The sequence below is a fragment of the Acinetobacter sp. WU_MDCI_Abxc222 genome (genome assembly GCF_025514755.1).
Classification (GTDB): domain Bacteria; phylum Pseudomonadota; class Gammaproteobacteria; order Pseudomonadales; family Moraxellaceae; genus Acinetobacter; species Acinetobacter geminorum.
The window spans coordinates 287440-345110 of sequence record NZ_JAHPVG010000003.1; the positions used below are offsets into that span (position 1 = coordinate 287440).

The 57671-nt window shown below is 38.2% G+C and carries 60 protein-coding genes, 1 other RNA gene and 1 riboswitch (2 of these 62 only partly in view); of the genes, 39 read left to right on the plus strand and 22 right to left on the minus strand.

What is annotated here, in order from left to right; translation table 11 throughout:
* Together KTJ10_RS07285 and KTJ10_RS07290 are read right to left on the minus strand one after the other, a co-directional pair.
* Positions 1-970 carry the 5' portion of an ABC transporter substrate-binding protein gene (locus KTJ10_RS07285; protein ID WP_262441701.1) on the minus strand. Its footprint begins 53 nt before the window's first position, so the window shows 970 of its 1023 coding nt (coding positions 1-970); its start codon is at positions 968-970; its stop codon lies beyond the left edge, outside the window.
* Positions 971-1561, minus strand: coding sequence for an ANTAR domain-containing response regulator (locus KTJ10_RS07290; protein WP_002115726.1), 591 nt, complete (start codon positions 1559-1561; stop codon positions 971-973).
* Between the two features lie 456 nt (positions 1562-2017).
* Between KTJ10_RS07290 and KTJ10_RS07295 the strand changes: the two genes are divergently transcribed.
* The 12 genes from KTJ10_RS07295 to KTJ10_RS07350 all read left to right on the plus strand — a co-directional run bounded on the left by KTJ10_RS07295 (position 2018) and on the right by KTJ10_RS07350 (position 17222).
* The gene (locus tag KTJ10_RS07295; RefSeq protein WP_316249913.1) at positions 2018-2287 is read left to right on the plus strand and encodes a hypothetical protein; all 270 of its coding nucleotides are present in this window, start codon (positions 2018-2020) and stop codon (positions 2285-2287) included.
* An 11-nt stretch (positions 2288-2298) separates the two neighbouring features.
* Positions 2299-4845, plus strand: coding sequence for a nitrite reductase large subunit NirB (gene nirB, locus KTJ10_RS07300; protein WP_069140637.1), 2547 nt, complete (start codon positions 2299-2301; stop codon positions 4843-4845).
* A 12-nt stretch (positions 4846-4857) separates the two neighbouring features.
* Positions 4858-6480 (plus strand): nitrite reductase small subunit NirD, encoded by a 1623-nt coding sequence (gene nirD, locus KTJ10_RS07305; RefSeq protein ID WP_262441703.1) that lies wholly within the window; start codon positions 4858-4860, stop codon positions 6478-6480.
* Between the two features lie 18 nt (positions 6481-6498).
* Positions 6499-9279: a nitrate reductase gene (locus KTJ10_RS07310; RefSeq protein ID WP_262441704.1), complete on the plus strand. Its 2781-nt coding sequence runs from the start codon at positions 6499-6501 to the stop codon at positions 9277-9279.
* Complete coding sequence (locus tag KTJ10_RS07315; protein WP_005068841.1) at positions 9276-9905, plus strand: molybdenum cofactor guanylyltransferase; 630 nt, start codon at positions 9276-9278, stop codon at positions 9903-9905. Before KTJ10_RS07310 ends, KTJ10_RS07315 begins: the two co-directional genes overlap by 4 nt.
* A 148-nt stretch (positions 9906-10053) precedes the next feature.
* On the plus strand, positions 10054-12327 hold the full coding sequence (locus tag KTJ10_RS07320) for a molybdopterin-dependent oxidoreductase (protein ID WP_262441705.1): 2274 nt from the start codon (positions 10054-10056) through the stop codon (positions 12325-12327).
* Between the two features lie 229 nt (positions 12328-12556).
* The gene (gene moaA / locus KTJ10_RS07325; RefSeq protein ID WP_080631082.1) at positions 12557-13597 is read left to right on the plus strand and encodes a GTP 3',8-cyclase MoaA; all 1041 of its coding nucleotides are present in this window, start codon (positions 12557-12559) and stop codon (positions 13595-13597) included.
* Positions 13598-13852 (plus strand): MoaD/ThiS family protein, encoded by a 255-nt coding sequence (locus tag KTJ10_RS07330; protein ID WP_262441706.1) that lies wholly within the window; start codon positions 13598-13600, stop codon positions 13850-13852.
* 3 nt (positions 13853-13855) lie between these two features.
* Positions 13856-14341 carry a molybdenum cofactor biosynthesis protein MoaE gene (locus tag KTJ10_RS07335; RefSeq protein ID WP_262441707.1) on the plus strand — a complete coding sequence of 162 codons (486 nt, stop codon included), beginning with the start codon at positions 13856-13858 and terminating at the stop codon, positions 14339-14341.
* A gap of 23 nt (positions 14342-14364) precedes the next feature.
* Positions 14365-15288 carry a bifunctional molybdenum cofactor biosynthesis protein MoaC/MoaB gene (gene moaCB / locus KTJ10_RS07340; protein ID WP_000799987.1) on the plus strand — a complete coding sequence of 308 codons (924 nt, stop codon included), beginning with the start codon at positions 14365-14367 and terminating at the stop codon, positions 15286-15288.
* Positions 15288-16523, plus strand: coding sequence for a molybdopterin molybdotransferase MoeA (locus KTJ10_RS07345; RefSeq protein ID WP_227063386.1), 1236 nt, complete (start codon positions 15288-15290; stop codon positions 16521-16523). The genes moaCB and KTJ10_RS07345 overlap by 1 nt, the downstream gene beginning before the upstream one ends.
* A gap of 216 nt (positions 16524-16739) precedes the next feature.
* Positions 16740-17222: a winged helix-turn-helix transcriptional regulator gene (locus KTJ10_RS07350; protein ID WP_005068860.1), complete on the plus strand. Its 483-nt coding sequence runs from the start codon at positions 16740-16742 to the stop codon at positions 17220-17222.
* A 16-nt stretch (positions 17223-17238) separates the two neighbouring features.
* Here KTJ10_RS07350 and KTJ10_RS07355 read toward each other — a convergent pair whose 3' ends face one another.
* Positions 17239-18627: a PLP-dependent aminotransferase family protein gene (locus KTJ10_RS07355; RefSeq protein ID WP_262441708.1), complete on the minus strand. Its 1389-nt coding sequence runs from the start codon at positions 18625-18627 to the stop codon at positions 17239-17241.
* A 123-nt stretch (positions 18628-18750) separates the two neighbouring features.
* On the opposite strand from KTJ10_RS07355, the gene KTJ10_RS07360 reads away from it, so the two are divergent.
* Positions 18751-19614, plus strand: a complete 864-nt coding sequence (locus tag KTJ10_RS07360) for a DMT family transporter (protein ID WP_262441709.1) — start codon at positions 18751-18753, stop codon at positions 19612-19614.
* A gap of 2 nt (positions 19615-19616) precedes the next feature.
* On the opposite strand, the gene KTJ10_RS07365 is transcribed toward KTJ10_RS07360, so the two are convergent.
* The 4 genes from KTJ10_RS07365 to tusD are packed head-to-tail and all read right to left on the minus strand — an operon-like array spanning position 19617 to position 21012.
* Entirely contained in the window at positions 19617-19928 is a 312-nt protein-coding gene (locus KTJ10_RS07365) for a TusE/DsrC/DsvC family sulfur relay protein (protein WP_005046608.1), read from the minus strand.
* An 18-nt stretch (positions 19929-19946) separates the two neighbouring features.
* On the minus strand, positions 19947-20231 hold the full coding sequence (locus KTJ10_RS07370; RefSeq protein WP_068563102.1) for a DsrH like protein: 285 nt from the start codon (positions 20229-20231) through the stop codon (positions 19947-19949).
* Positions 20232-20248: 17 nt separating this feature from the next.
* Positions 20249-20599 (minus strand): hypothetical protein, encoded by a 351-nt coding sequence (locus tag KTJ10_RS07375; RefSeq protein ID WP_068563101.1) that lies wholly within the window; start codon positions 20597-20599, stop codon positions 20249-20251.
* A gap of 44 nt (positions 20600-20643) precedes the next feature.
* Positions 20644-21012: a sulfurtransferase complex subunit TusD gene (tusD, locus tag KTJ10_RS07380; RefSeq protein WP_002115623.1), complete on the minus strand. Its 369-nt coding sequence runs from the start codon at positions 21010-21012 to the stop codon at positions 20644-20646.
* A 65-nt stretch (positions 21013-21077) separates the two neighbouring features.
* Here tusD and KTJ10_RS07385 point away from each other — a divergent pair, with 65 nt between their 5' ends.
* On the plus strand, positions 21078-22085 hold the full coding sequence (locus KTJ10_RS07385; RefSeq protein ID WP_262441710.1) for an NAD-dependent epimerase/dehydratase family protein: 1008 nt from the start codon (positions 21078-21080) through the stop codon (positions 22083-22085).
* Between the two features lie 116 nt (positions 22086-22201).
* A complete protein-coding gene (gene fumC, locus KTJ10_RS07390; protein WP_262441711.1) occupies positions 22202-23596 on the plus strand; it encodes a class II fumarate hydratase in 1395 nt (464 codons plus the stop codon).
* A 97-nt stretch (positions 23597-23693) separates the two neighbouring features.
* Here the strand turns inward: fumC and KTJ10_RS07395 are convergent, their stop codons facing one another.
* Positions 23694-23987, minus strand: a complete 294-nt coding sequence (locus KTJ10_RS07395) for a hypothetical protein (RefSeq protein ID WP_262441712.1) — start codon at positions 23985-23987, stop codon at positions 23694-23696.
* A gap of 173 nt (positions 23988-24160) precedes the next feature.
* On the opposite strand from KTJ10_RS07395, the gene KTJ10_RS07400 reads away from it, so the two are divergent.
* The gene (locus tag KTJ10_RS07400) at positions 24161-24862 is read left to right on the plus strand and encodes an alpha/beta fold hydrolase (RefSeq protein WP_262441713.1); all 702 of its coding nucleotides are present in this window, start codon (positions 24161-24163) and stop codon (positions 24860-24862) included.
* Here the strand turns inward: KTJ10_RS07400 and KTJ10_RS07405 are convergent.
* Positions 24857-25120 (minus strand): hypothetical protein, encoded by a 264-nt coding sequence (locus tag KTJ10_RS07405; RefSeq protein ID WP_002115584.1) that lies wholly within the window; start codon positions 25118-25120, stop codon positions 24857-24859. The genes KTJ10_RS07400 and KTJ10_RS07405 overlap by 6 nt on opposite strands.
* 228 nt (positions 25121-25348) lie before the next feature.
* Here KTJ10_RS07405 and KTJ10_RS07410 point away from each other — a divergent pair, with 228 nt between their 5' ends.
* The 3 genes from KTJ10_RS07410 (at position 25349) to KTJ10_RS07420 (ending at position 28184) form a co-directional block, all read left to right on the plus strand.
* Positions 25349-25792 (plus strand): BLUF domain-containing protein, encoded by a 444-nt coding sequence (locus KTJ10_RS07410; RefSeq protein WP_005073889.1) that lies wholly within the window; start codon positions 25349-25351, stop codon positions 25790-25792.
* 242 nt (positions 25793-26034) lie between these two features.
* A complete protein-coding gene (locus KTJ10_RS07415) occupies positions 26035-26526 on the plus strand; it encodes a hypothetical protein (protein WP_002115670.1) in 492 nt (163 codons plus the stop codon).
* 149 nt (positions 26527-26675) lie between these two features.
* A riboswitch (glycine riboswitch) is annotated at positions 26676-26764 on the plus strand.
* Between the two features lie 175 nt (positions 26765-26939).
* Positions 26940-28184, plus strand: a complete 1245-nt coding sequence (locus KTJ10_RS07420; protein ID WP_002115716.1) for a D-amino acid dehydrogenase — start codon at positions 26940-26942, stop codon at positions 28182-28184.
* A gap of 44 nt (positions 28185-28228) precedes the next feature.
* Here the strand turns inward: KTJ10_RS07420 and KTJ10_RS07425 are convergent, their stop codons facing one another.
* A complete protein-coding gene (locus tag KTJ10_RS07425; protein WP_033847316.1) occupies positions 28229-28873 on the minus strand; it encodes a hypothetical protein in 645 nt (214 codons plus the stop codon).
* A gap of 100 nt (positions 28874-28973) precedes the next feature.
* Between KTJ10_RS07425 and ispF the strand changes: the two genes are divergently transcribed.
* A complete protein-coding gene (gene ispF / locus KTJ10_RS07430; RefSeq protein ID WP_033847315.1) occupies positions 28974-29465 on the plus strand; it encodes a 2-C-methyl-D-erythritol 2,4-cyclodiphosphate synthase in 492 nt (163 codons plus the stop codon).
* Here the strand turns inward: ispF and KTJ10_RS07435 are convergent.
* From KTJ10_RS07435 to glnL, 5 genes are all read right to left on the minus strand, one after another.
* Entirely contained in the window at positions 29453-29977 is a 525-nt protein-coding gene (locus KTJ10_RS07435) for a protein tyrosine phosphatase family protein (protein ID WP_033847313.1), read from the minus strand. The two genes, ispF and KTJ10_RS07435, sit on opposite strands and share 13 nt — an antisense overlap.
* A 192-nt stretch (positions 29978-30169) precedes the next feature.
* Positions 30170-31087, minus strand: a complete 918-nt coding sequence (argF, locus tag KTJ10_RS07440; protein WP_262441714.1) for an ornithine carbamoyltransferase — start codon at positions 31085-31087, stop codon at positions 30170-30172.
* Positions 31088-31199: 112 nt separating this feature from the next.
* Entirely contained in the window at positions 31200-31853 is a 654-nt protein-coding gene (locus KTJ10_RS07445; protein ID WP_033848018.1) for a TetR/AcrR family transcriptional regulator, read from the minus strand.
* Positions 31854-32119: 266 nt separating this feature from the next.
* A complete protein-coding gene (glnG, locus tag KTJ10_RS07450; protein ID WP_033847310.1) occupies positions 32120-33613 on the minus strand; it encodes a nitrogen regulation protein NR(I) in 1494 nt (497 codons plus the stop codon).
* On the minus strand, positions 33600-34709 hold the full coding sequence (glnL, locus tag KTJ10_RS07455; protein ID WP_002115631.1) for a nitrogen regulation protein NR(II): 1110 nt from the start codon (positions 34707-34709) through the stop codon (positions 33600-33602). Before glnL ends, glnG begins: the two co-directional genes overlap by 14 nt.
* A gap of 73 nt (positions 34710-34782) precedes the next feature.
* Between glnL and KTJ10_RS18000 the strand changes: the two genes are divergently transcribed.
* The 13 genes from KTJ10_RS18000 to lpxA all read left to right on the plus strand — a co-directional run bounded on the left by KTJ10_RS18000 (position 34783) and on the right by lpxA (position 47413).
* Complete coding sequence (locus tag KTJ10_RS18000; RefSeq protein ID WP_410468413.1) at positions 34783-35004, plus strand: hypothetical protein; 222 nt, start codon at positions 34783-34785, stop codon at positions 35002-35004.
* A gap of 47 nt (positions 35005-35051) precedes the next feature.
* Positions 35052-36395 (plus strand): 30S ribosomal protein S12 methylthiotransferase RimO, encoded by a 1344-nt coding sequence (gene rimO / locus KTJ10_RS07465; protein WP_199977713.1) that lies wholly within the window; start codon positions 35052-35054, stop codon positions 36393-36395.
* 51 nt (positions 36396-36446) lie between these two features.
* Positions 36447-37175, plus strand: coding sequence for a UMP kinase (gene pyrH / locus KTJ10_RS07470; protein WP_000852257.1), 729 nt, complete (start codon positions 36447-36449; stop codon positions 37173-37175).
* Between the two features lie 84 nt (positions 37176-37259).
* Positions 37260-37814: a ribosome recycling factor gene (frr, locus tag KTJ10_RS07475; RefSeq protein ID WP_002115638.1), complete on the plus strand. Its 555-nt coding sequence runs from the start codon at positions 37260-37262 to the stop codon at positions 37812-37814.
* A 5-nt stretch (positions 37815-37819) separates the two neighbouring features.
* Positions 37820-38572, plus strand: a complete 753-nt coding sequence (uppS, locus tag KTJ10_RS07480; RefSeq protein WP_002115643.1) for a polyprenyl diphosphate synthase — start codon at positions 37820-37822, stop codon at positions 38570-38572.
* Positions 38572-39396 carry a phosphatidate cytidylyltransferase gene (locus KTJ10_RS07485; RefSeq protein WP_017385994.1) on the plus strand — a complete coding sequence of 275 codons (825 nt, stop codon included), beginning with the start codon at positions 38572-38574 and terminating at the stop codon, positions 39394-39396. Before uppS ends, KTJ10_RS07485 begins: the two co-directional genes overlap by 1 nt.
* Complete coding sequence (gene ispC / locus KTJ10_RS07490) at positions 39397-40593, plus strand: 1-deoxy-D-xylulose-5-phosphate reductoisomerase (RefSeq protein WP_262441715.1); 1197 nt, start codon at positions 39397-39399, stop codon at positions 40591-40593.
* A 2-nt stretch (positions 40594-40595) separates the two neighbouring features.
* Positions 40596-41951, plus strand: coding sequence for an RIP metalloprotease RseP (rseP, locus tag KTJ10_RS07495; protein ID WP_086265608.1), 1356 nt, complete (start codon positions 40596-40598; stop codon positions 41949-41951).
* Positions 41952-41987: 36 nt separating this feature from the next.
* Complete coding sequence (bamA, locus tag KTJ10_RS07500) at positions 41988-44519, plus strand: outer membrane protein assembly factor BamA (protein ID WP_199977709.1); 2532 nt, start codon at positions 41988-41990, stop codon at positions 44517-44519.
* A 41-nt stretch (positions 44520-44560) separates the two neighbouring features.
* On the plus strand, positions 44561-45061 hold the full coding sequence (locus KTJ10_RS07505) for an OmpH family outer membrane protein (RefSeq protein ID WP_016145644.1): 501 nt from the start codon (positions 44561-44563) through the stop codon (positions 45059-45061).
* Between the two features lie 4 nt (positions 45062-45065).
* A complete protein-coding gene (lpxD, locus tag KTJ10_RS07510) occupies positions 45066-46136 on the plus strand; it encodes a UDP-3-O-(3-hydroxymyristoyl)glucosamine N-acyltransferase (RefSeq protein ID WP_262441716.1) in 1071 nt (356 codons plus the stop codon).
* 6 nt (positions 46137-46142) lie between these two features.
* Positions 46143-46628, plus strand: a complete 486-nt coding sequence (gene fabZ / locus KTJ10_RS07515; RefSeq protein ID WP_002115603.1) for a 3-hydroxyacyl-ACP dehydratase FabZ — start codon at positions 46143-46145, stop codon at positions 46626-46628.
* Entirely contained in the window at positions 46625-47413 is a 789-nt protein-coding gene (lpxA, locus tag KTJ10_RS07520; RefSeq protein ID WP_086265606.1) for an acyl-ACP--UDP-N-acetylglucosamine O-acyltransferase, read from the plus strand. Before fabZ ends, lpxA begins: the two co-directional genes overlap by 4 nt.
* Positions 47414-47469: 56 nt before the next feature.
* Here lpxA and KTJ10_RS07525 read toward each other — a convergent pair whose 3' ends face one another.
* Positions 47470-48330 carry a YbgF trimerization domain-containing protein gene (locus KTJ10_RS07525; RefSeq protein ID WP_262441717.1) on the minus strand — a complete coding sequence of 287 codons (861 nt, stop codon included), beginning with the start codon at positions 48328-48330 and terminating at the stop codon, positions 47470-47472.
* 314 nt (positions 48331-48644) lie between these two features.
* Here KTJ10_RS07525 and ffs point away from each other — a divergent pair.
* Positions 48645-48741: signal recognition particle sRNA small type (gene ffs / locus KTJ10_RS07530), an RNA gene on the plus strand.
* Positions 48742-48754: 13 nt separating this feature from the next.
* Here ffs and KTJ10_RS07535 read toward each other — a convergent pair.
* From KTJ10_RS07535 to KTJ10_RS07550, 4 genes are all read right to left on the minus strand, one after another.
* Positions 48755-49237 (minus strand): regulatory protein RecX, encoded by a 483-nt coding sequence (locus tag KTJ10_RS07535; protein ID WP_199977702.1) that lies wholly within the window; start codon positions 49235-49237, stop codon positions 48755-48757.
* 62 nt (positions 49238-49299) lie between these two features.
* The gene (gene recA, locus KTJ10_RS07540; RefSeq protein ID WP_016140739.1) at positions 49300-50346 is read right to left on the minus strand and encodes a recombinase RecA; all 1047 of its coding nucleotides are present in this window, start codon (positions 50344-50346) and stop codon (positions 49300-49302) included.
* 145 nt (positions 50347-50491) lie between these two features.
* The gene (locus KTJ10_RS07545; protein ID WP_199977888.1) at positions 50492-50920 is read right to left on the minus strand and encodes an RNA-binding S4 domain-containing protein; all 429 of its coding nucleotides are present in this window, start codon (positions 50918-50920) and stop codon (positions 50492-50494) included.
* Positions 50904-51590 (minus strand): HAD-IA family hydrolase, encoded by a 687-nt coding sequence (locus KTJ10_RS07550; protein WP_262441718.1) that lies wholly within the window; start codon positions 51588-51590, stop codon positions 50904-50906. The genes KTJ10_RS07545 and KTJ10_RS07550 overlap by 17 nt, the downstream gene beginning before the upstream one ends.
* 423 nt (positions 51591-52013) lie before the next feature.
* On the opposite strand from KTJ10_RS07550, the gene KTJ10_RS07555 reads away from it, so the two are divergent.
* Positions 52014-52307: a hypothetical protein gene (locus KTJ10_RS07555; protein WP_262441719.1), complete on the plus strand. Its 294-nt coding sequence runs from the start codon at positions 52014-52016 to the stop codon at positions 52305-52307.
* Between the two features lie 37 nt (positions 52308-52344).
* Here the strand turns inward: KTJ10_RS07555 and KTJ10_RS07560 are convergent, their stop codons facing one another.
* Both KTJ10_RS07560 and gigD read right to left on the minus strand, forming a co-directional pair.
* Positions 52345-52881, minus strand: coding sequence for a GNAT family N-acetyltransferase (locus KTJ10_RS07560; RefSeq protein WP_262441720.1), 537 nt, complete (start codon positions 52879-52881; stop codon positions 52345-52347).
* A 29-nt stretch (positions 52882-52910) separates the two neighbouring features.
* Positions 52911-53360, minus strand: a complete 450-nt coding sequence (gigD, locus tag KTJ10_RS07565) for an Lrp/AsnC family transcriptional regulator GigD (protein ID WP_004791887.1) — start codon at positions 53358-53360, stop codon at positions 52911-52913.
* Positions 53361-53507: 147 nt separating this feature from the next.
* Between gigD and kynU the strand changes: the two genes are divergently transcribed.
* The 4 genes from kynU to KTJ10_RS07585 all read left to right on the plus strand — a co-directional run.
* Positions 53508-54758, plus strand: coding sequence for a kynureninase (kynU, locus tag KTJ10_RS07570; protein ID WP_262441721.1), 1251 nt, complete (start codon positions 53508-53510; stop codon positions 54756-54758).
* A gap of 40 nt (positions 54759-54798) precedes the next feature.
* Positions 54799-56205, plus strand: coding sequence for an amino acid permease (locus KTJ10_RS07575; protein ID WP_262441722.1), 1407 nt, complete (start codon positions 54799-54801; stop codon positions 56203-56205).
* Between the two features lie 7 nt (positions 56206-56212).
* Complete coding sequence (locus KTJ10_RS07580; protein WP_262441723.1) at positions 56213-56959, plus strand: alpha/beta hydrolase; 747 nt, start codon at positions 56213-56215, stop codon at positions 56957-56959.
* A gap of 580 nt (positions 56960-57539) precedes the next feature.
* Positions 57540-57671: the beginning of a DUF6527 family protein gene (locus KTJ10_RS07585; RefSeq protein ID WP_262441724.1), read on the plus strand. The gene runs 135 nt beyond the window's last position; 132 of the gene's 267 nt are visible here — the first part of the coding sequence; the start codon lies at positions 57540-57542; its stop codon lies off the right edge, out of view.

A 57671-nucleotide genomic window follows, 5' to 3' on the forward strand; every position in this document is an offset into this window, starting at 1 on the left:
GAGCACCCAAGCTTGTGATTTGTGCTTGGTCGAGTTGAAGTTCATCCCATTTTTGCATTTGCTCGAGCAGCCAATAAAAGTCTTCAACTTTTGGAAGTGCACTTTCTTTTACTAAATGACGGACAATATCCTGAATCATATAGTATTTGTCGACATGTACTTCTTCTGAACAATGGAAGCGCACAATTCCAAACTCGACTAATAATTTTAAAATTGGAGCAAAATCGTCTAACTCACTCAATTCTTGTTGGGCTTTCATAATTGCCGTGGTGAGTGCAACTAGTGTTTGTGGATGCTGTTCAGCCCATTCTTGAGTTACGGCTAAAACCTTATCAGCCACACGAGGAATAATGTTTTGACTTGAGCAAATCATTTTACTTAAGCCTAAAAGCTCGCCTTGAGTATTCCATGGTTCTCCGACGCAAAAACCATCAATCACATGTTTGTCTAATGCTTCTACCATATAAGGTGGTGGTAATGTTTTAAGCTGGATAGATTGTGCAAGTTCAGGGTTTGCTAAGGCGAGCCACTCTCTTAAACAATAATGGTGAATAGAATGCTTAAATACATGCGCTAAAGAAATGGAGTGACCTTGTTCAAGATAGCTCGCCACTTTTTGGGCTGTTACTTGAGCCGTATCATTTTTTTGAATTGTAAGTTGATGAGTAAGTTTTTGACTTAAGCTAATGAAAGCACGGTTTTCACTTAAAACGAGTGATGTTTGCAGTGGCGTGCCAATTTGATCTGTGCCGACAGCCGCCGCAGGTAACATTGCAGATAAGCAATGCGCTGCATCTAATAGACCAAAAGCAAGACGGTCTCGAAGACTTGCCCAAGATGCTTCTTTAACTAAAGTGACGTCTAAACCGACTTCCTCAAAGAAGCCTCTTTGTTTTGCCCAAAGCAATGCAAGACAATCAAGCAAAGGAATATAGCCGAGTTGTAATTGAGTCTTTTCTAATGTGCTCATTTATTCATCCTTTAGTTGATTGTTGAGTAATTTTTGGGCATCAAGTAACCGCCGTGCCATTTCTCCAATCGTTATACGGTGACTCATGGCATTTTTTCTGAGAAGTTGGAAAGCTGTATCTTCAGGCAGACCGTGGAGTTGCATGAGTAACACTTTGGCCTTTTCAACATCTTTACGATCAGCCAGTTTTGTTTGAGCCTCTTTTAAATCACCTTCGAGTTTTTTGTGTTTTTTATATTGCTCAATCGAGATTTCTAAAATGGTATGTAAACGGGCAGGGTCTATGCCATCTACGATATAAGCCGTTACTCCCGCATCGATGGCTTGTTTGATGGTGTCTTTATCTGAATTTTTAGTGAACAGGACAGTCGGTAGGTCATAGCTACTCACACAACTTTCAATAATGTCACGATGAGGATGATCCATATCGAGCAAGATCACATCGGCTTGTAAATGCTCGAGACGAAAAATATTTAAATGGTCCAAAGTAAGGCAAGCGACCACTTCAAAATCATTTTCAAGCAGACTTTTTCTTATATAGTCTGCTCGCGCATGATCATCATCAATAAGGGCTATTTTGAGTTTTGGCATAAGTTCAGAAAATCAGGCTAAGAAAATGCGCCAATTCGACGCGTTTTTTGTTATCAGGTTTTAAGCAAGATTAGTGCCATCCAAAACTAAACAAAAAATCCAGTTTAAGTGGCATTTCAGCAAGCTAAAGAATGAATGTGGTCAGTCTTGGTGCAAAAGTACGATTCATTTTGTGGCAAGACATATTTTTATCTTAACCATTTAAGTGTACAGCGATGGGGTAAATAGAATAAGACATTATTTTTATAAGATAGCTGGCGAAATTATATCTATATGAAATTAAAAATAAAAAATTTTTAAATTAAATTTATATAAGGATTGGCATGCAAAATGCTTACTTAATTACAGGTCGAAGACGACCATAAGTTTTAAAGACGGCCAACGATGTCCGTTCTGATCGAATTTGTGAGTGCAACTGTGCACACAAAGAATTTACGTTCAGTCGGAGTGAAGGCCATGTCTTTATTTTTATTGCATAAAAAAGTTACATCTGAATTATCTAATTTTTCAGTTCCAGCGATGCGAGCCTTCTCTATGAGGGGGCTCGCTTTTTTTATTTCTTTTTATGACTTTGCTGTGCATTGGGTGTCATTAACGAGTGGGAAAAATGGATTCCAAGCAGCTACATACTTTGTGAGATTGATTCGCTTCTCGGTAGAACACAAGGCAAAAAAACAACGTCTATTTGAGAACGCAATAACGCAGCTTAAAAGCAACGTGATTTGAGGAGAAACACTATGAAATTGGTAATGATTGGTCATGGTATGGTGGGCCACAAATTCATCGAAGCCATTTTAGAAAAAGCAGATGATGAACTGGAAATCACGATTCTCGCGGAAGAACCTCGTATCGCGTATGACCGTGTACATTTAACAGAATATTTCTCTGGGAAATCAGCAAAAGATTTATCTTTGGCGCGTTTTGACTTTGCTGATGCTCATGGCATTGACTTACGTCTAAATACAAAAGCAACTGCAATTGATACAGCTGCACAAACAGTCACAACCAATCATGGTGATGTCATCAGCTATGACAAATTGGTGTTGGCAACTGGTTCGTATGCATTTGTTCCACCAATTCCGGGTAATGACCGTGAAAACTGCTTTGTTTACCGTACGATTGAAGACTTAGACGCGATTCGTGCAGCGAGTCTTAATGCAAAAACAGGTGTAGTGATTGGTGGTGGTTTACTTGGACTTGAAGCTGCAAAGGCTTTACGTGATTTAGATTTAGAAACACATGTTGTTGAGTTTGCGCCACGTTTAATGGCAGTTCAAATTGATGATTTGGGCGGTAAAGTTTTACGCCGTAAAATTGAAGACCTTGGTGTAAAAGTTCATACACAAAAAGCGACACAATCTATCGAATGTGGCAACAGCACTACACATGTAATGAAATTTGCAGATGGTAGCGAGCTTGAAGCAGATGTCATTTTATTCTCTGCGGGGATCCGTCCACGTGATGAGCTCGCACGCAATAGTGGTCTGGCGATTGGTGAGCGTGGTGGTATCGTCATTAATGATTATTGCCAAACTTCAGATAACAATATTTATGCCATTGGTGAATGTGCGCTTTGGCAAAATAAAATTTATGGTTTGGTTGCACCGGGCTATGACATGGCGCGTATTGCAGCAAAACACATTTTAGATGAAGAGTGTCATTGCTTCACCGGTGCAGACATGAGCACCAAGTTGAAGTTGATGGGTGTTGATGTTGCTTCTGTAGGCGATGCACATGCCATGACTCCAGGTGCATTAAGCTATTTCTATGCAGATGAGCATGCATTGGTTTATAAAAAGATTGTTGTAAATGCAGATAAAACCAAATTGCTGGGCGCGGTTTTGGTGGGCGATGCGAAAGAGTACAACGACCTTTTACAAATGATGTTAAACGGTCTGGCTTTACCTGAAGTACCTGAAAGCTTGATCATGCCGGGCTTTGAACAATCAGCAGGTAAGTCTGGTGGTAGCGGTGTAGATTTACTTCCAGACAGCGCAACCATTTGTTCATGTAACAACGTATCAAAAGCAGACATCTGCCAAGCAATTAGCGATGGTTCGACCTCTTTAGGTGCATTAAAGAAATGCACCAAAGCAGCAACAGCATGTGGTGGCTGTGCACCATTAGTGACACAAGTGTTGAAGTCAGAGTTGCAACGTCAAGGTGTGACTGTAAATAACCACATTTGCGAACACTTCCCGTACTCGCGTCAAGAGTTGTATCACTTGGTTCGTGTCAATGAAATCAAAACTTTTGATGATTTGATTCATCAACATGGTCATGGTTTAGGTTGTGATATTTGTAAACCGGCGGCAGCAAATATTTTGGCATCTTGCTGGAACGATTTCGTCCTTGAGCCAAGCCATGCAGGCTTACAAGACAGTAATGACTACTATTTGGGTAACATCCAAAAAGACGGTTCTTACTCGGTTGTACCGCGTATGGCAGGTGGTGAGGTGACTCCAGATGGTTTAATCGCGATTGGTCAAATTGCGAAGAAATATAACTTGTACACCAAAATTACTGGCGGTCAACGTGTTGACATGTTCGGTGCACAAGTTCACGAGCTTCCATTCATTTGGGAAGAGTTAAATGCTGCTGGTTTCGAGTCTGGTCATGCTTACGGTAAATCATTGCGTACCGTGAAATCTTGTGTGGGTAGCACATGGTGCCGTTACGGGGTAGACAACTCCGTTGGTTTAGCGATTGAACTTGAAAACCGCTACAAAGGTTTACGTTCACCGCATAAATTAAAAATGGCAGTGTCTGGCTGTACTCGTGAGTGTGCGGAAGCGCAAGGTAAAGACGTGGGTATTATCGCTACCGAAAAAGGTTGGAACCTTTATGTCTGTGGTAACGGTGGTATGAAACCACGTCATGCAGAGTTACTTGCATCTGACCTTGATAAAGCAACGCTCATCCGTTACATCGACCGTTTCTATATGTTCTACATCCAAACAGCAGACCGTTTACAACGTACCAGTGTATGGCGCGACAACATGGAAGGTGGTTTAGATTATCTTAAATCTGTAGTTGTGGACGATTCACTTGGTTTGGCTGCCGAGCTAGAGCGCCGTATGGAACACATTATTGGCACATATCAAGACGAATGGCGTACTGCGGTGGAAAATCCTGAAGTTCGCAAACGCTTCCAAACGTATATCAACGCAGGTGCAAATGAACAGGCTGATCCGCACATTCAATTTACAACTGAACGTGGTCAAATCCGCCCATTAACTGAAGCTGAACGTTCAGAAGACCGTATTCCAATGGTTGAAGCATAAAGGAGAGTTTCTATGAATATTGTACAAGACAAAAATATGCTTCCTGATGATCAATGGATTGATGTGTGTGCGCTCGATGATTTAACGCCAAACACTGGCGCGGGTGCGCTCGTGGCTGGACAGGCTGTTGCGATTTTCCGTGTAGGACATGAAAAACGTGTTTACGTGCTGAGCAATAAAGATCCGTTTAGCCACGCGAATGTGATGAGCCGCGGCATTATCGGAGATTTACAAGGTGAGCGTGTCATTGCATCGCCAATCTATAAACAACATTTTAGTTTGGCAACGGGCCGTTGTTTAGAAGATAAAGACCAAAAATTGGCGGTTTACCCGAGCAAAATTGTTGATGGCCGTGTTTGGGTCAATGCGGTGCCGCAGAAAACATATATTACCAATACAGGTGTATCACAAGACAAACTTAAACTGGTGTTGATCGGTAATGGTTTGGCAGGGATGCGTTGTCTGGAAGATTTACTTGATATGGCACCAGATCGTTATGAAGTTACGGTGATTGGTGAAGAACCATGGGGTAACTATAACCGTATTATGTTGTCTCCGGTTTTATCGGGTGAAAAAACCATTGAAGATATTATGCTGCACCCACCAAAGTGGTATAGCGATAAAGGCATCAAATTTATTGCAGGTGATAAAGCGGTAAAAATTGATCGTCCTCGGAAAGTGGTTTACACCGAAAAAGGCCAGACAGTTGATTATGATCGTTTGATCCTGGCAACAGGTTCGGCACCATTTATTCCACCAGTTCAAGGTGTTGACCTAAAAGGGGTGTTAACTTTCCGCGATATTTATGATGTTAACACGATGATTGAATACTGTGGTTCAAAAACTAATGCAGTCGTGATTGGTGGCGGTTTACTCGGTTTAGAAGCGGCGTACGGTTTAAAACAACGTGGTATGAATGTCACAGTCCTGCATTTGATGGACCGTATTATGGAACGCCAACTTGATGGTCGTGCAAGCCAGTTATTACGTCATAGCATTGAGCAAAAAGGCATTCAAATCATTACCGAAGCCAATACCGAAGCATTAATTGGTGATGAAAATGGTCATGTGAAGCAAATACGCTTGAAAGATGGCACAGTGTTAGATGCTGACCTTGTGGTGTTCGCTGTGGGTATCCGTCCAAATATTGCTTTGGCACAAAGTGCTGGTCTACGCTGCAATCGAGGTGTGTTGGTGAATGACACCATGCAAACGTTTGACCCAAGTATTTACGCAGTGGGTGAGTGTATTGAACACCGTGGACAGACCTTTGGTTTAGTTGAGCCACTATGGGGCCAAGCCTTTATCTGCGCGACCCATTTGGCTGAACACGGCAGCTTAACCTTTAAAGCACCTACTGTACCCACTCAGTTAAAGGTGAGTGGAGTCGATGTATTCTCGGCTGGTAATTTTGAGCCGAAAGATGATTATGAAGACATTATCCTGAACGATGAAAAACGCCAGATTTATAAGCGTATTATCATTCAAAGCGATCGAGTAATCGGTGCAGTATTGTTTGGTGATACTGAAGATGGCATGTGGTATGCAGAGTTAATTGCAGACCAAACACCTGTTTCTTCATTTAGAAATAAACTGCTATTTGGTCGAGATTTTGCATTAAAAAATGCAGGCTAAATAGGGAAAGGAGCAGTTATGAATAGTATTCCAAGCGTTGAAGTCGATAGCTCCGATCATGTTGCAAAAAACACTAAAACAACATGTCCATATTGTGGTGTAGGTTGTGGTGTTAGCGTAAACGTCCAACAAAAACCTCAAGGACCTGTGGTGCAAGTAGAGGGGGATGCTGAGCATCCTTCCAACTTTGGACGCTTATGTATTAAAGGTAGCCGACTTGCGGATACTTTAGGGTTAGAAACACGTGTTTTACAACCAATGATGGGGCGCAAAGCTGATCGGGTGGTAACGACATGGGATGCGGCAATCAATAAAATTGCCGATAAATTCCAATCTTGTATCGATCAATATGGTCGTGACAGCATTGCATTTTATGTTTCAGGTCAGCTTTTGACTGAAGACTATTATGTGGTGAATAAGTTTGTAAAAGGCTATTTAGGCTCTGCAAATATCGATACCAACTCACGCCTTTGCATGTCATCTGCGGTGGCAGGTCACAAACGTAGTTTCGGTGAAGATATTGTGCCTGCAAGTTATGAAGATTTTGAACATGCAGACATGGTGGTTTTGGTTGGTTCCAATACCGCATGGTGCCATCCTGTGCTGTATCAGCGGATTATGCAGGCTAAAAGCCAAAATCCAGATATGTTTGTGGTGGTAATTGACCCACGTTTTACCAGTACTTGTGAACAAGCGGATTTACATTTACCGATTTTGCCGGGCCAAGATGTCGCTTTATTTAATGGCCTATTCCAATACCTATATCAAAATGGTCATGCCGATCAGGCATTTGTAGAGGCTTATACCGAAGGTCTGCAAGATGTTTTGGCAAGCAGCCACCCAGAAGCCGATATTGAATATGTGGCAAAACGTACGGGAATTGCACTCGATAAATTACAGCAGTTTTTTGAAAAATTTGCACAGACTGAAAAAGTAATCACGCTATTTTCAATGGGTGTGAATCAATCAAGTCAGGGCGTAAATAAGGCCAACAGTATTATTAATTGTCATTTACTAACAGGCAAAATTGGTAAGCTCGGCGCCGCACCATTTTCAATGACAGGCCAACCCAATGCGATGGGTGGTCGAGAAGTCGGTGGCTTAGCCAATATGCTGGCTGCGCACATGGACTTAGATAATCCATTGCATCAAAAAGTAGTGCAAACCTTTTGGGATAGCCCATTTATTGCAACTCAAGCTGGTTTGAAAGCAGTTGATTTATTTAATGCGGTTGAAGCTGGAAAAATTAAAGCGATCTGGATTATGGCAACCAATCCGGTGGTAAGTTTACCAGATGCCGATCAAGTTAAACGTGCATTAGAGAAATGTGAATTGGTCGTTGTATCAGATATCTGTGCCGATACCGATACTACGGCTTACGCCGATATTCTGCTTCCAGCTTTAGGTTGGGGCGAAAAAGATGGAACCGTTACTAACTCTGAGCGTCGTATTTCACGTCAGCGCGCATTCTTACCTGCGCCGGGTGAAGCAAAAGCAGATTGGTGGTCTGTTAGCCAAGTCGCGAAAAAATTAGGCTTTAAAGGTTTTGACTTCACTAGTGCTGTTGATATTTTTAATGAACATGCGGCTTTGTCAGCACAAGATAATGCGGCCATTAAAACACGTGAGCAAACTGATACGTTCCGTTATTTCAACTTAAAAGGCTTAATGAATCTGAGCGCTGTGGAGTACGATGCGCTGCAACCAATTCAATGGCCAGTGTGGAATAAAAACCAAGATGCTAATACCGTTCAACAACTGTTTGGCAAAGGGCAGTTTAGTCATAAAAATGCCAAGGCGAAATTGATTCCGACGGTTGCCATTGATCCAGTTCATGCAGTTTCGGAAGATTATCCGCTCATTTTGAACACTGGACGTATTCGAGACCAATGGCACACCATGACGCGTACAGGTTTGTCGCCAAATTTGACCAGTCACCGTGCCGAACCATTTTGCGAAATTCATCCGAGTGATGCCTTAAAGTTTGGTGTGCGTGATCAAGGCTTAGTAGAAGTTCGTTCGAAATGGGGCAGTTGTGTACTACGTGTGACATTCTCGTCGGGAGTACGTCGTGGGCAAATTTTTGCGCCGATTCACTGGACTGAACAAGTTGCGTCCGATGCTCGCATTGGTAAAGTCGTTAACCCAGAAGTTGATGCAATTTCGGGTGAGCCCGAGTTCAAACATACACCTGTCACGATTCAACCGTTTTATACTACTTGGCAAGGTGTGCTTTATATACGTGAAGGATACGATTCGCATATTCAAGAATCGCTACATCACTGTGCATGGTGGACCAAGGTCAAAATGGTGAAAACTAATCGTTACGAACTTGCAGACCGCCAAACTTTTCATGATACTCAAAAGAATCTGAAAAGCTTTTTGCCATTTGCCGATGAAACCTTTGAATGGTTAAGCATAGAAGATATCTCTTCACAACTGAGCCATAGCGTTATTTTGAAAGATGGCATTGTAATTGCAAGTCTATATATTGCACCGCCAGATTTATTGCCAGACCGTGATTGGGTAGCGAGTCTGTTTAAACGAGAACGTTTGAGCGCCTTGCACCGAAAAGCATTACTGGCCGGCATGCCAATGTCTGCTACAAATAATGACGGACCTTTAGTCTGTAGTTGTTTTAAAGTAGGTAAGAACAAAATTATCGACGTGATAAAAACACAAAACATTACCCATGAAAAACAGGTTACTGCATGTTTAAAAGCAGGTGGGAACTGTGGTTCATGTTTACCTGAGATTCGTGGCTTGATTAAAGCTTGCCAACAAGAGGTGGAAGTGTGAATAAGGGATATCCCGTAACTGATTTAGTCATTTTGGCGGGTGGACAAGCCCGCCGTATGAATGGTTTAAATAAGCTATTGCAGCAATTTGATGGCGATACGCAACTACTCAAAATTCATCAAAAACTAAAGTCTTCTGTATCTGAAATTTGGGTAAATAGTCATCGTGATTATTCGATTTATCAAAGTATTGTGCCTGATATTAAGTGTTTTCAAGATGATGCTTCCGGTTTTTTCGGCCCACTTATGGGCATGAAAAGCGCATGGTCACATGTAAAAGCAGATTATGTTTTGTGTATTCCCTGTGATGTGACGTATATACCTACGCAAGTCGTTGCGAAATTACACAGCGCACTACGCAAAAATAAACAAGCTCAGGCAGCCTATGTTTCAATTAATGGGGATGCTTTATACCCATTTTGCTTATTAAAGCGTGAAAGCCTGATTACGATACGAGAGCAAATTGATAAACAACGATTAAGTTTAAAAGAGTGCTTTAAGCTTTTACATGCACAAGTCGCCGTATTTCAAAAACAAAACTTATTTTTTCATAGCATTAACTCTTTGGATGAGCTCCAACAATATAAACAAATCAATGCTTTTAAAGAGATATTTACCGCGAGTTAAACATTAGATTCTATCAATTTACAAACTAAAGTGATGTTATAAACAAATTTTAAATGATGCATCCTTGACTATCTAATATATAAGTTCTATTTTGGAACTTGTTATTTTAATTCTAGCTAGATGTATAAAAATAAACGGAGCCAGAAAAATGATGGACGCAGCTCAGCAAAGTAAAACAGATGTGACTGCATGTATCTTATGTTCTAGAAACTGCGGTTTAAGTGTCGAAATTAAAGATAACCAGTTTGTCAAAATTAAAGGTGATCCCGAACATCCTTTTTCTCAAGGTTACATTTGCCAAAAAGCTGCCAGATTACAGCATTACCAGCAACACGCAGACCGTTTGACCACACCTTTAAAACGTCAACCTGATGGATCATTTCAAGAAGTGAGTTGGGATGTTGCCATACAAGAAATTGCTGACCGATTAGTGCAGATTAGAGATACTTTTGGCGGAACTGCTTTTGCTTCGGTTGGGGGCGGTGGTCAAGGCAATCATCTTGGAGCAGCGTATGGTCGGCAGCTTTTGTTGGCAATGAAAAGTTATTATGCCTACAACTCACTTGCCCAAGAAAAAACGGGTGATTTCTGGCTTAATGGCCGCCTATTCGGTAGTCAGGCTTGCCATACCACAGAAGATGTTGAACATGCAGACTATGTACTTTTCATTGGAACAAATCCTTTTCAGGCCCATGGCATTCCCAACGCCCGAGACACGCTAAAACATATTAAGAAAGATCCGAACCGAACCATGGTGGTGTTTGACCCGCGTGTTACCGAAACAGCCAAACAAGCAGATTTCCATCTGCAATTAAAACCGGGGACTGATGCTTTTTTAATGTCGGCCATGATTGCGATCATTATTAAAGAAAAGCTTTATGATGCAACATTTATTGAGAAGCATACGCAAGGATTTGACGACGTAAAAACAGTATTTAGCCATGTCCCGATTGAAGACTATATTGCTAAAGCTGATGTTCCAGTCGATTTGATTTACCAAGTCGTTCGAGATTTTGCCAAGGCGAAAAAAGGCTGTATACGTATTGATTTAGGCATTCAACATACTTTAAATACTACATTAAACGGATATTTAGAAAAACTACTGTACTTACTGACTGGAAACTTTGGAAAGCAAGGTACCAATAATCTGCATACTATGTTTATTCCAATCTTAAGCGATACAGATGAAAGAAAGCCTAAATATCGACGTAGTGTTTACCATAAAATGTTCCCCATTTCTGGGTTCTTCCCGCCTAATATTTTACCCGATGAAATTTTAAAAGCAGGGGAAAAGCGAATTCGTGCTGTGTTTGTAGATAGTTGTAATCCGTTATTAACTTATCCTGATACACCTGCTTTTGAGGAAGCATTTAAAGCCTTAGATTTATTGGTGGTAGTTGATGTTGCTATGACAGAAACAGCGAGACTTGCAGACTACATTTTGCCGGCTCACACTCAGTTTGAAAAATGGGAATTTACGGGCTTTAACTTGGAATTTCCTAAGAATGGCTTTCACCTAAGACATCCTGTATTGACCGCTCAAACGAATACTTTACCGGAAGCCGAAATTTATACTCGATTACTTGAAGCTATGCAGGTGATTCCAAAACGCTTTCCAATTTTAGAAAAAATAGCTTCAGTCGACTCGAAAAAAACAGCCTATTTACCGTATTTGTCGGCATTAGGACTCACTTTTGCACGACACAAAAAATATATTCCTTTTGCAGCTTCAATTCTCTATCGCACTTTAGGTAAGCAGTTAGAAAACTCAGCTGGTTCAGTTGCTTTTTTATTGCCGCTCTCTATTCAATATGCTGTGTTACACACCAAAGCGGTAAGTCGTGCAGGTTATAAAGGTAATCCGTTAACACAAGGTGTCAAACTATTTGAACAGATATTAAAGCAACGTTCAGGTATGGTGTTATCGCAACATGAATATGATGAAGTCTGGAAACTGGTAGCTTATAAAGATAAGAAAATACGTCTAGCTATTCCCGAGATGTTAACTGAGCTCACAAATTTAAAAAATCATCAGGTTAACGTTGAAGAATTTCCTTTTATCCTCTTATCAGGTGAGCGACGTAGTTATAACGCCAACCAAATTTACCGTGACCCAGCATGGCGAAAAGTAGATGCTGAAGGAGCTTTAAGAATTCATCCTGAAGATGCAGAAGCCTTAAGTGTAGCTGTAGGTGATCAAATCAAATGTATCTCACAACATGGAGAAATTCAGGTTACTGTAGATTTTGATGAGGGAATGCGAAAAGGAGTTGTTTCGCTTCCACATGGTTATGGCATGCGCTTTCAAGGTGGGGAACCTATTGGACCACAATTAAACATGCTCATTTCTGGTGAGCATTGTGACCCTTTATCTAAAACACCGTACCATAAATATGTACCCATCCGTTTAGAAAAGTGCTAGAAATAAAGTAGGGCATATAAAAGGTTGACGCCGCACTGATTTTGTAAAGCTTTAAAGTTTAAACTAAAACGATACGGCCGAAATTTCAAATACAACCCAAAAAGTTATGGATGATAAATAGAATTGGAACAAATTTTGCAATAAAGATCAAAGCACTACTAAGGCGCAATTTTAAAAGTTTAATTGCTCTTAATGAGTGCTTGCAATATTTGAACTGTTCTCGATATGAGTGCAAATAATGAAACAATATCACTCTGAAACTGCGCCAATGCTTTTGCAAGATCAATATGGGCGTATCAAGCGAAAGTTACGTATTTCAGTAACTGATCGCTGTAATTTTAAGTGTGTGTATTGCATGCCTGAACATCCTGAATGGCTAAATAAACAAGATTTGCTTAGTTTTGAAGCGCTCTTTCAGTTTTGCAGTTTTATGGTGCAACAAGGTATTGAAAGCATCCGTATTACGGGTGGTGAACCATTAATGCGTCAAGGTATTGTTCATTTCGTTCGCGATTTACAAGCTTTAAAAGCATTAGGTTTAAAGCGTATTTCAATGACCACCAATGGACATTATCTTGCAAAATACGCTCAGCAATTAAAAGATGCTGGTCTAGATGATTTAAATATTAGTTTAGATAGCTTAGATCCTGTTCAGTTTAAAGAGCTCACTAAGAAAAAGTTAGAACCAGTTCTTGAGGGTATTCAAGCTGTAAAAGATGCAGGGTTACCTTTTAAAATTAACTGCGTGTTAATGAAAAATAAAAATGACGATCAAATCCTACCTATGGTGAAATGGTCAATCGCCAATCATATTACGCTACGTTTTATTGAATTCATGCCACTTGATGGTGATGCACTCTGGTCAAATAAAGATGTGGTAAGTGAAGCTGAAATTCTACAAGCGTTGCAACCACATTATTCAGTACAAGTGATTGAGCAGCAACATGAGCCAGCGCGTCAATATCTACTTAACAATAGTTACGCGCTAGGCATCATTTCTACCATTACTCACTCATTTTGCCATCAATGTGACCGTATACGACTAACGGCACAAGGTGAACTCTATAACTGTCTCTTTGCGCCGCAGGGTTTAAATATTAAGCCACAGCTTCAAACGCTGGTAAGTAAACAACGTACACCAGAATACGATATGTATATCCAAAATTTAAAGAATTTGGTCCATCCTTATATTTGGCATAAAGCTAAAGGCTTTCATGCCTTACAACATCAACAAACCCGTAAAATCAGTATGCATATGCTTGGGGGATAAATGCAGCAATCTATCCAAATTAAAATCGAATCATTTGGTGCAATTGAAAAATTGCTTCCACAAAATCTTTCGATCGTTTGTCCCATCGATATTTTAGTGAAAGATATCTTAGATCAAATTGTGACTTTACATCCGGAATGCACACAGGCCATGGAAAAATGTGCATGTGCGATAGAGGATAACGTTATAACAAGACAATCTGCCTTAAGTGAACCGTGTACTTTGGTTTTATTATCACCAGTTGCAGGAGGCTAAGCTATGCGAGATTTTGCACGTATTCAAGAGCAGGTTTTAAGCTTAGATATTTTTGATACTATTGAATCTTTTCCAGAATGCGGTGGAATTGATATTTTTATGGGTACAGTTCGTAATCACCATGAAGGTAAAGCGGTTAAGGCTTTGAAATATACCTCGTATAAACCGCTTTCTGAAAAAATGATACGTGAAATTGAACTGGAAATTGAGAAAAAGTATCAGGTATCTTATGTGCGAGTGGTTCATCGGATTGGGCATCTAGATGTCGGTGAAACAGCCATTATTGCAATTGCTTATGCAGCCCACCGCCGTGAAGCTTTTCAAGCATGCGAAGAAGCGGTTGAGCGGGTAAAACATGAAGTGCCTGTTTTTAAAGAAGAGTTCTTTACAGATGGCACGAGTCATTATGTAGAGGGCTGCTGTATTCGTAAGGATGCACCGCACGAACACAAGCATCACCATCATGCCGGCCATGAACACTCACACTGAAATAAGCAAGACTAGGATAAATAATGAAAAACGTAGGAATGAAGCCGGAAAGTTATCGTGTTGCTGAAGCACAAGCTATTTTATATGCACCACCGCACTGTATTGAATTATTAAGACAAGGGAATACGGAAAAAGGTGATGCATTAAAAACTGCACGTGTTGCAGGAATTTTGGCAGCAAAACGTACTGATGAGCTGATTCCTTTATGTCATCCACTGCCGATTTATCGGGCAGATGTTGAATATGAACTAGAACATGATTTTGTAAAGATCGTTGCTGTAGTTGAAACCATTGGTCCAACTGGCGTAGAGATGGAGGCCTTAACGGCTGCCAGTCTCGCAGGTTTAACCATTTACGATATGTTAAAACCACATTGTGAACCAGAAGAACTCTGGATGGACCAATGTAAATTGCTTAAGAAAAAAGGTGGTAAATCACACTTTAAGCGAGTTCTTCGTCAGCCTGTTTCGGCTGCGGTTATTGTGTTGTCAGACACCGTAGCAGCGGGTAGAAAGCCCGATACTGCCGGAAAATCTGTGGTTGAAACTTTAACCGAAGCAGGATTCGATCCAATCCATTACCAAATTTTACCAGATGAAGCGGATACTTTAAAAAACTTAGTGCTTGAGTTGAGCAAATCATATGCTTGCATTATGACGGTTGGTGGAACAGGAATTGGTAAGCGTGACATTACAGTTGATACGCTAGAACCACTTTTAGAACGAAAGCTAGATGGCTTAATGGAAGCTGCGCGTTCATTTGGACAAAAACGCACGCCATATGCTGCAATGTCTCGTGGAGTAGCTGGTTTTATTGATCGTTCTTTAGTGGTGACTTTACCGGGAAGCCGGGGTGGAGCAAGCGAATCAATGGCTGCTATCTTGCCAGCATTAGTGCATATTTTTGATGTTTGCCGTGATCTACCACATCCGGGAGGCTATGAGTAATGACTGGTTGTGGTGCAGAACGTGGATTGATTAGCGTAGATGAAGCAATTGAGCTGATTAGTAACCGACCTAAAAAATTAGGTTCAATTCAGCAACCTCTTCAAAATAGCCTAAGTAGGTATCTTGCTAAAGAAATTTATTCAGAAATTAATTTGCCAAGTTTCTCTCAAAGTGCTGTAGATGGTTACGCACTTTGTAGTCATGCAGAAGATTTAAATACTCTAAAGTTTCAGGTTACTGGCGAGATTCGTGCCGGAAGCGAAAGTCATGACATTTTGAGTGAAGGTCAAGCAATTCGTATATTTACGGGCGGCAAAATTCCTGAAGGGACAACGCATGTAGCGAGGCAAGAAATCGTATCGGTTGTTTCACCTCAAGAGATTTGTTTAACGGAGCATATACGCCCTCAAGCTGATATCCGTTTTACTGGCGAAGAAATCCAGAACGGGCAGTTGCTTGCCCAAGTTGGACAGTTTTTAAATATTGGAAGCTTGGCTGCCTTAAGTATGGCGGGTGTACAAACGGTTGACGTTTACCGTGCGCCGAAAGTCGCTGTTTTAGTCACGGGTGATGAAGTTGCCCAAAAAGCAGAAGATCTAGCTGAAGGTAAAATCTTTGATGCAAATGGACCATTACTAAAAGCTTGGTTTGAAGATTATGGTTTAGATGTTGAACTCATTCATGTGGCAGATGAGGCAGCACAGGTCACACAATATTTCGACCAATTAAAAGATAGCCATGATGTGGTTATAACCACAGGTGGAGTCTCTGTAGGCGACTATGATTTTGTTCGGCCATGTGCTTTTGAAGTTGGTTTTGAACAAATCTTTTGGAAAGTAAAACAAAAGCCAGGTAAGCCACTCTTTTTTGCTGAATATTTTCATCCAGAATCAGATCACCCCTGTTATTTACTGGGGTTGCCCGGTAATCCTGCTGCGGTCTATGTGTCTATGCAGGTTTACGGTAAAGCATTGCTTGACACTTTACAGGGAAACTCGGCAGGACCAGATTGGTTTAGTGCGATTTTAGATAACGATTTAAAAGAAGATACACGCGAGCGTTTTTTACGAATGCATGCCTATTTTGATAATGGTCAACTCAAAGTTAAAAGTCTGGCAAAACAGCAATCACACATGCTCAGTAATTTAATGCAAGCCAATTGTCTGGTCCGAATTCCGGCAAGTGCAAAATTGGAAGCGGGTTATATATTGAAGGGCGTATTTATTTCAAATTAATAACCAGTAATGATAAATATAACTCACTATATAACTGAGTGAGTTATATTTATTAAGCAATTTTAAATAATAACTTTTAATTTTTTATAATGAAAATTCTTTCATAAGCTTGATAAGAAGTTATTTTAATAATGAATGTTGCATAAATCGTGCTAAGTGGTTTAGGGTATAAACAATAGGGCCATTAGGCTAGGAAATATCGAGGAACGCATAAAGATGAAATGGGACGACATCGGTGATCAACCTTGTTCGGTTGCTCGTATGCTATCAGTGATTGGCGATCGATGGACGATGCTAATATTACGTAATGCTTTTATGGGAATACGCCGTTTTGACGATTTTCAAAAGTCATTAGGTGTCACTCGTCATGTCCTTTCGGATCGTTTAAAGCGTTTGGTTGAATATGAAATTTTAGTCAAAGCCCCTTATTTTGATCGTCAGGAACGCTTTGAATATAAATTGACTGATAAAGGTTTTGAACTTTATCCAATTATTTTGTCTATGGCGAATTGGGCTGATAAATGGATGGATCAAGGTTTAGGCAAACCTTTAGAATATCGCCATAAAACTTGTGGTCATAAATTTGAACCAGTCATGGTATGTTCGGTTTGCCGTGAACCTTTACATGCAAAACAAGTTCAGGTTTCAGCTGGGCCGGGTTATTTTGCATATATGCAGCAAAAACAGAAACAAGCTTAATTTCTCTTATTGCCAACTAAGACTCTTGTTGAATTGCATCAGCCAGAGTCTTATAAATGTGGTCATGATTTGACTGTGTCACATTAAAGCGTATGAATTGGCCAGCATTGGAAGCTTGGCTAAACGCGTTTCCTGGCGCAAGAATAACCTGATGATTAATACAATATTTTGCAATTTCTGAAGCTTCAACTCCCTTTGGCAAATGACACCAAACAAAAATTCCAGCTTGAGGCTTAATCCATGGTTTTATACCCAGAGGTTCTAACTGAGTAATGGTATCGTGCATCGCTTTTGCTAAACGAACCCTTAATAATTCTATATGTTTACGATAAGAACCATCTGTTAAAGCACTTAATAAAACTTCAGCTGATACGCCATTGTGAGAAAAGCTTGTGGCAATTTTCAGGTCAGTGAGCTGATCAATCCATTCTGGTTTAGCAATAACATAACCACAACGAATAGATGCTGATAACGTTTTAGAAAAACTTCCAATAAAGATTACACGTGAAAGATTATCCAAAGCAGCAAGCCGCGGAGCAGGGCTATATTCAAAGTCTGAGAAAATATCATCCTCAACAACAATCAAATTTGATTGTTCAATAAGTTTTAATAATTGATGCGCCGTAGAAAGACAAAGTACTGCACCAGTTGGATTATGAATTCCTGAGTTGGTGATATAAAGACGGGGATTATAAGTTTCAATTGCTTTTTTAAATGCCTCTAAGTCAGGACCTGTTGGTGTGTAGGGAATACCAATAACTTTGACTTGATGGACTTTAAGTAATGCATGAAAGTTGAAATAACAAGGATCATCAATGAGAACGACATCATCAGGCTTTAGTAAAAATCGGCACACTAAATCAATTGCTTGAGTTCCAGAGTCTGTTAAAAGTACTTGATTAAGATTTGCATTGATACCTTTTGCTTGAGCGCGTCTTGCCAGTAAATCACGTAGAGCTGGTAATCCTAATGGCGTTGAATAACCCATTAAACAATCATCTGGGCTTTTCGCGGCGCTCCTTAAAGCTTTACGAATACTGTCTAATGGCATCCAGTCATCAGGTAGCCAACCGCAACCAGGCTTAAAAACATCTGCTTTCGCTTCCAAAGATTGACGTGAAATCCATAATGGATCAACTGAACGATCTAATTTAGGGCCTAATTCACTTAAAGCTAAAGGTGCGAGAGGACCAACGATATAAAAACCAGATCCAGTTCTTGATTCGATTTTGCCTAAAGCAATTAATCTTTCATAGGCTTCTACAACAGTTGATACTGAAAAGCCCAGATCATTTGCTAACTTACGAACAGAAGGCAAGCGTGCTCCCGGCAATAAAGATCGATTTTTTATTTGTCGCTCAATCTCTGAAATGACAATTTCAATTTTTGTTTTTCTCTGGTTCACGTGCTTAAAATCCCAACTGTATTGGTTGTTAATACATAACAGTTATTTTAAATTGTACTGCTTTGTATCTGGTTTTATCACCTTATCACAGCTTAAATTCTTCGTATAGTGACGGAGAAAATTATGAATAGGTTTATGAATGGCTGGGTGAATGGTTTTATTGGCGTGGCTATTTTTGCGGGATCACTACCAGCAACACGCGTAGCCGTAATGGGGTTCGAACCGGGTTTTCTAACTGCGGCACGTGCGGCAATTGCAGGTATTTTAGGCCTTATTCTTATTTTGGTTTTAAAACAAAAAAAACCAGCCAAGCAAGATTGGTGGCCTCTTGCCATCGTTGCTTTAGGCGTGGTGATAGGTTTTCCTCTATTTACAGCGCTTGCCCTCCAATACATGAATGCAGCCCATTCAATTGTATTTGTTAGTCTTTTGCCGCTTGCAACGGCAATATTTGCTGTACTCAGAGGTGGAGAAAAGCCGAATCATTTTTTCTGGATATTTGCAATCTTGGGGAGCGCAGTTGTATTTGCTTATATGTTCTTCATCTCTGGTGATACTTCGCTTGGGATAGGAGATTTTTATATGTTGATGGCGATTATTTTATGCGGTTTTGGCTATGCAGAAGGCGGTGTTCTTTCAAGAAAAATAGGGGGGTGGCAGGTCATTTGTTGGGCGCTAATTTTATCATTACCGTTTATGCTATTTCTGACAATTTTCTATATGCCGGCTTCATTTCAGAGCGTATCTACATCAGCTTTAGTAGGTCTTATTTATGTGTCTTTATTTAGTATGCTGATAGGTTTTTTCTTTTGGTACAAAGGGCTTGCTCAAGGAGGAATTGCTGCGATTAGCCAACTACAACTCTTACAACCTTTAATGGGATTAGGTATTGCTGCGGTCTTGTTACACGAACAAGTAAGTTGGTCAATGTTGGTGGTTACAGCAGCAACGATTTTATGCGTCGCTGCCGCCAAAAAGTTTACCTAATTTTATAAGCAATTTGCTGGTTTAGGGATCCCTGCTAAACGACTTAAGTGACGCGCCACTAAACCAGTATTGAATTGTTGCTGTAAAACTGCATTATTAATATCTGGACTAACTGTTTTCATTAAGAATTTAATGAGAGGACGAGTTGCTGGAGAGTGTCCAAACTGTTGATAAAACTGACGTACAGCTGCTAAAACTTCAAAATGCCAATCGGTGAGTTCAAGATCAAGCGATTTGGCAAGTTCTTGCGCAACTTCAGGATTCCAGATTGTGTAATCAACCAAATGACCATCTTGGTCTAATTCTAAATTCATGAAACCAGCCTAAATATATTATTTAAGAGAAATACAGCGATTAAACGTTAAAACCAGATCAGCAAATTGATCATAATCTAATACCTTTACCTTAGATAAAGTATCTGTATCAAGTAAGTCTTTTTCGATGCTTAAGCATGAAACAGATTCAAATGGTTGAATCATTTCAGCAGAAAGGTGTGCAACTGAATCACCCATAAAAACAATTTGGTCACCTACCTGAAAAAGATTGCGTAATTCCTCAATAATTTTAGGTGTAGTATGGTAAGAAGATTGCACAAGATAAAGTGTCGACGGATTCATTAAACTTACACCTTTATCTACCAATATAGAACATGATCAAAAGATTGAATGAAATCAGCATTTAACTGAACGAATTCAATCTCTTGTTCGGTTTTTTGTACAAGAGGATGCTGCTGATTTTTACTTTCAATCAGAAGAGGGCTCAAGTCATAGAACTCAAAACTTTCGACCATATTTGAGGCCACTTTGAAAGCCTGACGAAACTGATCAAAGCTTAAATCATTTTGCAGAAGACTAAGAGCAGCATCTTTAAATAATACTTTGACTGGTGAGCCAAAGGTTGCTAAAACCATAGTAGCAGAAAGGCTTTCATTGATTTGAAGACTGGTTAAATTGGCTTGACTTAAAATGACGAGTACAGATTTCACACAATATACCTTTTAAAAGCAACAATCTAAGCAAACAAAGTAACTTAAAATTGAATAAGACGAGATGCTGACTGTACTGCATCAGCAAGTTCACCTAACCCGACCAGTTCAAAGTCTTTGGCAAGGTTGTGATGAGTAAGGTGATGGCGACTGGCATTTTCTGCATCTGTAATACCACGAGCGAGGGCAGCACTCACACAAACAGGAAGACGAATCGCAAGCTTTTGCCATTCATGCGTTAAATTACGCTGGTCGTCAGGAACCCATTGAAAATCATTAGCAACCTGCACGCCATCTTGGTAAAAGAATACACGGAAGTCTTCATTTTTACTTTTGAGTGCCTGAGCAAGTCCTAACGCATGCCAAGCATGAATGGAAGTAGGAGCAGAGGTAATTAGTAGTAATGTACTCATTGAGAATTCACTATGGTCATACGTCTAAATGGGCGTAGATACATTAAGAGAAAGGTAAGTATACAATGATTTTAGTGACAGGTGGTTTAGGCTTTATCGGTTCACACATTGCGTTGAGTCTAATGGCTCAAGGGCAAGAGGTGGTAATCGTCGATAATTTGGCTAATTCAACCTTGCAAACTTTGGAGCGGCTAGAATTTATTTCTGGTATGTACGTTCCATTTGTCAAACTTGATGTACGCAATACACCAGCGCTGAATAAGGTGTTTGAGCAATATTCAATTGATGCAGTTATTCATACTGCCGGATTTAAATCAATTGAAGAATCTAACCTTAAACCTCTTGAATATTATAATGATAATGTTAGCTGTATCATGAGTTTACTACGTGCCATGCAACGTACGGGTGTTCGTCACTTCATTCATCTGTCTAGCCTTGCAGCTTATGGGAAATCTGGTTTGCAATTGAGCGAAACAGAAGAATTTAATTATGCTTATCCTAATCCTTATATTAAGTCTCAACAGATGATTGAAGAAATTATCCGTGATACTTATAAAATTGATCATGAGTGGAAAATTGCGATTTTACGATTATCTAATATCGTGGGTGCATTTGAGCATGGAGTGCTTGGAGAGTATGTCGCTCAGCTGCCTAAAAATATCGTACCACTTGCCATGCAAGTCGCTGCAATGCAACGTGATTTAATTGAATTACAAGATCAAGCTGAAACGTCAGATCATACGACTGAACGTAGTTTTTTACATGTTTTAGATTTATGTGAAGCCGTCATCGCGAGCTTACATTGGCTGCGTGAACAAACGCATTGTTGTGAAGCATTTAATATTGCACATGACCAAGTTCATTCAATTCGTCAATTACTCGATGAAATTTCACAAGCTACTAAAGCTGAAGTTCCTACACAATCAGCAATTTATAAACATGTCGAGTTAGATCAAGTTGGGGCTAATATTGAGAAAGCAAAAACCTTATTGCAATGGACACCGAAGCGCCCATTAAAACAAATGATCGAAGATGAATGGCGCTTTTATCAAAATACTTTAAATGGAAGATAGGATAATGATTCTTATTTACAATACTGGTGTGCTTGAGTACGATATTCAAAATTAACTAGCCAGAGCAAACACTTGCTTCAGCCCGTGAGTTCTTTATTGAGATAACCGAGGTTTCTATGCAAACACGAATTGAACATGACACTATGGGTGAGATTGAAGTTCCAAATGAAGCATTGTGGGGGGCACAGACTCAACGCAGCTTACAGAACTTTAAAATCGGGCAAGAACGATTACCCCGTGCCATGATTCGAGCAATGGGTTTGGTAAAAAAGGCTGCTGCAATAACCAATGCTGAACTTGAACAACTACCACAAGATTTGAGTCAATATATTGTGGGTGCTGCTGAAGAGGTCATTGATGGCAAATGGGATTCCCAATTTCCTTTAGTTGTCTGGCAAACAGGTTCTGGTACGCAAAGCAACATGAACTGTAATGAAGTGATTGCCAATATTGCAAACCAAAAGTTAGGCCAGGCGTTAGGTGCTCAAAAGCCAGTACATCCAAACGATCATGTCAATCGTGCTCAATCAACAAACGACTCATTTCCAACCGCCATTCACGTGGCAGCAAGTTTACAAATTAACGAATTACTCATCCCTGCTGTAGAGCAACTTAAAGCGACTTTGCAAAGAAAGTCAGATAAATTTCAAGACATTGTCAAAATTGGCCGTACTCATTTGCAAGATGCTACTCCATTAACCTTAGGCCAAGAATTTAGTGGCTATGTATCTCAGCTTGAGCATGGATTGGTTCGATTACAGCAAGCTTTAACTGGTTTATATGAATTGCCATTGGGTGGAACTGCGGTAGGGACTGGGTTAAATGCACATCCTGACTATGCAGTAAAAGCAGCTGCTCAACTTGCTTTGCTGACGGGCTTGCCATTTGTAACTGCGCCTAACAAATTTGAAGCACTTGCAGGCCGTGATGCGGCTGTTTTTGCATCAGGTGCATTAAAAACTTTGGCTGTAAGCTTAAACAAAATCGCGAATGATATTCGTTGGCTGGCTAGTGGACCGCGTTGTGGTTTTGGTGAAATCCGTATTCCAGAAAATGAGCCTGGTTCAAGCATTATGCCGGGGAAAGTAAACCCCACACAAAGTGAAGCAATGACCATGGTTGTTGCGCAAGTGCTTGGAAATGATACGACCATTAACGTAGCAGGTGCTTCGGGGAACTTTGAATTAAACGTATTTATGCCTGTGATTGCTTATAACTTATTGCAGTCTATTCAATTGCTTGGTGATGCGTGTAATAGCTTTAATGACCATTGTGCAGTAGGAATTGAGCCTAATCGCGACAAGATTGATCACTTCTTGCATAATTCTCTGATGCTAGTTACAGCTTTAAATCCGGTAATTGGCTATGAAAATTCTGCAAAAGTTGCAAAGACTGCTTATAAAGAAAATAAAACTTTGAAGCAGGTAGCTGTTGAGCTTGGTTTAGTTACAGCGGAACAATTTGACGAAGTAGTTAAACCTGAAAAAATGGTTTCTCCAAATAGTAAATAATCACTAAAATAATGTAAGTGTTAATATTTATATAAAAGCCCTCAAATGAGGGCTTTTATATTTCCGAATTTATCGTATACCTCGAGATAGGAATATCTCAAAGTAAGCCGTCTATGTACTCCCAGCCATGAGATTTCATAGCTTCAAACTTCTTTTTTAGCTCTTCTTTTTCGTAGTCATGTGTATCGCGTGCTAAAAGAACATGATACGAGTTGGATTCTGGTTCTATAGTCACTTCAATAATCTCTACTGGTTCAATCACTCCACTCTCAGTTAGACCAGAGTCTATAAAACATATTCCTTTTACAGGAATAACAGTACAGTCATATTCTTTGGAAATAAAATAATTATTTGCTGAAGCGGAATACGTACGTGATGCTCTAACTTTCATGTGTACCTCCTTCAAGCGTAGAAAGGGAATGTTTTAGTCTGGCGTGCTTGTAGAGTTAATACTGTTTAATTTATATAGTGATTTTATTTTTTACTTCAATATTCTAATTATCGATTTTTTATTAGCATAAAATGCTGTTAGCTATAATTTACAAGTAAGGTATTAAAAAACTTATGAATCAAAAGCCACTTTCAGTTGTTTTAATTCCTGGTTATATGCTTGACGAATCTCTGTGGAATGAAGTCATAAATGAGGTGCCTAAAGAGTGGAATATATCTCGAGCTACTTTAAAAGAAGGGCAAACAATAAAAGAGATTGCTCAAAAAATTGGTGAAAATGCGCCTGAGAGCTTTGTACTAATTGGATTCTCACTTGGAGGGTACATTGCGAGATCTATAGTGGAGCAATTTCCTGAAAAAGTTAAGGCGCTTGTTTTAATAGCCTCTTCATTACGTTCAGATACAGAAGAGCAGAAAAATCAAAAGTTAACCGCAATTAAACTTAATTCTGAGAAAACTTTCCATGGGCTAAGCTCAATATCAATTGAAAAAACACTTCATCCATCAAATGTGCAGAATCGTGCTCTTGTAAAAAGAATCCAAGAAATGGGAAAAACTTTGGGTTATGAAGAGTTCGTAAAACAATCGATGTTAGATAGAAGCTCTTATGATATGAGTAAGATCGCATGTCCAACTTTAATTATTTCTGGTGCTGAGGACCAGCTCCGCTCCAAGGAAGAAGCCATAGAATTATTAGATCAATTGCCACATGCAAAGCTTGAGATAATTAAAAATACGGGCCATATGATTCCGATTGAACAGCCGAAAGCATTGGTTTTAGTGATTTTAACTTGGTTAAGTAGTTATCTTTCATGAGGGCCTAACTTTCGTTTTCTTCGTCAGAATCTTGATAATCTTGAAAACTTGATTGCCAAGTTTGATTTTTTGATGAACAGTTGCATGATCAAGCTCATCCCATAACTCAAATGGGAAAAACTCCGAACTATGATCAAATATCCATAACCATTGATAGCTATTGTTAAGGGTATTCTTATCAAAACGAACATCTTGAACTTTGACAATTTTAAACTGTTTATGATGTTCATCTTGAAGAATAACTTCATGATTCTCCATTAGACATCCACGCATTAAAAACAATTTTCAATTGTACTAAAATTAATAGTGTCTGATTAACTTGTTAAGTTGGCATTAATTTACAAAAGATTTCGGGTTGTTAAAGTTTGTCATTTTCAAAAAGAAAATAATCTTTACTTTTGAAATACAAGGTTTTAATTAGGTTACATTGTAAGAAATGTGTGCAAATGTCAGAATGTACAGTGAAATCTATCTTCGAGTATCGCTATGAGTTTAATAGGCTTTATGTATGCAAGTAAAACCAATAGTGAACATAGTCAAATAAAACAAGATTTAATTGATATTCTCACTGAAGCAGTCAAATTCAACTCACATAATGATATTACAGGAGTACTTTACTATGGTAATGGATACTTCTTACAGTATTTAGAAGGTGAGAAAGAACAAGTCGAATCGCTATTTTATAAATTAATTTTGAAAGATTCGAGACATCAGAACTGTGAAATCATTTTTTCAGAACCATCTGAACAACGTCTATTTAAACATTGGAGTATGAAATTTGCTCCCATTAACACGAAAATAAAAGAATTCTTTCATCATCATCATGTTGATGAGTTTAATCCTTATCTGCTTAACACTACATCTATTCCATCTTTTATTGAATTGCTTGTAGATCAACCAAACCATAAAGTTGATCAATATCAAGGTTAATCAAAATCAGGAATTGCAGTAGATTTTTAATTATCCTATGTAAAATTAAGCTCTCTTCGGAGAGCTTTTTATCACGAAGGTTGAAACTTTCACTAATTAATGGCGAATTGGCGTTGAATAAGCCGTCATAATTGTTAAAATGCCCACCTTGTCCTGTTTTTATATTGTTTTTTGTTTTGCATTTATTTCGCAAAGTTAGAGATAAAATTATTAAAAACAGCTGCTTAGTTAAGGATTTTTGAATGCTCTCTATTTATTTGACAGATACCCAACAACACGTGCAATTTAATGATTATCCTAGTGATCAGCCGGTTAAGTTTCTGTTAAATCTTAAAAAGATTTTCCCAAGTACAGCGGATTTATTATTACCAGTTTTACCTGAAGATAATGATTTAGAAAACGTAACGTGGGAATCAACCTCAAAAGATTTTGAAGTCTTTAAAAAGCTATTAGCGGGATGGGGTGTGATTGAGCTTCGTTTAAATGCAATCACTGCTTATAAAGATAAAAACTTTGCAAATGAGCTAGTGAAACAAGCACAGGTAAAACGTAAGAAAACAGCGCAAAAAAATCATCAGCTTTCTTTAGTTGCTTTGGATTATATTTTTATGCACGAAGTTCATGCATTGATTGATGCTGAGCTGGTCACTATTGGTGAAAAATTCTACTTACCAACCTTGCGTGAGCAATGGAAGGGTACGGTTTCAGACCAAGTGCTCAACGGAAAACTCTAATTTTAGTGCAAAAGGTGAATTTATAAAAATTCACCTTTTTTATTGTTAATTAAATCAATAGCTTATATTTTTAAGATTGCTTATACAAAAGTTTACAAGAAAAGAATGCGTTTTTTCTAATGTGGCAGATACATTGCTTATATAAATACAAAATTATTGCGGGAGAGAGGTTCATTAAGAACCCGCCGAAGGAGCAACAAGCCCGGAAACTCTCAGGCAAAAGGACTGTAATAATTAAAAAATCTGGAGAGAAGCTTAGATTTATAAGAATGGAAAACAATAACTTATAAATTATAAACTCACCGAAGGGGAAGATCTAAACGTTAAAAGGTAACGTTGGGGTCGAAACTCTCAGGTACCAATGACAGATGGGCTGTACTGATGAAATGTTTTGCATTTCTGAGGAGTCTGTTATGCCACATGTTATTGTGATAGGTGCGGGAATCACAGGGGTTACCTCTGCTTATGAGTTATCGCAACTGGGTTATCAAGTCACAGTGATTGATCGACATTTATATCCTGCAATGGAAACATCATTTGCCAATGGAGGGCAATTATCGGCTTGTAACGCCGAAGTATGGAACCAAAAAGCTACCGTGATTAAAGGCTTTAAATGGATGAGACAAAAAGATGCTCCGCTATTGTTGAATCCTTCATTTAGTTTGCATAAGTATAGTTGGCTAGTTGAATTTCTATCACATATTAAAAACTATGAGGCGAATACGATTGAGACGGTCCGTTTGGCATTGCTCGCTCGTAAGCGTTTATTTGAAGTAGCTGAAAAAGAGCAGCTTGAGTTTGATTTGGAGAAACGTGGAATTCTCCATATGTATCACAGTAAGGCTGACTACGAAATTGCTAAACAAGTTAATAATGTATTGAACAAAGGTACATTGGAGCGCTATTCGGTTTCACCTGATGAAATGAAAACAATAGAACCATCTTTGACGGGTGACTATTTCGGTGGCTATTACACACCAAGTGATGCGACGGGTGATATTCATAAATATTCAACCTCTTTAGCTGAGAAGACTAAACAATATGGCGTTCAATATAAGTTCGGTCTAGAAGTTATGGATATTAAGTGCAGCGCAGACAAAGTAGTCGTAACTTGTCAGCCAAGTGCTGAGCATCCTTATTTGGTTGAGTCCGACAACATTCAGCTAGAAGGTGATGTACTTGTAGTTTGTGGTGGTGTAGGGAGTTATCAACTTGCCGATATGATTGGTGAGCGAGTCAATGTGTATCCAGTAAAAGGTTATTCAATTACCGTACAATTAAAAGATGAGCACAGTGTAAAGAATGCTCCTTGGGTGAGCTTGTTAGATGAAAGTGCAAAAATTGTGACTTCTCGTTTAGGTAAAGATCGACTGCGTGTGGCAGGGACTGCTGAGTTTAATGGCTATAACCGCGACATACGGGCTGATCGTATTCAACCATTAGTGAATTGGGTTAATCGTAACTTTGATATTTCAACTGAGCATGTGGTGCCTTGGGCAGGGTTAAGACCTATGATGCCGAATATGCTGCCTGTTGTTAAGCAATCTAAACAACCTCGTGTTTTTTATAATACAGGGCATGGGCATTTAGGTTGGACTTTGTCTGCGGCAACCGCAGTTCTAGTGGGTCAGGATATTGCACAAAAATATCCAGCGTAGAAAGTAAAAAGCCAGTGTTTAAACACTGGCTTTTATTTTAAGCGTTAGTCATATAAGCGGTAGATTCCGCTAAAACGTTCACAGCCTTTTTGCTGAGTTTTTACCTTCAGTAAAGCTTTTTGAAAATTAAACTGATATTTACAGTTGTGCTCATTGTCTAAAATTTCACTTTTTTGTTCAGGCGAACTATACGCCATCAATGAAATCGTTTGAGTTTCTTTGCGATTATTTGGGTTGCGGTATGCTATCCCTTCAATCTTGATTTTGTCTTTCGCGAGTTGATGGACTTGAATGTGTACAGGCTGAGCGGCTATATGTCCATCCTCAAACTTAAGATAATGTTGGGTAAGCGTTTGCTTAAGCGACGCATAAAAATTTAAGTCATCAGTACGTAAATCAAACTGTTGTTGAATGCATGTATTGCTCTTGCATTGCTGAGTATGTTTAGACCATAACTTTTGTGTATCCTGTAAAAGCTGTAAGGGGGCATCAGTAACTAAATATGCAGAAAGATATTTATTATTGAGTTGCTTTCTTGATTCACTAAATGTTTTTGAGCAGATTTTAAGCTCAGTTCCAGTATTGGAACAGTCTATTGATTCTGCAAAGACAAGAGGTGAACATAAACAACTCAGTGTCATGACAAAACTTAATCTTTTCAATTGATTCATATCAGTATTAGACAGCATGATCGCTTATACTTTCAGTCTACTTTGCTAGGTGTACTATAGCGAAACAGAAAGGCTGAATACAAGATTTCTTAAGTTTTTATGGAAGGTAATAATTTATATGGTTGCTCAGATTCGTATTGGACAAGGAATAGATGTACATGCCTTTGAAGAGGGGAACTTCGTTACATTGGCGGGTATTCAAATTCCACATACACATGGTTTGAAAGCACACTCGGATGGTGACGTCGTACTTCATGCGCTATGTGATGCTTTATTAGGTGCTTTAGCGCTTGGAGATATTGGACAGCATTTTCCTGATACTGATCCAGAATACAAAGGCGCAGATAGCCGAATATTGTTAAAGCATGTTTATCAATTAATTTTAGACCGCGGATATCAGTTAAATAATGCCGATATTACGGTGGCTTGTGAGCGTCCAAAATTAGCTAAGCATAATTTAGAAATGCGTCAAAGCATTGCTGACGTTCTAAATTTAGATATTAATCAAATTAGCATTAAAGCAACGACAACCGAAAAACTAGGATTTACCGGTCGTCAAGAAGGTATTTTGGCAACAGCGACTGTTTTAGTCTCTCATCACACTAAATGATCGGCCTGTTGCAAAGATTGCTGAAGTTCTAGAGTTGCCTTACGGCCTTGTAGCTGTAAGGTAATACTATGAATGAGTCCAGTCCAAGTCTCATTAGGTTCCCAAATTTCGTGCAATAAATCTTGAGACGTAGGCATATCCATATTCATATAAAACTGTCTATAGACATACATAAGGCAACTTACACGTTTATTTTTGGCACAATGTATCCAAACAATTTCACTTTGCACTAAATGATCAATCAAATCTAAAACTAATAAGCACTGCTCAGCAGAAGGAATCTCCCAATCAATTGGAATATGAATGTAATTTAAACCAAGGTCTAAACAAATACGATCTTCATTTTCAAGATGATTTGAAGCATTAGTTAAAGCAAGGTTAATGACTGTGCTACACCCATACTCTTTAATCAATTTTAGTTGTTCAACAGAAGGTTGGGCTGAACTAAATAAATGTTCATGAATAATCGAAAATGTGGGAATTTGGGATAATGATTGTTCAACGGTTGTCATGATCGCACTCTACAAGAGTAGGCTTAGCTTATTGTGTAGAATGTTATACACGATTCTAGATCAGAGTTGAAATATAGAGTGTTTATATATTCGACAACGTTATCAAAATTTTAAAAATAATTAACTAGAGAACTACAAGTCTTATAAAAATAAAAAAACAGCATCATAAAGATGCTGTTTTTTTCTAAATACTTAAGCTTTTAGATTTTCATTCAATAAAAATTCGACTAAAGCTTTTTGAGCATGAAGACGGTTTTCTGCCTCATCCCATACCACTGCATTTTTATGATCGAGCATGGTTTCCGAAATCTCTTCGCCACGATGAGCAGGTAAGCAGTGCATAAATAAACAGTCTGGGTGAGCAAGACCCATTAATTTTTCGTTAACCTGAAAATCAGCAAAGGCTTTTTCACGAAGTTTTTGTTCTTCTTCTTGCCCCATGCTTGCCCATACATCAGTCACAATGAGGTCAGCATTTACTGCTGCATCTTCCGCATTATCATAAAGCTCAACGCAATGACCAAACTCCGCTAAAAATTCAGGTTTAGGTTCATATCCTTTTGGCGATGCAATCTTGAGTTTGAAACCCATCATGTGTGCAGCTTCAATGTATGAATTACACATATTATTACCATCGCCAATCCAAGCAACGGTTTTGCCTTCGATGCTGCCGCGATGTTCAATATATGTTTGTAAATCTGCTAATAACTGGCAAGGGTGGTGGTCATCAGTTAAGCCGTTAATTACAGGTACTTTTGAATAAGAAGCAAAACGTTCAACAATGTCATGACCAAAGGTGCGAATCATCACAACATCAAGCATACTTGAAATTACACGTGCTGAATCTTCGATTGGTTCGCCACGGCCTAATTGTGTGTCACGAGGCGATAAAAAAATCGCACTACCGCCAAATTGGTTAATACCTGCTTCAAAAGAGATACGTGTACGTGTGCTTGATTTCTCAAAAATCATTCCCAATACTTTACCGACAAAAGGTTGGTAGACCTTATTGTCATGTTGCATTTTTTTAAGCTCGCTTGCGCGTTCCAAAATGCGATTAAGTTCTAGAGTGGATAGATCACGTAAAGTCAGGAAATGTCTTAGAGCCATGTAGCTACTCCATAATAATTGTTTTGAAATATAACAATTATCTGTTGTTGGCTGGGTGGATGTGGAAAAAAAGAAGTCTACTATACTATAAGCATTTTAAAATGCAAAAGAATTAGACTTTATGATGGCCTTTTAAAAAAATATCCACACAATATTCAATGTAATCAAGAGCTTCTTTCTCATCTGGCAAGGCTGGCATACCCATAATCATACGCCATTCAATGTCGCGCAAAATCCCAAAATACATCAGTGAAGAATAATAAGGAGAAGGACATGTGATTTCTCCTGATTTGTCTGCAAACTCTAATGCCTGAGTAAGCGTATTCTGTAAATTGTGTACCCATTTGTCATATAGGTATTGTATGAGGACAGTATTACATTCAGTTTGTTCGATAATAAGTCGTAAAAACGCAACATGCTCTGGTTGAATGATGTGAATATAAACCCGATTGAGGGTTTGAATTAGGTATTCTCTTAAAGTGCTTTTTTCGGGTTGAAATGCAATACAAACATCTTTAAAAAACATTTCACGTTTATAATCACAAATAGCAGTAAAAAGACCTTCTTTGTTGCCAAAATACTTATAAATTGACGCCTTAGAACCGCCTGCATGGTTGACAATATCATCAAGAGATACTGCATCATATCCTTTCTCTAGAAACAGCTCGGTCGCGCTTAACAATAGGGCTAAACGACGTTCAATACCGCGGCGTGTTTGAGGTTTCTCACATGCAAGGTGATGTGAATCCAGGACTGAATCATGCATAAAATTTAATAACAACAACTGACTTTGCTTATCTAGTATAGCAAAACTATCTTTAGTGATGGTTATAACCATTTTTTTAGATCATATGCTGAACAGTAAGTGGCTAATTCAAAAAATAAACTAATACAAAATATAAGCTTAGAGTTGTTTGTGGAAGGATTTGATGATGTAACCTTATGTTTACATTATATTTTAATGAAAAATCTGATTGGAAAACAAAGCGGCTAAGAATGACTTAACCGCTCTGAAGTTAAATAACCGGATTTCTAGGCTTCGGTCTGAGTCACCTTGTGCTCATCTTCTTCGTCATCATCTGCAGAATCCATTCCAAGTTCTTTTAACTTACGTGTTAAGGTATTGCGACCCCAACCTAATAATTCTGCTGCGTGACGTTTGCGTCCACGTGTTTGTTGTAAGGCTGCGTTAATCAACGTGCGTTCAAACATAGGTGTGGCAATATCCAAAATCTTCATTTCACCATTCTTAAGCTTTTGAATAGCCCATTGATTTAGTAGCTCATCCCAATGGTGTAGAGAAATACGCTCAAATGAAGGTGCAGGTTGTCCAGAATCACTATTCTTTTGCAATGGAACTTGTTTAAGCTCTGATGGTAAATCTTCTGGATAAACTTCGCGACCAGTGATCATTACAGTTAACCAGCGGCATGTGTTTTCTAGTTGGCGAACATTACCGGGCCATGGTAACTGTTGCATATAGTCCGTTGTTTCAGTGCGTAAGATTTTTGGACTTACGCCAAGCTCTTTACCTGCACGCGCAAGGAAATGCTGCGCAAGCATTGGAATATCTTCACTACGATGGGCAAGCTTAGGAATGTGAATACGAATCACATTTAAGCGGTGATATAAGTCTTCACGGAAGCGGCCTTCATTTACTAGCTTTTCTAAATCTTGATGCGTTGCTGCCACAATTCGAACATCTACTTTAACGGGAATGTGCCCACCTACACGATAGAACTCACCGTCAGCGAGTACGCGAAGCAATCGAGTCTGAGTTTCAAATGGCATATCACCAATTTCATCAAGGAACAATGTTCCGCCATTTGCCTGTTCAAAGCGTCCTTGATGCTGAGTATTCGCCCCTGTGAAAGCGCCTTTTTCATGACCAAACAACTCGGTTTCAATCAAGTCTTTTGGTATCGCAGCCATATTTAAGGCGATAAAAGGCTTTGCACGGCGTGGGGAGTGCTTGTGTAAAGCATGAGCAACTAATTCTTTACCCGTACCCGATTCACCATTAATTAAAACAGTAATATGAGATTGAGATAAACGACCGATAGCACGGAAAACCTCCTGCATTGCCGGAGATTCACCAATAATTTCTGTTGATTGAAGAGGTGAGGCTGTTTTTGTAGCTTCTTGCTGTTGTAGTTTATTAATATGCAGGATCGCGCGATTGACTAAAGCTAAAGCTTCATCAATATCAAAAGGTTTTGGTAAATACTCAAATGCACCCGTTTGATAGCTTGATACAGCAGACTCTAAGTCAGAATGTGCTGTCATAATAATGACAGGTAAATCTGGATGAGTGTTTTTGACTTTAGATAAAAAAGTTAAACCATCAATTCCAGGCATGCGGATGTCAGTTAAGATGACATCGGGAGCATCATGGTGCAAACGTTCAAGCGCAGTTTGAGCTTCTTCAAAATTGGTAACATCAAAACCTTCCTCTTTAAAGGTCTTTTCCAATACCCATCGCATGGCGCGATCATCATCAATAACCCATATTTTATTTCGCGACACGGTCTGACTCCCAAGGTAAATATAAGCTAAAAATTGTTTTTCCAGGAACAGATTGGCATTCAATCATTCCGTTATGTTGATGCATAATATTCTGTGCAATACTCAGGCCAAGCCCAGTACCTTTTGCTCGTCCAGTAACCAATGGATAGAATACTGACTCCAAAATACTTTCAGGAATGCCTGGTCCATTGTCCTCTATATCGACTCGCACTGTAGATCGATTCAGCACACCATTAATTGTGACAAGACGTTGTATACGTGTACGTAGAATTAACTCCGGTTCGTGATCTATAAAAAATGCTTTGTTTTCTGTGATGGCTTGAATTGCATTTACACTAATGTTGAGCATGACTTGTATTAACTGATCACGATCGGCATTAACATCGGGTAAAGACAAATCATAATCCCGTATAATTTTAATTTTCTTCTTTGTCTGGTTGGCGATAAGTGAACGCACTCGCTCCAAAGGCTCGTGTACGTTAACATTTTCATAACTTGGAAGTTGCCTAGAACCCAACATGGTATCTGCTAAGTTAGTTAAGCGATCTACTTCATTAATAATGACATCTGTAAATTCAGCATAACTCTTGTCGTTTAAACTGCGAGCGAGTAATTGAGTTGCGCCACGAATACCTGCAAGTGGATTCTTAATTTCGTGCGCTACGCCACGTACAAGCTGCCTAGCGACCTGATGTTGTTGTACCAGATTTTCTTCTTTAGAAATCTTTAACATACGATCAATCGGGTTGAGCTCAATTAAGAGTAATGGGTGATAACTTTTACCAGCATTTAATTGAGAAACTGTGTAATCGACATGAAGATCTTTAAAGTTGACATTAATAACCGCTTCTCGACGGGTATAAGGTTGCCCCGTTTTTATGGTGTTTAATAAAGCTTCATGTGTATTAAAAGTATCATCAGGCGCATGAAGTAAGTTTAAAACGGGCTGTCCTGAAGCTCGAAGCAAACTAATATCAAATAGTGCTTCGCAGGCAGAATTTAAATAAAAAATGTTTAAGTTACTATCGATCAATAAAATCGCAGTAGTTAAGTTGTCTACCAATAGGCGATAGTCGATAGGGTTGTGTTGATCCATTAGCGAATCGTTCCTGTCTTAAAATAGCGCAATGGCATCTTCATTGGTTATCGGATTTTCACCGTTATAGAACATGAACGATGCAAAATGTACGCCAACTTTGTTTATGGGTTATTTTAAAGTTTTAAAGTATTCAAAAACGCGCTTAAATCGGTCTTTATATCGGTTGATCAAAACTGATGGCTTAAATATAGATAATAACATGATCCAACTTGGTGCAAAGATGAGTTTTGGTGCAAATGTTGGTCGTATTTTGGTGCATTACACAAAGAGTGGGCTTTCCACCTATGCTTGAGACAAGAAAAGACATACAATACGCGCATTCAAGTGGAGCGCAGATTCATGAAGACCCCCAAAGTCGGTTTTGTTTCTTTAGGTTGTCCTAAGGCATTGGTAGATTCTGAACGAATTTTAACTCAGTTAAAGACTGAAGGTTATCAAGTTGCATCAGATTATGATGGTGCTGATTTAGTTGTTGTTAATACCTGTGGTTTTATTGAATCTGCGGTACAAGAGTCGCTAGATGCAATTGGCGAGGCCATGAGTGAAAATGGTCGAGTGATCGTTACAGGGTGCTTAGGTAAAGACGAAGACAAAATTCGTCAAATGCATCCAAACGTTTTAAAGGTTACTGGTGCAGCAGCTTATCAAGATGTAATGGAAGCTGTGCATGAATATGTACCGGCACCACCTAAACACAACCCGTTTGTTGATTTGGTTCCTGAACAAGGAATTCGCTTAACACCAAAGCATTATGCCTATTTAAAAATATCTGAAGGATGTAACCATCGTTGTACCTTCTGTATTATCCCAAGTATGCGTGGTGATCTTGTTTCTCGTCCAGTCGGAAGTGTATTGGAAGAAGCCGCTGCGCTTAAAAGAGCAGGTGTTAAAGAAATCTTGGTTATTTCGCAAGATACATCAGCTTATGGTGTAGATACCAAGTACAAACTTGATTTCTGGAATGGCCAGCCTGTTAAAACAAAATTCTTTGATATGTGTGAAGCACTAGGTCAACTTGGCATCTGGGTGCGCTTACATTATGTTTATCCATACCCACATGTTGATGCAGTTATTGACTTGATGGCACAAGGAAAAATTCTGCCATACCTTGATATCCCATTCCAACATGCAAGCCCGCGTATTCTTAAGTTAATGAAGCGTCCGGCTCACAGTGAAAATACACTAGAAAAAATTAAATTGTGGCGTGAAAAATGCCCGGAACTTGTAATTCGTTCTACATTTGTTGTGGGTTTCCCAGGCGAAACTGAAGAAGATTTTCAAATATTGCTCGATTGGTTAGTTGAAGCTGAACTTGATCGTGTTGGCTGCTTTACCTACTCACCAGTAGAAGGCGCTACGGCAAATGATTTACCCGATCATGTGCCTGAAGAAATTAAGCAAGAGCGTTACGAGCGCTTTATGCAAGTGCAGCAACAAATTTCTGCTGCTAAGTTGCAAAAACGTATTGGTCAAACGATGACTGTATTAGTCGATAGTTTGGAAGATGAATATCCTGTGGCTGTTGCACGTTCTTATGCCGATGCTCCGGAAATTGACGGTAATGTCTTTGTAGAAGATATCGATAAGAGCACTATTCAACCAGGCGATATTTTAGAAGTCGAAATCACCGATGCGGATGAATACGACTTATTTGCAAAGTTAATTAAAATTAAGTCGGTTTAATCGATAACGATTCAAAAAAGCATTCAGTTTAAGAGGTTTTGGAGCAAACTCATGGCGGAAACAATTAGCCCCCGTTATTCACGCATTTTATTAAAACTATCTGGTGAAGCATTATCAGGTAACAAAGATATGGGTATTGATGCCCAAGTTCTTGATCAAATGTCCCTTTCAATTGCTCACTTAGTTGGCTTAGGTGTGCAAGTGGGTATCGTTGTTGGTGGCGGTAACTTGTATCGTGGTAGTCAGTTGCAAAAAGATGGCTTGGTTGGTCGTGTAACAGGCGATCAAATGGGTATGCTTGCAACTGTAATGAATGGTCTAGCTATGCGTGATGCATTGGTTCGCCGTAATATCAGAACTCGTCTTATGTCTGCATTACCAATTGGTACAGTAGTGGAGTCTTATTCAAGTCGTGATGCTATTCGTCACTTGAGTCAGGGTGAAGTTTGTGTTTTTGTTGCTGGTACTGGAAATCCATTCTTTACGACTGATACGGCAGCTTGCTTACGCGGAATTGAAATTGAAGCAAATTTAATTCTAAAAGCGACCAAAGTTGATGGCGTATATAATAAAGATCCAAGTAAATACGAAGATGCAGTTAAATACGATCATTTAACCTTTGATCAAGTATTAGACGAAAAACTTGGTGTTATGGATTTGACAGCTATTTGTTTATGTCGTGACCATAATGTGCCATTACAAGTTTTTGATATGAATAAATCAGGCGCGCTATTGTCAGTAGTCATGGGCGAAAAAGAAGGTACACGCGTTACTAAATAATGTACGTGTTGACGAAAGCTCTTTATACTAGCGCTAAATTAAATTTGTTAAAACATCCTTGAATAAATAAGTAAGGTAGATCATATGATTAACGATCTGAAAAAAGACAGCGAACAGCGTATGTTGAAAACTCTTGAGTCTTTGGAACTAGGGTTTGCTAAAGTTCGTACCGGCCGTGCACACCCATCAATCTTAAATGGGGTAATGGTTCCTTACTACGGTTCTGATGTGCCTTTAAATCAAGTGGCAAACGTTGGGGTTGAAGATTCTCGTACACTTCTTGTTCAGCCATTTGAACGTACAATGGTTTCAGCTATTGATAAGGCAATTCGTGAGAGTGATCTTGGTTTAAACCCAATTACAGCGGATGCAATTCGTGTACCTTTACCTGCATTAACTGAAGAAACACGCCGTGATATGCAAAAAATTGCGCGTAGCGAAGCTGAAAATGCAAAAGTTGCAATTCGTAATATTCGTCGTGATGTGTTAGGTGATATCAAAGCATTATTAAAAGAGAAAGAAATCTCTGAAGATGATGAGCGCCGTGCAGGTGATGATATCCAGAAAATCACTGACAAATATGTTGCAGAAGTAGATAAGCGTCTTGCAGCGAAAGAAGCAGAATTGATGAAGGTCTAAATTTTATGACCGATTCAGAAGAGTATCATCTTCCTAAGCATGTTGCCATCATCATGGATGGCAACAACCGCTTTGCAAAAAAAAATCAAATGCAAAAAGGTGATGGACATCGAGAGGGTAAAAATGTTCTTGATCCTATCGTTGAACATTGTAAAAAAACAGGTATTCGTGCTTTAACGGTTTTTGCATTTTCAAGCGAAAACTGGAATCGACCACAATTTGAAGTCGATCTGCTTATGAAGCTTCTTGAAGAAACTATTCATGAGCAAATACCTCGCATGAAGAAATTTAATATTGCTTTGCGTTTCATAGGTGATCGTTCTCGATTACCGTCACACCTAGTTGCCTTAATGGAAGATGCAGAGCAACAGACAGCACACCATAACACGATGACCTTAACTATTGCTGTGAGCTATGGTGGGATGTGGGATATTGCAAATGCAGCAAAACAAGTTGCTGAAGCGGTTTCCCGTGGTGAATTTGGTGCTGATCAAATAAATGTTGATTTGTTCGAAAAATATGTCAGTCTAAACGATCTGCCAGCTGTGGACTTATTAATCCGTACAGGCGGAGATTATCGCATATCTAATTTCTTGTTATGGCAAGCAGCATATGCTGAGCTGTATTTTACTGATACTTTATGGCCAGAATTTACAGTACAAGAATTCGATCATGCATTGAATGTTTTTTCAGGGCGTGAACGTCGTTTTGGCAAAACATCTGAACAAATTCAGCAAGAGAAAATAGAGAACTTATAATGTTAGAGCGGATTGTTACCGCATTGGTACTTGTCGCAGTTGTTTTAGGCTGTATGTTTGCTACGCAATCACATTATCCAATGTTGGTTCTTATGATTGTAGCAGCAGGGGTTGCGGGGTATGAATGGTATAAATTAATGCCCCATGAAACTGTCAATGCTGTAAAGCCAAAAGCTTGGTGCTACGGTCTGCTTGTTGCATTCGTTTCAGGCGTTGCTCTATTTTTCCATGATATTGCATTACTGTTGTGGTCAGCTTCAATTTTGACTTGGCTTGTAAGCGTTTATTGGGTCAAATCTTTTCCTGAATTTGATGGGTGGTATAATGCTACTCTATATGTAATTGGCATTATTTTAGTTTGTGCGGCGGTAACTTCAATTTTTGTTGTGTGGCAAAGTTCGCCATGGTGGTTAATGTATCTGTTCTTACTCGTGTGGGGTGCAGATAGTGGTGCTTACTTTGTTGGCCGTAAATTTGGTAAAAGAAAACTAGCGCCAACCGTAAGTCCGAACAAATCAGTAGAAGGTTTGTATGGTGGTATTATCACGACCATACTGGTAATGTTGGTTGTGCAATATCAGTATCTAAATTTAACTTTAATTCAGCAAATCCTGTTTCTTATCTTGTCACTAATTACAGTATTCGGTTCAGTTTTAGGTGATTTGTTTGAGTCGATGATTAAACGTCGTGCTGGTATTAAAGATTCTGGACGTGTGCTACCTGGTCATGGTGGTGTTTTAGATCGTATTGACTCTTTACTTGCTGCAGCCCCGATCTTTGCAACGGGAATGTATATATTAAAACTTATTGGTGTAGATTTATAAATGACACAATCTGTTTGCATATTGGGCGTAACCGGTTCCATAGGGCAAAGTACCTTAAAAATTTTAAATCAACATCCTGATAAGTATTCAGTATTTGCAGTTTCAGCTCATAGTCGAATTCCTGAATTGGTTGATATCTGTAAACAATTCCAACCAAAAGTCGTAGTTGTTCCAAAGCAAAAAGTTGACGAATTAGTAGCTTTATTTGCAAAAAATGAATTACAAAATATTGCAATTTTGACTGATCAGGAAGGGCTGGTAAGTATCGCATCTCATCCAGATGTTGATGTAGTTATGGCTGCAATTGTTGGAGCTGCAGGTTTATTGCCAACATTGGCAGCTGTAAAAGCTGGTAAACGCGTATTGCTTGCTAACAAAGAAGCTTTAGTTATGTCTGGTGAAATCATGATGCAAGCAGCACGTGATCATCAGGCATTATTATTACCGGTAGATTCAGAACACAACGCTATTTTTCAGTCATTACCTCATAACTATCTAGAAGCTGAAAGAAATGGACAACCACAACAGGGTGTATCAAAGATCTTATTGACTGCTTCAGGTGGACCATTTTTAAACCATTCTTTAGAACAATTAGAAAAAGTTACTCCTGCACAGGCTTGTAAGCATCCCAACTGGTCTATGGGGCAGAAAATCTCAGTTGACTCAGCTACTCTTATGAATAAAGGGTTGGAGTTAATTGAGGCATGCCATTTGTTTTCAATATCTGAACATTTTGTTACAGTTGTTGTTCATCCACAAAGTATTATTCATTCTATGGTGCAATACGTTGATGGTTCGACATTGGCACAAATGGGTAATCCAGATATGTGTACACCGATTGCTCATGCATTAGCATGGCCAGAACGTTTACAGACTAGTGTTCCTGCTTTAGATTTATTTGAGTATTCTCAGCTTAATTTTCAAGCACCGGATATCCTGAAATTTCCAGCACTTGATTTAGCTCGTCAGGCAATGCGTGCAGGAGGGCTGGCACCTACTATTTTAAATGCTGCAAATGAGGTTGCTGTTGCTGCATTTTTAAAGGAACAGATTGGATTTACAAATATCCCACAAGTGGTAGAGCATACTTTGCAAAAATTGGAAAACTCAGTTGCTGATAATATCGAGTCTATTTTAAATAAAGATGAAGTAGCACGACATGTAGCACAGCAGTATATATCAAGTATAGGAGGCTGAAAATGAGCGCATTATTTATGATTGCAGCAGCAGCTCTCTTGCTCGGCCCATTAATTGCAATTCATGAGTTTGGTCACTATTGGGTAGCGCGAAAACTTGGTGTTAAGGTTTTAGTCTATTCCATCGGTTTCGGTCCAACATTACTTAAATGGACATCAAAAAAATCTGGAATTAAGTACCAACTTTCAGCTTTGCCTTTAGGCGGGTATGTAAAAATGCTCGATGAGCGTGAAGGTAATGTTGCAGAGCAAGATTTACCTTATGCATTTAACCGTCAAAAACCATGGAAGCGTATAGCAATTGTTGCGGCTGGACCTTTAATTAACTTGGTTTTTGCTGTTTTACTTTTCTGGATTTTATTTTTACCAGCGCAAGAACAACTAAACACTAGAGTGGGTAAAGTTATACCCAACTCGCCAGCAGCAACTGCTCAACTACAAGTAGGTGATAAGATTATTGCTGTTGACGGAAAAGAAACACAAACTTGGGAAAAGCTTAACTTTGCTTTGATTGACCGTGTAGGTGAAACTGGTACCTTGAATATCGATGTAGATCGTGCAGGCACTGAGAAAAATATTGTTTTACCGATTAAAGATTTTTTAAAAAACCAAAATGAATCAGCTTTAGATGTATTGGGTTTTTTACCCTATCGTCCCATTATTCCTGCTGTTGTAACTGAGTTGACTGCAGATGGGGCAGCAATTCGTCAAGGAATGAAAGTTGGTGATCGTATTGTTTCAATTAATGGTCAAGTAATGAAGGATTGGTTTGATGTTGTGGAAGTCGTACAACACTCACCAGAAAAGTTACTTAATATTGATGTGTTGCGTAATGGTCAACTCGTTCATTTGCAAGTCATGCCTCAAGGAAAGCGTGACAACATGGGGCAAGTGAGTGGGGTTTTAGGCGTAAAAAGCGATGCAGGAAAAATTACAATTCCTGACGAATATAAGCAAACAATTCAATACACTCCAATACAAGCTTTCCAGATGTCGCTCGATAAGACTAGCCAAATCTCTAGCATGATATTGAGTTCAATAGTAAAAATGGTTAAGGGATTGATTGGTCTAGAGAATCTTTCTGGTCCAATTACAATCGCGAAAGTAGCGGGACAAAGTGCAGAAATGGGATGGCAGACTTTTATCTCATTTATGGCTTTAATGAGTGTAAGTCTTGGAATTTTAAATTTATTGCCAATTCCAATGCTAGATGGTGGACATCTCGTTTATTACATTATTGAAGCTATTCGTGGGAAGCCTGTTTCTGAACAAATACAAATGTTTGGTCTAAAAATTGGTATGGTACTGCTCGGTAGTATGATGCTTTTAGCTTTATTTAACGATTTTATGCGTTTGTAAACGTATATGGATTTATAACTTACTGGAAAAACTGGCATGCGGCACACACATTTTTTAATGCCTTTGGCACTTGTTAGCGCTATGGCAGCGGTACAACAAGCATATGCAGCTGATGATTTCGTTGTTCGAGATATTCGTATAGATGGTTTGGTCCGTCTAACTCCTGCAAATGTTTCTACCATGTTGCCAATCAACAGTGGCGATCGCGTTAATGAACCGATGATCGCAGAAGCAATTCGAACATTGTATGCCACTGGACTTTTCGACGATATTAAAGCATCAAGAGATAATGATACTTTAGTCTTTAATGTCGTAGAGCGCCCAATTATTTCAAAACTTGAATTTAAGGGTAATAAACTTATTCCTAAAGAGGCATTGGAACAAGGCCTCAAAAAAATGGGAATTGCTGAAGGCGAAGTTTTTAAGAAGTCAGCTTTACAAACAATTGAAACTGAATTAGAGCAGCAATATACTCAACAAGGCCGTTATGATGCTGATGTAACTGTTGACACTATAGCTCGTCCAAATAACCGTGTTGAACTTAAATTAAATTTTAATGAAGGTACGGCAGCTAAAGTTTTTAATATCAATATTATTGGTAATACTGTTTTTAAAGACAGTGAAATTAAACAAGCTTTCGCAGTTAAGGAAAGTGGTTGGGCTTCAGTTGTAACCCGTAATGACCGTTATGCTAGAGAGAAAATGGCAGCGAGCCTTGAAGCTTTGCGTGCGATGTATCTGAATAAAGGTTATATCAATTTTCATATCAATAACTCACAGCTTAATATTAGTGAAGATAAAAAGAATATCTTTATTGAAGTTGCTGTAGAGGAAGGTAGTCAGTTCAAATTTGGTCAAACCAAGTTTTTAGGTGATGCACTTTATAAACCTGAAGAACTGCAAGCTTTAAAAATCTATAAAGATGGCGATACTTATTCTCAAGAAAAAGTAAATGCTGTTAAGCAGTTGTTATTGCGTAAATATGGTAATGCTGGTTATTACTTTGCAGATGTGAACGTTGTTCCGCAAATTAATAATGAAACGGGTGTTGTTGACTTAAACTATTATGTAAACCCAGGCCAGCAAGTAACTGTACGTCGTATTAACTTTACGGGTAATAGTAAAACTGCCGATGAAGTACTACGTCGTGAAATGCGTCAAATGGAAGGCGCTTTAGCGAGTAATGAAAAAATTGATTTGTCTAAGGTTCGTCTAGAGCGTACAGGATTCTTCAAAACAGTTGATATTAAACCGGCTCGTATTCCAAATTCACCAGATCAGGTGGATTTAAACGTAAATGTTGAAGAGCAGCACTCTGGAACTACAACATTAGCTGTAGGTTACTCGCAAAGTGGTGGTATTACCTTCCAAGCAGGTTTAAGTCAAACTAACTTTATGGGAACGGGTAATCGTGTTTCGATCGATTTATCTCGTTCTGAAACCCAAGACTACTATAACTTAAGTGTTACCGACCCTTACTTCACTATTGATGGGGTAAGCCGTGGTTATAACGTTTACTATCGTAAAACAAAGCTAAATGATGACTATAACGTTAATAACTATGTTACCGATAGTTTTGGTGGCAGTTTAAGTTTTGGTTACCCAATTGATGAAAACCAAAGCCTAAGCGCTTCTGTCGGTGTTGATAATACTAAAGTAACGACTGGTCCTTATGTTTCCACATATGTACGTGATTATTTATTGGCAAATGGTGGTAAGCCGACTGGTAAGTCAACTTGGTGTCCAAGTGGTAAGAATGAGACTGACCCAAGTACACAACAACCAATACCTAATACATGTGAAGGTGGATTTGAAGAATATGATAGTGCTTTTGAAAGCGAATTTTTTACCTATAACTTGAACTTAGGTTGGTCATATAACACATTAAACCGTCCTATTTTCCCAACTTCAGGGATGTCACATCGTGTTGGCCTAGAAATTGGTTTGCCTGGTAGTGATGTTGACTATCAAAAATTAACTTATGATGCTCAAGCATTCTTACCGATTGGTAAATCAGGATTCGTACTTCGTGGTTATGGTAAGCTTGGCTATGGTAATGATTTACCATTCTATAAAAACTTCTATGCGGGTGGTTATGGCTCAGTTCGAGGATATGATAACAGTACACTTGGGCCTAAATACGCAAGCGTAAATTTACAAGAAACCAAGCAAAATGATAGTTCACCAGAAGAAGTAGGTGGTAATGCTTTAGTTCAGTTTGGTACAGAGCTAGCTTTACCATTACCATTCAAAGGTGATTGGACTCGTCAAGTGCGTCCAGTTTTATTTGCTGAAGGTGGTCAAGTATTTGATACTAAATGCGATATTAATAATACTGCCTACGGAACGAAAGGCATGATGATTAATGGCCAGCAAATTGATGATGTTAGAAAATACTGTGAAGATAACTACGGTTTTGATTTAGGCAATATGCGTTATAGCGTAGGTGTAGGATTTACATGGATCACTATGATTGGACCATTATCTCTTAGCTATGCCTTCCCATTAAATGATAAGCCTGGTGATGAAACTAAAGAGATTCAGTTTGAAATCGGTCGTACTTTCTAAGTACGACTTGACTAAACAATGAAATAAGGAAACAAATTAAGATGAAAAAATTAAATATATTAATGTTGGGATTAGGCCTTACAGTTTCTGCTATGACTAATGCAGCTGGGTATGGTGTTATTGATCTTGCTAAAGTTGTTGAAAGTAGTACTTATTTAAAACAACAAAATGCAAGTTTAAATCAATCTGTTAAACCAACAACAACTCGTCTTGAGCAGTTGGGTAAAGAATTAGAAGGTCTTCAGCGCCAAGCCCAAACTCAAGGGCAGAAAATGAAAGAAGATGATATTAAGAAGCTTCAAACTCAATATCAGTCGAAATTAAATGAATTTAATTCAACTCAACAAGGCTTGCAGTCTAAAGTTCAAACTAGTTTGCAAGGAATGAACTCAACTTTTGAGACTCGTGTGAAGCAAGCGGCTGAACAATTACGAAAAGAAAATAATCTTGACTTCATTTTGAATAAAAATTCGACCGTTGCCTATGACGCTAAATATGATTTAACTGATAAAATGATACAAAAGGTTAATTCAATGAAATAAATTAATGAAAGTGCAACATTATCGTTTAGATGAACTAGCTCACCTAGTTGATGGTGAGTTAGTCGGTGCGGGTAGTCTTCAATTTATAAACCTAGCAAGTTTAGAAAATGCTGAACCTTCTCATATTACTTTCGTAAATGGCGAAAAGTATATTGATCAAGCAAAGGCTAGCCGTGCGGGTGCGTACATAGTTACAAGCTCTATTAAAGAACAGCTTACTGATAAACAAAATTTTATTATTGTTGATAATCCATATTTAGCTTTTGCCATACTTACCCATGCTTTTGATAAAAAGATCACATCAATAGGTATTGAAAGTACTGCTCAAATTCATCCTTCCGCAATTATTTCCGATAAAGCATATATTGGCCATTACGTTGTAATTGGTGAAAATTGTGTAGTAGGTGAGAACACGATTATTCAGTCTCATACTCGTCTGGATGATAATGTGGAAATTGGCAAGGATTGTTTTATTGATTCACATGTCACTATTACAGGTGGGGCTAAATTACTTGATCGTGTTCGAGTTCATGCAAGTACAGTTATTGGTAGTGAAGGCTTTGGCTTTGCACCATATCAGGGTAAATGGCATCGTATTGCACAATTAGGTTCAGTTATTATTGGTAATGATGTCCGCATTGGATCAAATTGTAGTATTGATCGAGGGGCACTAGATAATACGATTTTGGAAGATGGGGTAATTATTGATAATCTTGTGCAAATCGCACATAACGTTCATATTGGTTCCAATACAGCTATTGCTGCTAAATGTGGAATTGCTGGAAGCACTAAAATTGGCAAAAACTGTATTCTTGCAGGAGCCTGCGGTGTGTCTGGTCACCTTTCAATCACTGATAATGTGACTTTAACTGGAATGTCAATGGTCACAAAAAATATTTCTGAAGCCGGTACTTATTCTTCAGGAATTGGGTTATTTGAAAATAGTCATTGGAAAAAGACAATTGTACGCTTGCGACAATTAGCAGATGTGCCATTGACCCAAATCACTAAACGACTTGATCATATACAAGCTCAAATAGAGTCTCTTGAATCAACTTTTAATTTGCGTAAATAGAATATTATGACCGAGTCAACTACACCTAAATTTGCCATCCCTGAATTACCAATGCAGATTCAAACGATTCGTCAATATTTGCCGCATCGTTACCCATTCTTATTGGTTGATCGTGTGACTGAAGTTACTGACAATAGTATTGTTGGTTATAAAAATGTTTCTATCAATGAAGAATTCCTCCAAGGACATTTCCCAGAATATCCGATTATGCCGGGTGTCTTAATTGTAGAAGCATTAGCTCAAGTTTCAGGCGTTCTAGGTTTTATTATGAACAATGAGACGCCAAAACCGGGTTCTTTATTCCTCTTTGCTGGTGCAGAAAAGGTTAGATTTAAAAAACAAGTAGTTGCTGGCGACCAACTTGTATTAAAATCTGAATTAGTAATGCAAAAGCGCGGTATCTACAAATATAACTGTACGGCTACCGTTGACGGTATTGTAGCAACAACCGCTGAAATTATGATTTCACACCAAAAAACAGAGCAGGCATGAGCAATCACGATTTAATTCATTCTACGGCCATTATTGATCCATCTGCAGTGATTGCCCCAGATGTCCAGATAGGACCTTATTGTATTATTGGTCCAAATGTGACGATTGGAGCTGGTACTAAATTACATTCACATGTTGTAATTGGTGGTTTTACCAAAATTGGTCAAAATAATGAGATTTTCCAGTTTGCAAGTGTTGGTGAAGTTTGCCAAGACTTGAAATATCAAGGTGAAGAAACTTGGTTAGAGATTGGAGATCATAATTTAATTCGTGAGCATTGCAGTTTACATAGAGGAACTGTACAAGATCATGCTTTAACTAAAATAGGTAGTCATAACTTATTGATGGTTAATACGCATATTGCGCATGACTGTATTGTTGGTGATCATAATATTTTCGCAAATAATGTCGGTGTTGCTGGGCACGTCCATATCGGTGATCATGTCATTATTGGTGGTAATTCAGGAATTCATCAATTTTGTAAAATCGACTCTTACAGTATGGTCGGTGGAGCATCTTTAATTTTAAAAGATGTACCAGCTTATGTTATGGCATCTGGTAATCCAGCACATGCATTTGGTATCAATATTGAAGGTATGCGCCGGAAGGGTTGGTCTAAAAATACAATTCAAGGTCTTAGAGAGGCTTATAAATTGATTTTTAAATCAGGTCTGACTTCTGTTCAAGCAGTTGAGCAGATTAAAAATGATATTCTTCCGAATGTTCCAGAAGCTCAATTATTAATTGACTCTGTTGAGCAATCAGAACGTGGTATTGTGCGTTAAGCCGCGATCTTCAAAAAAAAGACACCGTATATACGGTGTCTTTTTTCTTAACAGTTTTATTTATTAAAAAATTTGGCTTCTTCAGATTTCGGATACTGACTTAAGATTTTAGCTTTATATTGGTTTGCTGAAACAGTATTTTTATCGACATCTTTGGCAATACTGTAGAGTTGATAAAGCGCGCGAGGAGCTTTACTAGAATTTGGGTATTGCGTTGCGACTACATTATAGTTCTTTTTAGCTTCATTATAATTTACGGGATCAGTAGCTAAATTAAACTCGGCTAACCAAAAATAGGCATTCCCTGTATAAACGCTATTAGGATGATTTTTGATAAAGTTTTGCATTGGAGCAATCGCTTTTTTTGCTCCACCTTGTTTATAAGCATCTAAAGCGACAGTATAAGCTGCTTTTTCAAGTTCTAGAGGGTTCGATTGATTTTGCGTAGCTGGTTGTGTTACTTGTGTTTGTGAGGGGGAAGTAACTTGACTTGCAGAAGTTGTAGTACTTGCTGCTTTATTGTCGCTAGGTGGAGCTTCTGAGCTTCCAGTAGCTGTAGCATCACTATTAGTTGTATTGTCTGGTGTTGCACTTTCTGGATCTACTTTTTGATTAAGTAATTCCAAACGCTGGTCTAAATCAGTATAGCGATTAGATAAATCTTTTTTCAATTGTTCAATATCATTCGATTGTTCTTCTAACTGACCGCGCAAGGTGCGTATATCATTTTCTAATTGTTGGTTTTTTTGCATCAATTCCCAATTTAAATTACTAGGGACTGAAGCGTTATTCGATGAAGTGTTAGTTGAGCTACCACCACTTTGACTTAAACCGCGCGATTCAATTGGAATATTGGCATAGAGAGAAGTAGTGCTCATTAAGGCAATAAATAATAAAGAATGCTTCATCAATCGCATGAGTATAGGTCCATAATTTTATGTAAAAGCTAACTTGAGAAGGGAATATGTAAACTATTCACATTAGCTATCTAAGGTTTTAATTGATCATTGCAATTAAAACAGCTAACAATATAAATGCAAGAATAGTTTACAATCTTCAAGCATATTTTATTCAAAATAAGTATCAAGAAAGAATATAAGATCAGAGATTCTAGAACTTTATATGTTTTTGATGATGAATTAATCAATTGAAACATAAACTTGCTTAAAATTGAGAAGAAGGCTTGCAACTCTTTTAAAAATCTCTATACTCTGTTTTGCAATGGTAGCCCCGCTGGTGGCTTCGCAATTGTACTCTGTGAACCCCGCCAGGACCGGAAGGTAGCAACGGTAGCAGATCTATGATGTGCCGAAGTTTTGCTAGTGGGGTTGCCACCATATTCTAATCCGATCTTCGTTGGATTGCCTTCATAATTACATCTAAATCAAATCCTCTATACTGTAAAAATCTCATCTGTTTTGCTTTAAGTTTAGGATCTTTTTCCACTTCTTCACCAAATTTTTTAACTTTAAGCTGATAAGCCTGTTCTACCCAATCAATGTTATGAATTTCATCTGCAATTAAATCATTTTCGATTTGTTTTGTTTTTAAAGCCTGTTTAATACGTTTTGGGCCTTTACCTTTGCGAATTTGGCTAGCCAATGTTAGTTCTGCAACGCGTTGGTCACTTTGGTAGTTTTGCTCAGATAACTCTTCAACAAGTTGCTTAACCTCTTCAGGGTTTTGTGCATAACGATTCAATTTCTCGACAAGTTCTGCTTTCGAATAGTCTCGACGAGTCAATAGCGCGAAAGCATAGGAGCGCAAACGCTGACCTGTAAGCAATGCACGTTGTTGAGACTGTTCTTCTGATCTTTTGAACATATTAAGGTTTCCTTATAAAAAACGCCCCGAAGGGCGTTTTTAAGACTAATAAGCGATAATGATTAAGATTCTAATAGAAGATCTTCTTCTTCCTCTTCGACCTGTACAGCGCCATTAGTGCCTGTAGTTAATAGTTGTTCACGGATAACCTTTTCGATTTCTCCAGCCATTTGAGGATTTTCTTCAAAGTGGCGGATAACGTTGTTTTTACCTTGACCAATTTTATTGCCTTGATACGAATACCAAGCACCTGCTTTTTGCACGATATCTTGTTGTACAGCTAAATCTACAAGTTCGCCAAGCTGGTTTGTACCTTTACCGTATAGGATTTGGAAAATAGCTTCTTTGAAAGGAGGAGCCATCTTATTTTTAACAACTTTAACTCGAGTTTCAGAGCCGATGATTTCATCACCTTCTTTGACTTGACCAATACGGCGAATATCTAAACGTACAGAAGCATAGAACTTCAATGCGTTACCACCAGTCGTAGTCTCAGGGCTACCAAACATTACACCAATTTTCATACGAATCTGGTTAATGAAAATAACCATACAGTTTGAGCGTTTAGCATTACCCGTAATTTTACGTAGCGCCTGACTCATTAAACGAGCTTGTAAGCCCATGTGAGAGTCGCCCATTTCGCCTTCAATTTCTGCTTTAGGAGTAAGTGCAGCAACTGAGTCGACAACGATTAAATCAATTGCGCCAGAGCGAACTAGCATATCTGCAATTTCAAGAGCTTGTTCACCGTTGTCAGGCTGTGATACAAGTAGATTATCAATGTCCACACCGAGTTTACGTGCATATTGTGGATCTAATGCATGCTCTGCATCGATAAATGCACAAGTACCACCAGCTTTTTGACATTGCGCAATTGCTTGGAGAGTCATTGTGGTTTTACCAGAAGATTCTGGACCATAAATCTCAACGATACGACCTTTTGGTAAACCGCCAATCCCCAATGCAATATCTAAAGTCAAAGAACCTGTAGATACAGCTTCAACTGCTTGAACAGTGTTGTCACCGAGACGCATCACCGTATTTTTGCCAAATTGTTTCTCAATTTGACTTAGCGCGGCTTGTAATGCTTTGCTTTTATTCTCATCCATCTCAAAAACCTCAATACTCTAAGTTCATCACGTTTAACCCAAGTGGATGCATTGAATCTCAACTTGTTTCACAGGGCTAATAGTGACAGATTTTTTCTATAGCTTCTATGTGTTGTCTGTGTGTGTGCGACACAACTCGACGTTTTTATTCATCACCATACGACCAGTGTTGATCATTGTCCTGTTTAAACCGATTAATCTGTCTACGATCCTTTTTACTCGGTCTATGATCAGGTCGAGCAAGATTATGCAATTTTCGTTGGGATGCAATCAACTCCCGTCTAGCAATACTTACTTCTGTTTCTTCATAAAGTTGCTGGGCAATTGGCGCTGGACCACGTGTATTCGAAAGCGCTTTTACGACAACGGTTTTTTTATCAAAACCTTGTTGAATAATAAGTTCCATTCCGACACGAATTTCTTTTGAAACTTTTACACGCTCATTATTGTGATGTACTTTACCTCCTTCGATCGCTGCTTTAGCAATTGAACGAGTTTTAAAAAAACGAGCAGCCCATAACCATTTGTCGACACGCATGGTCTCTACAGCATCGTTTTCAAGCAATTTTGACATCATTATCCTTTCTATCAATTTGATTCAATATAGACAGCAATTCTGTAAGTCGATCTAGTGCTTTATATTCTAAATCTTCATGCTTTCTTGCATTCTTTAGACTTGAGGGCTGCAAGATAGTAAACAAGTGTTTGATACCAAATTTTTCAGCTGTTTTTAGTACAGGACCTGTATCGTCAATAAAAATGGTTGCGTCTGGGTCGAAAGGGTGTAATTTTTGGAGATCTTGCCAAAAATGAATATCTTCTTTTGCATAACCAATTTGTTCACTCGATACGATTATGTCAAAGAAGTGTTCAATTGCAACATTATCGAGCTTTAACCGTAAGCTTGCACGATCGGCATTTGTAACTAACCAACAACTATATCCTTGTTCTTTCAGTTCCTGCAGAAGCTCAATACAACCAGACCGAGCTTGAATTTTTGTCTGAAATTCTTTCTGTAATTTGAGTACATCAACGCCTACAGTTTTGGTCCAATAAGCTGATGAATACCAAACAAGCGTATGTCTATGTGATTGATAAAACTGATATAGTGTTTTTTGGCTATGGTCGAGTGGAAGTTGATGTATCTCTGCATGTCGCTTAGGAAGACATTCATTCCAAATGAAATCATCAAAAGCGAGATCTAATAGCGTACCATCCATGTCAAACATTACGATTTTAGACATATCTAAATATCTCCAAAATCATTTAAAGCAAATTTTTTAAGACGCATCTATCATATATCCTTTTTAAAATCATTAATTACAGAAACTTCGAGATATAAAATTAATTTAAAACTCCACCCATTAATTCTTTCAAAAGGTGTTTTGATTAATGTGATGGGTAGGGAGGATAAATGATTTGAAAATTATAGCGTGTAATTTTGCAAACAAAAAACAATAATAAATGCTTTTTAATAGAAAACTTTTCCTGTGTTTAAAGTAAAAATAGGCAGCCAAAGTTTTGCAATTAAGAAATCTTAAAAGTCATCTATATTTATGGTTAATTTTGCTTACATAGGATACGTATTGACATACATTTTATAAATTGAAGGATACTTGTTTAAAGTTATATTTAAAATTAACCCTAATAAGAATTTAGAGAAAGCAATGAAAATTGGATTTATTGGCGGAGTCAATGACGGTATTGTAATCAATGCTGCTGATGGCCTTGATACTTATAAACTTGAATGGCATTACAAAGCAGAAAAGCACTGTGAAGCACAGCCAACATTAGGTCTTAATGGGCCTGAGTATGATTACTACAACCTATTAATACTAAGAAAAAATAAAGAGGCTAAACTCTTTTATGTACTCACTACCATGGGAAAAGATGATATCGCGAGTAAAATCCATGAGTATTGGGAGGGCTCTACATCTGTTGGCTATGATTTCGATGATTAAGAAAATATTTATTAATAATTTAAAATTTTGACTTTAATCAAAAATTAAATGAAGAGCTCGTAATTTCATATAACACATGTGCTTTTAATTGGTGATGGAGAGGAACCTTGGGATGATCAAAGTTTTTAACTTTATGCATTCCAAGTCTTTCCATGACAGCTTGAGAGGGTGTATTTGTGTTAGCGGTAAATGAAACGATCTTATCTAAATTCAGTACATTAAAACCATAGTCTAAAGCTGCTTTTGCTCCTTCAGTTGCATAACCTTGTTTCCAGAATTCTTTTGCAAGTCGCCACCCAATTTCCACGCATGGAGAGAAGTCAAATTGTTCAGGTTGGCTATGTAAGCCAATAAATCCGATAAATTGATGGGTTTCTTTTAATTCTACTGCCCAGAAGCCCCAACCATTTTCATTAATGAGAGATGAAATTTTTTGGATTAAATTATGGCTTTCTTGGGGTGTTAATAGATTTGGGAAAAATTGCATAACATCTTGATCTAAGCCCATTGTTATAAAAGGCTCAACATCACTTTCTTTCCACTGTCTTAAAATTAAACGCTTTGTTTCGATCATGAGATGTCTCTTTAATTAAAAATAAGGGATCAAAGTGGTTTTTGCACAATCTTTTGTAAAATGATTTTGGAATTGATGCTTACTACACCTTTTATTTTATTTAAGGTATTAATGACAAAATGAGAAAAAGAACTCAAATCTTTGGTCGCAACGTGTAAAACATAATTAGATTCACCAGTAATAATATATGCATTAATGACTTCATCAAAATTTTTGATCTGGCTTAAAAAGAAGTTGTGATCATTTTCTGTGAGTTGGGCAAGCTTTATTTCGACAATTGCCTCAATTTTTATACCTAGTTTTTCATAGTTAACTTTCGCTTGATATTTTTCAATTACACCATTGCTTTCTAAAATTTTAACTCGCCGATGACAAGCTGAAGCCGAAAGGTTAACGAGATCGGCCAGTTCTTGGTTACTTAACCTCGCATTATCTTGTAAATACTTCAAAATTTTAAGATCGATTGCATCTACATTCATTTTCGAATTTCATCCATGTTTTTTAATTTTAATTCGAATTTTATACGAAAATAGCAAATTTTAATCAAATATTATCGAATAAATCGAAAGAATTGGCATGATAAAATTCAACTACAAAGGAAATGTTGAAAATAGGTGAAAGAACAAATGATTACTCACGAACAATGCCTCTATTGGGATCAGGAAGATGAACTCAAAAAGTTTAAAGATGAATTTGCACTACCAGAAAATGTCATTTATTTAGATGGTAATTCTTTGGGTGCAAGACCAAAAAAATCATTAGAGGTTGCTCAGCATATTATTGCCAAAGAGTGGGGTGAGGACCTTATTAATAGTTGGAATAAAGCAGATTGGTGGGGCTTACCGACTAGACTCGGAGATAAAGTCGCGCAGCTTATCGGTGCTGAAAAAGGGGAAGTCGTTATTTCAGATTCCACAACATTAAATTTATTCAAAGTTTTATCAGCAGCGGTAAAAATTCAAGCTGAAAAATTTCCAAACCGTAAAATTATTGTTGCAGAAAAAGATGCTTTCCCAACCGATATTTATATTATTGAAGGCTTTATCGATTTGATTCATCAGGGTTATCAAGTTGAGTTAATTGATGGTGCAGATGATTTATCTCGTGTTTTAGAAAAAGATGTAGCGGTAGTTGTTCTTTCTCATGTGAATTATCGGACTGGATATTTCTATGATATGGAATCTATTAATCAACAAATTCACGCTAAAGATGCTTTGATTATTTGGGATTTATGTCACTCAGTTGGTGCGGTGTCTATGGATCTTAATCAGAGCAATAGTGATTTTGCGATTGGTTGTACTTATAAATATTTAAATGGTGGCCCAGGTTCTCCAGCGTTGTTATGGGTAAATCGAAAGCATCGTGATCAGTTCTGGCAACCTCTCTCAGGCTGGTGGAGCCACAAAAAACCATTTGATATGGCCCAGCACTATGAACCAGCTAACAGTATTCGCCGTTACTTGTGCGGAACTCAACCCATCATTTCTATGAGCCTAATTGAATGTGGTGTCGATATTTTCTTACAAGCTGATATGCAACAAATACGCGAGAAATCACTCAAATTAACTGATTTGTTTATTCAACTTGTTCAACAAGAGTGTGCCCAGTTTGGTTTTGAACTGATTACACCTTTAAATCATAAATATCGTGGTAGCCATGTCAGTTATAGACATGAGTTCGGTTATGAAATTATTCAAGCACTGATTGCTCGTGGTGTGATTGGGGATTATCGAGAGCCGGAAGTATTACGTTTTGGAATTACACCTTTATATTTAGGATTTGAAGATATTTGGAATGCCGTACAACAACTTAAGCAAATCATGCTGAATAGTGAATGGAAAAATGAGCGTTATCTGGTGCGTAGTGAAGTGACCTGATTGTTAAAGATCAACATCAGAAAAATGGCTAGGAGGGCCTATGAGCAGTTTTGATGAAATACAAAATCGAGAAGCGGGTTTACATAAAAAATTATCCGCAAAACAGATGGGAATGATTGCAATTGGTGGAGCGATTGGTACAGGGCTGTTCATGGGAAGTAAGTTCGCAATTAGCTTTGCTGGCCCAGCTGTCATTGTGAGTTATGCCATTGGTGGTTTAATCGCATTTGCTATTATGGCTTGTTTGGCTGAGATGACGGTTCAGCATCCTACATCAGGCTCATTTGGAGCATATGCTGAGCATTATGTAAGTCCTCTTGCGGGTTTTTTAGTCCGTTATTGTTATTGGGCGTGTATTGTATTAGCGGTCGGTACAGAAATTACAGCAGTTGCTGACTATATGAAATTATGGTTTCCACATGTAGGTTCTTGGGTCTGGATTGCTTTTTTCTCGCTGACTTTGCTTGTGGTTAATGCATATAGCGTTAAAGCTTTTGGATTGGTTGAATATTGGTTTTCGACAATAAAAGTCTTTGCAATTATTGTATTTATTCTTTTAGCAATTGGTATTTTGACTCAAAGTCATGGAGGAACAGAACAGGTTCTCTCTAATTTAACCGAGCATGGTGGCTTTTTTCCTCATGGTTTTAGTGGGGTCTGGATCGGAGTAATTATTTCAATATTTAGTTATTTAAGTATTGAAATGATCGCTGTTGCGGCTGGTGAGGCTAAAGATCCGGAAAGAGCCGTTAAGAAAGCTTTTAAAAGTACTGCAATTCGTTTAATCCTATTTTATTTACTGTCTTTATTTCTTATTGTGGCACTTGTTCCTTGGGCAACTTTAATTGGAGCCGAAGCGACCAGTCCTTTTGTGATGGTGATGAAAATTGTAGGGATTCCATATGCGGACAGTATTTTAAATTTTATTGTAATTGTCGCGGCCTTATCAGCGATGAATAGTATGCTGTATATCTCAACACGGATGCTATTTAGCTTGTCACGAGCAGGAGATGCGCCAAAACTATTTGGTCGTATTAGTCATAATGGCGTACCAATTAACGCGTTGCTATTGTCAGCGGTCGGTATTGGTATTGCGAGTATTGTTTATACCATTAATCCGAACTCGGCATTCCCGATCATGATTGCTTTATCTATGTTCGGTGCACTGTTCACGTGGGGCAGTATTTTTGTTACCCATATGTTTTTTAGAAGGAATATGGCACAACAAGGCAAACAGTTAAAGTTTAAGGTTCCAGCGAGTCAGTTAATCTCGTTGTTAGGATTAATCGCAATTTTAAGTATTACGATCACAACGTGGTTTACCAATGAATTCAAGTCAACTTTACAGTTTGGAGTCCCATTAGTTGTTGTTCTTACATTTTTCTATTATTTAAAACGTTCATCAGCCAAGCTTGCTTTAAATAGTCATGAAGAATCTTTGAAGTGAGACACCTATGCGACCATATGATAATTCTAGAACCGTAGTGAATGAACATGAAATATTGGCAGAATTTAAAAGAACAAGCTTGTTGAGCTATCAAAAATTTACTCATATTGCAGATATCCAATATGGTAAGCACTCACGGTCAACTTTAGATTTATTTCCATTAGAGCAAGCCAAAAAGACTGTTATTTTTATTCATGGTGGCTACTGGCAATGGTGTGATAAATCAGATTTTGCATTGATTGTACCGTATGTTCTAGCGAAAGGCGCCCAGTGTGTTCTTTTAGAATATGATTTGGCACCACAAAGTAAAATTTCAGATATTGCTTCTCAAGTTAATCAAGCTCTCGATTTTATTCGAGAACAAGGCTGGAAAACTGATGAGGTGGTTTTAGTTGGGCATTCGGCAGGAGCACATCTGGCTGCTTTGTCATTAGATCATCCACTGATATCTGAGATAGTTTTGTTAAGTGGAATTTATGATCTAGAGCCTATACAAAGTACCCATTTAAATCATGCTCTCACGCTTTCAAGCGAAGATATCTTGAAATACAGCCCTGTTTATCAGTCAAAACGAATTACTATTCCATGTTCAATTTTATGTGGTGAACTTGAGCTAGACGAGTTGAAATGGCAAAGCCAAAATTATTTTGAAAATAAAAGAGAGCAAGAGCAGGATTTTGTTTCTTTTAAGTTTATTTCTGGAATTAACCATTATTCTATTTTAGAGTATTACTTTAACTCGATATTAATTTAAGTGTTTGAAATAGAATGTAATTGAGTAAATAAAAAACAGATTAAACTTATTAGAAGATAAAATGTGAGATCAATCACAACTCAACCTGATTTTTATAAAAATTAAGTGTTCTTATTGACCTGACTATAGAACTTAATTAGATTAAAAAGATAGTGCTTTCTCACTAAGCGGCAAAATGTTTAGCTGTTGTTTAGTTGAGTTTCAAGTCCGTAGCTTCCCAAGATACGGACTTTTTTATTTGATTTTTAAAAACAATAATATAAAGCGAATTTTGTTCTTGGATAAGGCGGTAATATCTATTTAATTATTCAAATGAATTAATCACATAGCCCTCTGCTAAATAAAAAAATAGTATTTACTTTTCATTATTTAACTGGAATTATCATTTAATAAATCGATTAATTGAAATGCAAGCTGATTAATCTTCATGAATTTGTAATAAAGATTCGATAAATTAAAAACAGAAAAATAAAACAGAGAATGCTATAACGGATAATTAAATAATATATAGAATTTTTAAATATTTTATTTGGTTAGTCGGCTTTCATGAGTTGGCTTTTTTATTGATAAAGGAGTCTTGATGAAAGTACAGTATTTCGAAGGCGGCATGTATAAACATATGTGTCCTGCTTGCGGATATCTTCATTATATACCTATACATTATCCCTTCTCTAATGGCAATCAGTGGTTTTTTAATGGGGATTTTGAAAAA

Coding starts and splice junctions, on each gene's coding strand:
- KTJ10_RS07295 (WP_316249913.1), top strand. CDS start 2,018: ATGTCTTTATTTTTATTGCATAAAAAAGTTACATCTGAATTATCTAAT.
- ispF (WP_033847315.1), top strand. CDS start 28,974: ATGGTTGCTCAGATTCGTATTGGACAAGGAATAGATGTACATGCCTTT.
- KTJ10_RS07525 (WP_262441717.1), bottom strand. CDS start 48,330: ATGCGATTGATGAAGCATTCTTTATTATTTATTGCCTTAATGAGCACT.
- frr (WP_002115638.1), top strand. CDS start 37,260: ATGATTAACGATCTGAAAAAAGACAGCGAACAGCGTATGTTGAAAACT.
- KTJ10_RS07360 (WP_262441709.1), top strand. CDS start 18,751: ATGAATAGGTTTATGAATGGCTGGGTGAATGGTTTTATTGGCGTGGCT.
- kynU (WP_262441721.1), top strand. CDS start 53,508: ATGATTACTCACGAACAATGCCTCTATTGGGATCAGGAAGATGAACTC.
- KTJ10_RS07405 (WP_002115584.1), bottom strand. CDS start 25,120: ATGGAGAATCATGAAGTTATTCTTCAAGATGAACATCATAAACAGTTT.
- KTJ10_RS07445 (WP_033848018.1), bottom strand. CDS start 31,853: ATGCATGATTCAGTCCTGGATTCACATCACCTTGCATGTGAGAAACCT.
- fumC (WP_262441711.1), top strand. CDS start 22,202: ATGCAAACACGAATTGAACATGACACTATGGGTGAGATTGAAGTTCCA.
- rseP (WP_086265608.1), top strand. CDS start 40,596: ATGAGCGCATTATTTATGATTGCAGCAGCAGCTCTCTTGCTCGGCCCA.
- KTJ10_RS07555 (WP_262441719.1), top strand. CDS start 52,014: ATGAAAATTGGATTTATTGGCGGAGTCAATGACGGTATTGTAATCAAT.
- lpxD (WP_262441716.1), top strand. CDS start 45,066: ATGAAAGTGCAACATTATCGTTTAGATGAACTAGCTCACCTAGTTGAT.
- moaCB (WP_000799987.1), top strand. CDS start 14,365: ATGAAAAACGTAGGAATGAAGCCGGAAAGTTATCGTGTTGCTGAAGCA.
- KTJ10_RS07415 (WP_002115670.1), top strand. CDS start 26,035: ATGCTCTCTATTTATTTGACAGATACCCAACAACACGTGCAATTTAAT.
- KTJ10_RS07290 (WP_002115726.1), bottom strand. CDS start 1,561: ATGCCAAAACTCAAAATAGCCCTTATTGATGATGATCATGCGCGAGCA.
- KTJ10_RS07580 (WP_262441723.1), top strand. CDS start 56,213: ATGCGACCATATGATAATTCTAGAACCGTAGTGAATGAACATGAAATA.
- KTJ10_RS07400 (WP_262441713.1), top strand. CDS start 24,161: ATGAATCAAAAGCCACTTTCAGTTGTTTTAATTCCTGGTTATATGCTT.
- KTJ10_RS07425 (WP_033847316.1), bottom strand. CDS start 28,873: ATGCTGTCTAATACTGATATGAATCAATTGAAAAGATTAAGTTTTGTC.
- fabZ (WP_002115603.1), top strand. CDS start 46,143: ATGACCGAGTCAACTACACCTAAATTTGCCATCCCTGAATTACCAATG.
- uppS (WP_002115643.1), top strand. CDS start 37,820: ATGACCGATTCAGAAGAGTATCATCTTCCTAAGCATGTTGCCATCATC.
- recA (WP_016140739.1), bottom strand. CDS start 50,346: ATGGATGAGAATAAAAGCAAAGCATTACAAGCCGCGCTAAGTCAAATT.
- KTJ10_RS07335 (WP_262441707.1), top strand. CDS start 13,856: ATGCGAGATTTTGCACGTATTCAAGAGCAGGTTTTAAGCTTAGATATT.
- KTJ10_RS07350 (WP_005068860.1), top strand. CDS start 16,740: ATGAAATGGGACGACATCGGTGATCAACCTTGTTCGGTTGCTCGTATG.
- KTJ10_RS07435 (WP_033847313.1), bottom strand. CDS start 29,977: ATGACAACCGTTGAACAATCATTATCCCAAATTCCCACATTTTCGATT.
- KTJ10_RS07545 (WP_199977888.1), bottom strand. CDS start 50,920: ATGTCAAAATTGCTTGAAAACGATGCTGTAGAGACCATGCGTGTCGAC.
- lpxA (WP_086265606.1), top strand. CDS start 46,625: ATGAGCAATCACGATTTAATTCATTCTACGGCCATTATTGATCCATCT.
- nirB (WP_069140637.1), top strand. CDS start 2,299: ATGAAATTGGTAATGATTGGTCATGGTATGGTGGGCCACAAATTCATC.
- KTJ10_RS07560 (WP_262441720.1), bottom strand. CDS start 52,881: ATGATCGAAACAAAGCGTTTAATTTTAAGACAGTGGAAAGAAAGTGAT.
- KTJ10_RS07420 (WP_002115716.1), top strand. CDS start 26,940: ATGCCACATGTTATTGTGATAGGTGCGGGAATCACAGGGGTTACCTCT.
- pyrH (WP_000852257.1), top strand. CDS start 36,447: ATGGCGGAAACAATTAGCCCCCGTTATTCACGCATTTTATTAAAACTA.
- KTJ10_RS07320 (WP_262441705.1), top strand. CDS start 10,054: ATGATGGACGCAGCTCAGCAAAGTAAAACAGATGTGACTGCATGTATC.
- tusD (WP_002115623.1), bottom strand. CDS start 21,012: ATGAGTACATTACTACTAATTACCTCTGCTCCTACTTCCATTCATGCT.
- KTJ10_RS07575 (WP_262441722.1), top strand. CDS start 54,799: ATGAGCAGTTTTGATGAAATACAAAATCGAGAAGCGGGTTTACATAAA.
- gigD (WP_004791887.1), bottom strand. CDS start 53,360: ATGAATGTAGATGCAATCGATCTTAAAATTTTGAAGTATTTACAAGAT.
- KTJ10_RS07365 (WP_005046608.1), bottom strand. CDS start 19,928: ATGAATTTAGAATTAGACCAAGATGGTCATTTGGTTGATTACACAATC.
- KTJ10_RS18000 (WP_410468413.1), top strand. CDS start 34,783: ATGAACGATGCAAAATGTACGCCAACTTTGTTTATGGGTTATTTTAAA.
- KTJ10_RS07310 (WP_262441704.1), top strand. CDS start 6,499: ATGAATAGTATTCCAAGCGTTGAAGTCGATAGCTCCGATCATGTTGCA.
- KTJ10_RS07505 (WP_016145644.1), top strand. CDS start 44,561: ATGAAAAAATTAAATATATTAATGTTGGGATTAGGCCTTACAGTTTCT.
- KTJ10_RS07485 (WP_017385994.1), top strand. CDS start 38,572: ATGTTAGAGCGGATTGTTACCGCATTGGTACTTGTCGCAGTTGTTTTA.
- glnL (WP_002115631.1), bottom strand. CDS start 34,709: ATGGATCAACACAACCCTATCGACTATCGCCTATTGGTAGACAACTTA.
- nirD (WP_262441703.1), top strand. CDS start 4,858: ATGAATATTGTACAAGACAAAAATATGCTTCCTGATGATCAATGGATT.
- argF (WP_262441714.1), bottom strand. CDS start 31,087: ATGGCTCTAAGACATTTCCTGACTTTACGTGATCTATCCACTCTAGAA.
- KTJ10_RS07535 (WP_199977702.1), bottom strand. CDS start 49,237: ATGTTCAAAAGATCAGAAGAACAGTCTCAACAACGTGCATTGCTTACA.
- KTJ10_RS07370 (WP_068563102.1), bottom strand. CDS start 20,231: ATGAATCCGTCGACACTTTATCTTGTGCAATCTTCTTACCATACTACA.
- rimO (WP_199977713.1), top strand. CDS start 35,052: ATGAAGACCCCCAAAGTCGGTTTTGTTTCTTTAGGTTGTCCTAAGGCA.
- KTJ10_RS07395 (WP_262441712.1), bottom strand. CDS start 23,987: ATGAAAGTTAGAGCATCACGTACGTATTCCGCTTCAGCAAATAATTAT.
- KTJ10_RS07345 (WP_227063386.1), top strand. CDS start 15,288: ATGACTGGTTGTGGTGCAGAACGTGGATTGATTAGCGTAGATGAAGCA.
- KTJ10_RS07550 (WP_262441718.1), bottom strand. CDS start 51,590: ATGTCTAAAATCGTAATGTTTGACATGGATGGTACGCTATTAGATCTC.
- KTJ10_RS07330 (WP_262441706.1), top strand. CDS start 13,598: ATGCAGCAATCTATCCAAATTAAAATCGAATCATTTGGTGCAATTGAA.
- ispC (WP_262441715.1), top strand. CDS start 39,397: ATGACACAATCTGTTTGCATATTGGGCGTAACCGGTTCCATAGGGCAA.
- bamA (WP_199977709.1), top strand. CDS start 41,988: ATGCGGCACACACATTTTTTAATGCCTTTGGCACTTGTTAGCGCTATG.
- KTJ10_RS07385 (WP_262441710.1), top strand. CDS start 21,078: ATGATTTTAGTGACAGGTGGTTTAGGCTTTATCGGTTCACACATTGCG.
- KTJ10_RS07410 (WP_005073889.1), top strand. CDS start 25,349: ATGAGTTTAATAGGCTTTATGTATGCAAGTAAAACCAATAGTGAACAT.